This window comes from Arthrobacter sp. B055-34, assembly GCF_059090425.1.
Genome location: NZ_JBNHFQ010000003.1, coordinates 391324 through 443513, shown reverse-complemented (window position 1 = coordinate 443513; position 52190 = coordinate 391324). Strand labels below are relative to the sequence as shown.

Genomic DNA, 52190 nt, shown 5'->3' with positions numbered 1-52190 from the left:
CCACCGCGGTGGAACTGGATCCGAAACAGAAGTGGACGGGATTGGAGATCCTCCGTACTCGAAAGGGCAGCCCGCAGGACAAAATGGGCACCGTCGAATTTACCGCCCGTTTCCGGCAGGACGGCGCCGACCACGAGCACCACGAGGTCAGTACGTTTGTGCGCGACGACAACGGCAACTGGGTCTACCGCGAGGCGTTTTAGCCCTCGAGTAGCCCGCGGATGTCGTCGGCGGTGAGTTTAGAGGAGAACATGGCGTCGTCGTCCATCACGGAGGAGAAGAGCTTGGACTTGCCCTCCTTCAGCGCCATGACCTTCTCCTCGATGGTGTTCTTGGCGACCATACGGTAGACCATCACGTTCTTGGTCTGCCCGATCCGGTGCGTCCGGTCCACCGCCTGCGCCTCGCTGGCAGGGTTCCACCAGGGATCAAGCAGGAAGCAGTAGTCCGCTTCCGTCAGGTTCAGGCCGAATCCGCCGGCCTTAAGGCTGATCAGGAAGACGGGCGCGTGCCCTTCCTTAAAGCGGTTGATCACTTCGGCGCGGCGGCGGGTGGAGCCGTCCAAGTAGGTGTACTCGACGCCTTCGACATCGAGGCGTTCGGCTGCTTTCTTGAGGAAGCTGGTGAACTGGCTGAAAATCAGCGCACGGTGGCCTTCCGCCAGCACGTCCTCGAGTTGCTCGAAGAGGACATCCAGTTTGCTCGACGGTACGGCGGCGTAGTCATCATGGATCAGCGAAGCATCCAGGCTGAGCATGCGCAGCAGCGTCAGCGACTGGAAGATGGTGAACCGGTTCTTGTCCATGTTGTCCACCAGACGCATGATCTTTTGCCGCTCGCGCTGCAGGTGGGTGTCGTAAATCTTCCGGTGCTTGGCGCTGAGCTCAACCTCGAGGATCTGCTCCTGCTTCGGCGGCAGGTCCGAAGCGACCGCCTCCTTGGTACGGCGTGTCATCAGCGGCCGGATCCGTCGTCGTAATCTGGCCAGCAGTTCGGTGCTGCCGCTGCGTTCAATGGGCCGCTGGTACGTGTCCGCAAATTTCAGCGCCGAGGGGAACAACCCCGGGGCCGTAATTGCGAAGATGGACCACAGCTCCATCAGATTGTTTTCCATGGGTGTACCGGTGATGGCCAGCTTGAATGGTGTCTGCAGGTGGCGGGCGGCCTGGTGTGCCTTCGTGGTGCGGTTCTTCACGAACTGCGCCTCGTCAAGGATCAGCCCGGCCCACTTCTGCTCCTGGTAGTCCTCGGCATTCAGCCTGAAGATCGTGTAGGAAGTGATAACGACGTCGGCCTCTGCCACCGTCTCGGACAGTGGCCGGCGGGTTCGCGCCTGGGTATCGGTGATCGAGGTGACGCGCAGGCCGGGAGCGAACCGGCGGGCTTCGGTCACCCAGTTGGGCACTACGGAGGTGGGAGCGACGACGAGGAAGGGGCCGAGGTCGTCCGCTGCGGTTTCTTTGGCGTGAAGCATCAGTGCCAAAGCCTGCAGCGTCTTGCCCAGGCCCATGTCGTCGGCGAGCACTCCGCCGAGACGGTACCGCCACAGGAAGGCCAGCCAGTTGAACCCCTCGGCCTGATACGGGCGCAGCTCCGCGTGCAGTCCGGCCGGCAGGGGCGTGGGCTCCACCTGGTCAAGCTTCAGCAGACCACTGACCGACTGCTGCCAGGCCTGCGCCTGCTCCGTGTCCTCGGCGAGCTCCTCGAACTCGGCCCATAACCCGGCCTGGTAGCGGCTGATCTGCAGTTCGCCGCTGCCGCGGTCCTGCAGGGCCATGGCCTCATCCACCAGTTCGCGCAACTTGTCGAACACGGGCTGTTCCAGCGACAGGTAGGTTTTGTCCACCAGCAGGAGCTTTTTCTGCCCCTTGGACAGCGCCTTGAAGATGTCGCCAAACGGAATCTTGCGGCCTGCCACCGTGACCATGACACCCAGATCGAACCAGTCGGTCTGCTCGGTTTCCACGGTGCTGATGGTCAGTTCCGGCGTCTCGGTGAGCTCGCGGTAGTCAGGCTGCTCGCCGACGACGTCCACGCGCACGCCGTCAATCTTTTCCAGCCGGGGAATGGTCTCCTGGGTGAAATCCACTGCGGCCATGTCCTTGACCGTGGTTTCGGCCGGAATGTGCTCAACGTGCAGGATTTTGCGGACGGCAGCCTTCAACTCGGCTTCGGCTTCCGTGTCCCGGTACCCGGTTTCCTGCGCGTCTGCCTCGAGCGGCTTGCGGGCCGCCGACTCATTCCGGCCGTATTCGAAGACCCATTCCAGCTTCAGGCTGTTCGCCTTGCCGTAGGTCGCAGTGAGGACCAGCGCCGGTGGCAGGATTTCCGGCAGCTCCACGGAGGCGTCGCTGCTGGTGACGCTGATGGTGCGCTGCAGCCGGGGGTAGACCTGTTCGAGGAACTGCGGGACATCTTGCTCGGGAACGGCGACGGCGGCGGGCCGCTGCAGCAGTTGCTGCTCGCCGGCAGTCAATTGCTTTTGCGTGGGAGCAAGCGTGATTTGGCGCAGCACATTGTCGTAGCTGTAGGCTCCGTGGTTGCCGATGGCGCCGGCCATTTCCAGCGGCTGCGGCGTCCCGTCGATGTAGAGCGAGGGCTCCAGTGTCAGGCCGGCCTCGGGTGCCCGGGCGTCCAAGCGGAGCTCGGCGTGCCGGCCGATGATGACCGCGGTGTCCGCCTTGGCGCCGAGCATGGCAATACCTAAGCGCTTGGCCTCGTCAAGCAACTGCCACAGCAGCGGGCTGCTGAACTCATCCAGATACAGCCAGTCATTGTCCTCGCCGAAATGCAGCTGGCCGCTGGCGCGGTGGAGCGGCACGAACTGCGAAAACCAGCGGTGCTGCTCAGGATCAAGACTCATTCCGAAGGTCTTGAAACTGATGGAATTCCAGCGCAGATTGTTCCTGACCCAGCGGTCCTTATCATTCCGGACCACCGGGCGCACGCCCAGCTGGATCCGGTTAGTAGGCACGCGGCCGCTATGGCTCACGCCCGATCCGGGCCGCCATTGCTGGTGCGCCTGCAAGGTCTGGTCCCGCACTTCGAACTGCAGCCCCAGCGGCATCAGGCGGCTGCGCGTCTTGCGGCCGATGCTGCTGGCAGCGCGCTTCGGGGTGGACTGCGGTCCCGCTGCCAGCAACGAGTCCAGCGCCTGCTGCCACTGCGGAACCGCCGGAGAAGCCGATGCGCCGTAACCGGCAAATGGAGCGGGATCAGCGGACAGCTTGAATTCCTCGTTCGCGCGCAGATTCATCAGGTTGCCGTACAAGAGGGTGGCTGCCACGTGTTTGCAGTCGTAACCCACCGGGCAGCTGCAGGAATTATCGAGCAGGCTGTACCCGGCGTCGTGCTTCTTCTTGAGCTGGACCCGGCAGCGGTACGGCACCGCAGCGGTGCCGTTGACCCGGCTCTGCAGCACGCCGGTGTCCGGATCCCAGGTCAGGTCCTCGACGGCGTTGCCCGAGGAGTAAGCTTTGCCGCGGGCAAAGGCGGCACCGCCGACATGGCGGATGATCTCGCCGGCATCCACCTGCGGAAAAGAAAGTTGGGGCACGTCTTCCATCTTGTCACGCACCGCCGACAGGCCGTGGCCGGGTTCGCGCTGAGCTCACAGCCGCGGTGGCGGCGTACCTATTTGCTGGCGGTTGTGCTGTTGTCCGGTTCGATTTCCGTCCCCGCGGCAACCAACCGGTTCGCCGGAATCTGGGCTCGGGCGCCGAGAACGGTGATGTCGCCGTCGCCGCCGATCTTCGCATTGCGGCCGACGACGACGCCATCGTCGGCGATGACCCGGACCAGCTGGGCATCCGGGCCCACACCGACGTTGCGCAGGAGGACCGAATCCGCGACGACGGCGCCTTCTTCCACAACGGTGCCGGGGCCGATGACGCTGCGCTGCACCGTCCCGTGGACTGTAGCTCCCGCCGCGATCAGGCTGTCCTCAATCCGCGCGCCGGCGGCAATGAACGCGGGCATCAGCTGCGGGCTGGCGGTCAGGACCGGCCACGCAGGATCGTGCAGGTTGAATCCGCCGCCGTCGAGCAGCTCCATATGCGCTTCCCAGTAGCTGGGCACCGTGCCGAGATCGCGCCAGTACCCGTCCAGCCGGTGCTCCGCCACTGCTGCTTTCTCCACCAGATACGGGACGAGGCTGTCCCCGTAGTCCTGCAGCCCGGCCTCCGAGTCTGCGAGCAGATCCATGGTGTCGAGCAGGACCTGGGCGTCGTAGAGGAAGACCTCCGCGGCCACCAGCTTGCCCTGCGGTTCCTCCGGCTTGTAGTCGAATCCGGTGACCCGGCCGCCGTCGGCCTGGACCACGCCGAAGCGGGAGGCATCGCCGTCGATCTCTGTGGTGACCATGGTCATCGCGGCGTCGGCCCGAAGGTGCGTGTCGACCACGTCCCGGAAATCCAGCCGGTACAGATGGTCGGCGCTGAGGACCAGGACCAGATCCGGATCGAAATCGCGGATCAATTTGGCCTGCCGGTAGAGCGCATCCGCGTTGCCTTCGGCGAAGCCCTCGCCGTCCGCGCCCTGGTACGGCGGCAGGATCTGCAGGCCGCCGTGGGTGCGGTCCAGATCCCAGGGCCGGCCGTTGGCGATGTGGTCGTTCAGCGAATAGGGGAGGTACTGCTCCACAATCCAGACGTCCGAAATGTGGCTGTGCTTCAGGTTGGACAGCGGGATGTCGATCAGGCGGTAGTGGCTGCCGAACGGGACCGAGGGTTTGGACCGCTGGTCCGTCAGCACGCCCAGGCGGCCGCCCGCCCCGCCGGCGAGAATGATTGCCAGGATACTCGGTCGTTTCATCTTCCAAGCCTACTGACTACCGCGCTTCTCCACGCGAACGACGGCGGAGCCTTACCTTTGGCGACAAGCACTGTTAGCGTGGAAATCACCGGCCGCAGGCACTGCAACGCAACCTGGGAACGCCGCCTGAGGATGAGAAGGAGAAGGTCAATGAGCACTGACGCCAGCAATCCGCAAGAGGATCCGACGACCGAGCCGGAGGGGACTATCCCCAACACACAGGACGGTGTGGGCATGGGCGCCGGCGGAGAGGAAAGCACCTTCGAACCGGAAGAGACCCCGGAGGCCGCCCCCGAGGACACCGGGCATTCGGCCAGCGGTTCCTCCGACGACAGCGGCGCGGGCAGCAGCAGTTCTTCCGAGAGCGGTTCCGATGACCTGAATGACGGACGGCCCGCCCCGGTGGCGCACGAGGAAAGTTCGCCGGACCTTGGTGCGCCCCAGCAGGCCTCCGCCGAGGACGCATCGGCCGATCCGGAATCCGTTGAAGTCCCGGTGGCAGGCGAACCGACGGGACCGGCGGCGGAAAAGGACCGGCAGGAACCGGACGACCGCGGGCTGACCACGGACACGTCTTCCAGCGAGTAGCACGAAGCCGGTAGCCGAAGGGAACGCCGCCGGGAGCGGCAAACCAGCCGGGCAAGCAGCAGCCGTCCTTCCTGATGGGGCGCGGGAGGGGCGGCTGCTGCGTGCTTAAGTCCTTACTGCCGGAAGCGGGCCAGCGGGTTGGCCAGCGTTCCCTGCAGCTGGAGGCTGCCGGAGGGGTCAGCCAGATCCAGCATCTGCTGGTTGTTGCGCAGCTGCAGCCGGTTCAAGCAGGACAGCGTGAACTCCGGCGCGAAAAGATCGTGCCGGGCGAAGGCGTCCGCGAGTTCGGGATGCTGCTCCTGATAGTCACTCACGACGGCGGCGACGGTGTGCCAGAACTGAAGCTGGTCCAGCTCGCCGTGCTCATGCAGGATCGCGGCGAGGAAGCGGAAGAAGCAGTCGAAGACGTCGGTGAAAATGGAGAGCACTTTGTCCTGCTCCGGCACCTCGACCCGAATACGCGCGGCCGCGGCCGGCACCTGAACCGTATCGCCCAGCAGCACGATCTCTTCGCCAATGTCCTTCATGATGGCGCGCACGGGGACGCCGTCCTGCAGCACCAGGATCAGGTTTTCGCCATGGGGCATGAAGACCAGTTCGTAGCGGTAGAAGCAGTGCAGGACCGGAACCAGGTAGGCCTGCAGGTAACGGGTCAGCCATGCCGTGGGGGAGAGACCCGAGCGGTTGATCAGGGCAGCGGCCATCGGCTGGCCGTCCGCATCCACGTGCAGCAGCGACGCCATGGTGGTCAGTTGTTCTCCCGGTGCCAGCGAGGGCATCGGGCTCTCCCGCCACAGTGCCGAAAGCATCTTGCGGTGTCCGGAACCGGCGGGCGAGCCGGCCTCGAAATAGCGGTTGCGGTAGCCGATTGCAGCAGTTTCGCGCAGGATGCTGAAGCCTTGGTCCTGCAAAGTTCCGTCGGACTGGACAAGGCGGTAGACCCAGTCGTTGATTGCGGGTGTGCTCTCCATGTAGTCGGGTGAGAGCCCGCGCATGAAGCCCATGTTCAGGACCGACAGCGCCGTCTTGACGTAGCACTTGGTGCCGGTGCTCCGATTAAAGAACGTGCGGATCGACTGCTGCGCCTGGTACAGATCCTCGCCCGGCCCCAGATAGACAATGTGCTGCCGGGCGATCTCGGCGGCGAAGGTGACCGTCAGTTTGTTCTCCCATTGCCAGGGATGGACCGGCATGAGCAGGTAGCCCTCCGGCAGCAGGCCACGGGAGGTTAGCTCGGCGTCGTAGGCGGCCAGGGCCGCAGCACCGAGCTCGGCCTCCATGTGGTCCCGGTAGCCCAGTCCGTCGATCGCGTGGAACGCCGCGTGGTCCCGGTGCACGGCAATCCACACCAGGCGGACGCTGCTGCCGGTTTCGGGTGCGTACGCGAGATAGTCGTGCAGGCCGAAACCGAGCCGGCCGTTGTTCGCGACGAAACAGGGATGCCCCTCGGACATGGACCGCTCGATGGTTTGGAAGTCCGAGGCACGATCTGCCCCACCCGTGACGCCTTGGGCCAGCGCCGCGGAATCCGGGGCGCCCGGGCGGATAGCCGGATCCGCGGCAGGATCCGCGGCCGGGCCGGAATTCTTGTAGGCGTGTCCGGACAGCGTGCTGCTGATCTCCTCCAGGTAGACCGGGAGCATGGCCTCGTTGATGCCGAGGGTCCGGCGGAACTCGGTGATGAAGTCGAGGGCATCGAGGGGCCGCTCCGCGCCGTCGATCACGCGGTGGATACTGGCAGCGGGGATCAGCCAGTGGTCCAGCTCCAGCAGCTCGGCGGCGAAGAGATACTGCACCCGACCGTCGTCGGAGACCAGCCGGTAGGCGCCGCCGCCGCGGGGTTCGGGTGTGAAGATCCGCTCGTGCGAGAACTCGGCCAGGGCTTTCCGGACCAGATGGCGGTTCGCCGCAGCCCAGCGGGCGGGCGTCAGATGGAGAGGCTCACCAGCTGTGGGCCCGGGTGTCGTGACATTCCGCCAGGCACCGGGGTGAAAGGCGGCGTCGTGAGTTGGTACGTCTTGGGTTGCGACGCCTTCAGTTGGCAGGGAAGCGTGGCGGGAATCGGCTGCGGTAGTCATGATCGGACTCCTTCGATGGCTTGGCTGAATTGTTCGCGGGTGCAGAAACTGAGCAGGGCGTCCTTGTCCGGCAGGGTGAGGACGCGGTCTTGCCGGAAGCCCATGCGGGCGTTGAGGGCGAGGATCTTGGCATTGCGCACGTCCGGCTCGACCACCACGCGTTCGGTTGCGGGCCGGTCGAAGAGGAACTGCATAACGCTGCGAAAGACGGCCGCAGTGTAGCCGGTGCGCGGAACCTCCGGCGGCCCGACCAGCAGATGCATGCCGACGTCGCCCGGCAGCACATCGTAGCGGCCGGCCAGCGGTGAGTACTGCGGTTCGTAGCATTCGAGCAGGAAGGCGGGGACACCGCCGTCGCACCCTAGCCACGCCTCGTGGTGCGGGTCGGCGGCGATCTTGGAGTGTTCCCCGGCGACGTCGCTGACGGTGGCGTCCAGCATGTCCCAAAAGCGTGCGTATTCCTGCGTGACCCAGCTGTGCAGGAGGGGTGCGTGCGCGGTGGGATCAACGGGCTCAAAGGTGAAATTCACAGCGCCGCCTCGGCCGCCATCGGTGTGGCCAAAGGAGCGCTCAGCGGAGCGGCAGGCACGGAGGCATCGGCTTGCGCCGCCGCAGGCCGAACGCCGGACGCAGCTGCCGGGGGAACACCGAACTCCTGGAACGCGATGCGCCGCTCCACCGGGTAGTACTCCCAGCCGAGCATCTCGCGGATGATGCAGGAATTCCGGTACGCGGCCATGCCCAGATCCGGCGTGACGAAGCCGTGCGTATGCAGTTCGGCGTTCTGCACGAAAATCTCACCGGGCCCGACGCCGATGCCGTAGCCGCGGTCCACATCGAACCTGCCCTGGCCGTCGCGGCGGATCCGGTGGTTGATGCCGGCCAGGAAATCCGGCTCCCGGTAGGTATAGCCGGTACCAAGAACGACGGCGGCGCTTTCCACCGCGAACCTCCGCCCCTGTTCGAGGTGGTGCAGTTCCAGCGTGTGGAGTCCGGTCACCGGGTTGTACTCCGCCGCCTCCAACGAGACATTGGTCAGCAGCCGGGTGCGTACGGGACCCGTCAAGCTCTTGGTGTAGAGCAAGTCGTAGATGTCGTTGACCAGGGCGCCGTCGATGCCTTTGTACAGATTGTGCTGGTTGGCATTGAGGCCCTGCCGGGTTTCCGCCGGCAGGGCGTGGAAGTAGTCCACGTAGTCCGGCGATGTCATTTCCAGCGTCAGCTTGCTGTATTCGAGCGGGAAGAACCGGCCCGAGCGGGTGACCCAGTTCAGCTCGTAGCCACACGTATCGATGTCCTGCAGCAGGTCGTAATACAGCTCGGCGGCGCTCTGGCCGCTGCCGACAATGGTGATGCTGGCGCTGTCCTGCAGTTCGCGTTTCCGCTCCACATACTGCGAGTTGTGCAGCGTGGTTCCGCCGGCATCGAGGATGCCGCGGCAGGACTCCGGGACGAAGGGCTCCGTCCCGGTGCCCAGCACCAGCCGGCGGGCGCGGCTGACGGTTTCATCGCCGGTGCCGGTGTTTTGCGTGCGGACTTCGTAACCGCCGTCGTCATAGCCGACGTGGACCACGCGCTCGCCGAACCGGACGTTGGGCAGCTTGGCCGCCACCCATTGGCAGTACTGGTTGAATTCCGCGCGGAGCGGGTAGAAGTTTTCGCGGATGTAGAACGGGTACAGCCGTCCGGTGTCCTTCAGGTAATTCAGGAAGGAGTACGACGACGTGGGGTCGGCGAGGGTGACCAGATCGGCCAGGAAGGGCACCTGCAGATGGGCATCCTGGAGCAGCATACCGGGATGCCAGTCGAAGCCGGGGCGGGCATCCAGGAACAGGCCGTCGAGCTCGGGGATCGGTTCGGTGAGGGCGGCCAGGCCCAGGTTGAAGGGGCCGACGCCGATGGCGATGAAGTCGTGGATTTTGGTGTTCATGCCCGCTCTCCCGCCAAGTAGCCGGCACCGATGTTCCGGACCAGGGCGAGGATCTCCTGCAGGTCTTCCAGCGTGGTCTCCGCATTGAGCAGGGTGAACTTCAGGTAGTGCCGGCCATCAACCTTGGTCCCGGCGATGACTGCTTTGCCCGAAGCGAAGATGGCCTGGCGGATGTGGAGGTTGAGGGCGTCTGCCGTTTCTCCGTCGAAGCCGACGGTGCCGTTGGGGCCGTCCACGCAGTCCGGAGCCTGCGGCAGGTAGCGGAAGACCAGAGTGCTCAGCTGGGCCGGGGCGGCGAGCTCGAAGTCCGGATCATTCGCCAGCAGTTCGCCGGCCTGCCGGGCCAAGTCGATTGACTCATCCAGCAGGGCACCGATACCGTCCGGCCCCATGATCCGCAGGGTCAGCCACAGCTTAAGGGCATCGAAGCGCCGGGTGGTCTGGATGCTCTTGTCCACCTGGTTGAGGGAAACGGTGCCTGCCGTGCTCTGCGGGTTCAGATAATCCGCGTAGTAGGCCACGTGCCCCAGCATGGCGCCGTCGCGCACGAGGATGGCGCTGGAGCTGACCGGCTGGAAGAACGTCTTGTGGTAATCCACTGTGACGGAATCTGCGGCACCGATCCCGTCCAGCAAGTGCCCGTGCCGCAGCGAGGTGATGAGCCCGCCGCCATAGGCCGCATCCACGTGGAGCCACGCGCCGAACTCCTCGGCCAGCGTTGACAGGGCGGCGAGCGGATCGATGCTGCCGAAGTCGGTGGTGCCCGCCGTCGCCACGATGGCCAGCGGGAATTCGCCCCGGGCCCGGCTGGCTGCAAGAGCCTCTCGCAGGGCAGCCGGGTCCATCCGTTGGTGGGCGTCGCACGGAACCTGAATGACGCCGTCGTACCCCAGGCCCAGGAGCGAGGAGGACTTTTCGATACTGAAGTGGCTTGCCTCGGAGGCGAAAATCCGCAGCCTGTCCAGCAGGCCGGGCAGGCGTTCGGAGGCAAGGGCCGGATCCTGCCGAAGCCGGCTGACGGCATGGTTGCGGGCGATCAGCAGGGCCTGCAGGTTGGACTGCGTGCCGCCGCTGGTGAACACGCCATCCGCCGCCGGTCCCAGACACAGCCGGCCGGCGGTCCAGTCGATCAACCGGCGTTCCATCAGGGTGGCGCCGGCGCTCTGGTCCCAGGTGTCCAGCGAGGAATTCACAGCTGAGAGGACGGCCTCACCCACGAGTGCGGGGATGACCACCGGGCAGTTCAAATGGGCCGCGTACTGGCTGTCGTGGAAGTAGACGGCGTCGCGAAGGTAGAGGGTTTCGAGCTCCTCCAGCGCAGCGGCAGTGTCCGCCAACGGGGCTTCCAGGTCGACGGCCTCCACCACGGGGGCCAGCTGTGCCGGGGCGATTCCGGTGAAGGGCCGGTCGACGCGGGAGACCTTGGTGGCGACGAGATTGACCGCCTGCAGCACATCGGCCACATAGCGCGGGGAATTGCGGGCGTTGAAGAGCTGGTTGCTGGCGGCGAGAGCCAGTTCGATCCGCGAGCCGAAGTCGGCCCGCTCTTCCGTTTGGGGCAGCAAAGTCATCAGCAGACTCCCTGAAGTAGCCGGGGAAAGGAACAAAGGCAACCCTTACTTAGGCTTACCTTTGCGTCAAACTTTTGTGCCCTAATTGGTCGAGAGTGAGGAAATCTTGGGACTTAAACGTGGAATCTTCGCATTACCTCTTCCGCATGGGCCGCTCCCGGTGGAAAATTTGCGCACGCGACTTTGCCAAGCGCGGGGCGGGCCGAAATCCGCTTGCCGACAAAATGACCCCGCCCATCGCTCCGGCCGTAGTGCTGGCCACGTATTACTGACTGCCCGGTCGGAAGTTGTGAAACAATACACGGGTCCCCGTGATGGCCCGCATACCGCCAGAGCCCGGGACTAATCTCCCCAAGGATAGGAAAATGGCTGATGTCAGCTGACAGCAACACGCCAACCGGAGCGGTGAACCACGCCGACCGGATTGACGACGACGGCGGCAAGCCCGCCAAATGGAAAATTGTTGGCCCCGGACTCGTCGTTGCGGCGACCGGTGTCGGTGCCGCGGACATGGTCGCCACCCTGGTGGCAGGCTCCCAGTTCGGTTACCAACTGTTCTGGGCCGTGATCGTCGGTGTCATCCTGAAGATCGTCCTGGTTGAGGGCGCGGGCCGTTACACCCTGGCCACCGGCAAGACCATCTTCGAAGGCTGGCGCTCACTGGGCCGCTGGACCACCTGGTACTTCGGGCCCTACATCATCATTTGGGGCTTCGTCTACGGTGCCACCGCGATGTCCTCGGCCGCCCTGCCGCTGGCTGCCTTGTTCCCGGTGTTCCCGCTCTGGGTCTGGGCGATCCTGATGGGCCTGGCCGGTTTCGCGATGGTCTGGTTCGGCAAGTACGCCACCTTCGAAAAGATCACCGCTGCCCTCGTCGGCATCATGTTTGTGACCGTTGTGGGGCTGGCTGTCATCGCGGTTCCCAACATCCCCGAAATGCTCACGGGCCTGATCCCGTCGATCCCGGCCGAAGGCGGCCTGCTGTCCACCCTGGCCCTCGCCGGCGGCGTCGGCGGCACCATCACCTTGGCCGCCTACGGCTACTGGCTGCGTGAAAAGGGCTGGTACACGCCCAAGTGGATGCGCGTCATGCGGATCGACAACTCAGTTGCGTACATCATGACCGGCGTCTTCGTCCTGGCCATGCTCATTGTCGGTGCAGAGGTTGTCCGCTCCGCCGGCGTCTCCATCAGCGGCGGCGACGAAGGCCTGCTGGAACTGGCCGGCGTCCTCAATGAACGCTACGGCGACGTCGTCGGTACCGGCTTCCTGGTCGGCTTCTGGGCCGCATCGTTCTCGTCGATCATCGGCGTCTGGAATGGTGTGTCGCTGATGTTTGCCGACTTCTGGGGCCACATGCGCAAGAAGGAATCCGGCCACCCGGACACCCGCGTGGGCGGCAAGTACTTCAAGTTCTACGTGCTCTGGCTGACCTTCCCGCCGATGCTGCTGTTCATCCTGGGCAAGCCGATCGGCCTGATCCTGGCGTACGGCGTACTCGGTTCACTGTTCATGCCGTTCCTGGCTCTGACCCTGCTCGGCCTGCTCAACGGCAAGCGCGTGCCGAAGGAATGGGCCAACAAGCTGCACACCAACATTGCCCTGGGCATCTGTGCCCTGCTGTTCGGCATCCTCGGTGTCCAGCAGCTGGTCAAGGCCATCGCCCCGATCTTCGGCGGCTGACCCCGCGGGCAAAAACATACCCAGCTAAAAGACTCTGCCCTGCCGCAACCCCAATGTGCGGCAGGGCAGAGTCCTTTCAAGGGGCCGGCTGGTCGTGGGTGACGATCGAGGCGAGGAACTCATCCGCTTCGGTCAGGCCACGGGCAGCTTGCTCAAGAATGGCCCGCGCCTCGGTCTCCAGTGTGCGGCCGTGGCAAGCGGCCAGCACGCGGAGGCCTTCGATGGTGCGCGCGTTCAGGTTGGGAATGCTCAGTGTCTCCATGACGCCACCTTCCGTGTGACATCAATGCTAGACCCGGCCTTTCGCACTGTCACCGGAGCGGCTGGTGTTACCGGAGCGGATCGAAGGGCTGGATCTCATCCGGAACGTGCCCGGTGGTGATCTGCTCGGCCAGCAGTTTGCCGGTGGCCGGACCCAGGACGATGCCCCACATGCCGTGGCCGCCGGCCACGTAGACCCCGGGGGAGCGGGTGGCGCCGACCACCGGCAGCCCGTCCGGCGTGACCGGCCGTGCGCCAACCCAGATGTCCTCAAGGTTTTCCAGGTCCATGTTGGTAAACAGCGGGCGTACCGAGGCGAGGATGGCGTCGATGCGTCCGGTCTGCAGCGGCTCGTCCGGACCGCGGAACTCCATCGTGCCGGCGATGCGCAGCCGGCCCTGGTACGGCGTGCACGCCACGCGGCGGGCCGGGAAGTAGATGGGGAATTCGGCCGGGTCGTCGGTGGCCACGCTGAACGAGTACCCGCGGCCGGCCTGGATTTGCGTCTTCACTCCGAGCGGCTTGGCCAGCTTCGGCAGCCACGCCCCGGTAGCGAGCACCACGACGTCGGCGTTCACCGGTTCCTGCCCGTAGCTGTCCACAGAGATTCCCTGCGGGCCGTGGCGAAGCGAGTGCACCTCGCCGCCGGTCACAATCCTGGCGCCGCGGGCCTGCACTGCGTCGGCCAGTGCCTGCACAAACGGACCGGGTTCGATGAAGCGCTGGTCTTCCATTTCATAAACCGTGGAGACTCCGGCGGATAGCTGGGGCACCTTGACCTGCGGATTGTCCAGGCGCTTGAGCGGCACGCGCTGGCCGGCCTTCTCCACCTGCTGGATCTCGTGGATGAACGGGCCGCTTTCCTTTTCCTGCTCGAAGCCGATGACAAAGGGGCCCTTCCGCGTCCACGCGTCCACGCCGTTCGACGTCAGTTCGTCGAAGGAGTCCAGGGCCATGCGGTCGATCGGGGTCAACGCGGCCATCGCCTTGTTCCACGCCTTCGCGGTAGCGTGCAGGCCGAAGCGTGCCAGGAACGCCCAGAGCTTCGGATCCAGCCGGGCCGGGATGTGCAGCGGTGCGGTCGAATCGAGAAGCGCCTTCGGCGCATAGGACCACAAGGTCGGATCGGACAACGGCATGGCCATGCCGGGCGTCAGCCACCCGGCGTTGCCCCACGAAGCACCGGCGGCTACACCGGAGCGATCGAGGATCGTCACCTCGATCCCGCGTTCCTGCAGGTGCCAAGCCGTAGCCAGGCCAACCATTCCAGCACCGACAACGACGGCGGTGCGCGGCGACTGTGCGCGTGAGTACATTTTGCTCTCCCTCAACTATGACTCGTGCCACATGGCATTTCCTCCAGTGTGAACAATCTAAAAACAAGTCGCAATTGATTCGACGATGATTCTGCGCGAAGCTGGATTTATGCCGAGTGATTCAACAAAAGCCGGAAGTTATACCCGCCGGCCGAACAACGTTCGACACGCTGTTTTGGATGAAACGGACCGCATCATCGTGCAGCTGCTGCAGGCCGATGCACGCACTCCCAACAACGCCATTGCCGCTGCCGCCGGCATCGCACCATCCACTTGCCATGGCCGGATCCGCTCACTTCAGGAGCGCGGCATCATCCGCGGCTTCCATGCGGACGTGGACCCCGCTGCCGTGGGGCGCGGTCTGCAGGCGCTGATCTCCATCCGCCTGCAGGCGGATGCGCGGTCCAACCTGACCAGGTTCGAAAAGTACCTGGCCGGCTTGTCCGCCGTCGAGAGTATTTTCTTTGTCACCGGGGACCGGGATTTCATGATCCATGTCGCGGTGGCCGACTCCGAGGCGCTGCGGGATCTCGTGGCCAACAATCTAAGCCTCCGGCCCGAAGTGGCCGGCACCAATACCACGGTGATTTTCGAATACGTCCGTCCGCCCGGCAGTTCCCTCGCACCCTGACCAGCCTGCCGTCGGTGCCGTCTGTTCAACGTGTGACCTTGCCTGCAGGCCGTAACATCGCACTCTTGTTGACATGTCAATGAACCTGCCTCTAGGATAGTTGAAGAATCAACCAACAGACAGAAGGTAATCATGTCCTGGTTCAAGAACCTCTTCCGCTCGTCAAATGGCCGTCGCTCCGCAGAAACCCCTGTTGAGCAGGCTCCCGCCCCGGTAGCAGCCGATGTTGCCGCTCCGGCTCCCGTAGCCGAAGCCGCTCCTGCCGAGCGCGCCGCGGGACTTCCCCGGATCGCCATCCTCACTGGAAGTACCCGCCCGGGCCGGGTGAACGGCTCCGTAGCCGAGTGGGTGCTGGCCCAGACCGCCGGCCGCACCGATGCCGAATTCGAGCTCGTAGACATCGCCGATTTCAATCTGTCGCTGCTGGATGAGCCGGCCCCGGCCATGTACCAGAGCTACCAGAACGAGCACACCAAGGCCTGGTCCGCGAAGATCGCCGGGTTTGACGGTTTCATCTTCGTGGCCAACGAATACAACCACACCGTCGGGCCGGCGCTCACCAACGCCCTGTCGTTCCTGAACATGGAATTCAACAACAAGGCCGCCGGCATCGTTTCCTACGGTTCTATGGGCGGCGTCCGCTCCGCCGAGCACCTGCGCAACGTTCTCGCCGAACTGCAGATCGCCGTCGTCCGCAACCAGGTGATGTTCTCGCTCTTCACCGACTTCGAGAACTTCGCCGACTTCAAGCCGACCGAACAGAACGCCGGCACGCTTGCTCCCATGGTCGACCAACTGGTCCCGTGGGCCAAGGGCTTCACCACCATCCGCGCCGAACTGCAGGCCGTCAGCGCCTGATCAGACGGGTCCAGCAGAAACAGTTCCGCCCTGCAGCACTTGTGAAGTGCGGCAGGGCGGAGCTATTTAAAGTACGACGGCGGGACCAGACCGGGTGGACCTGTCTCGCTACCCGGACCGGCCGCGGCGCGGCAGCCAGTCCCGCACACGGGCTACAGGTGGATCTTTACATCTGCATCCGCACGCAGGTCCTTGACCAATGCCTGCGCTGCTTCGCTCTGCTTCTGGCCCTTCAGCTGCTCTTCGAGTGCCGGCTTGGCTTCCTCAAAAGGCGGAATCTCGGCGCCCTGGCCGCCCTGCTGCTTCATCTGCTCCTGCTGGGCCTTGGCCTGGTCGTAGGCCTTCTTCAGCTCTTTTTCCGTGGGCTTGGTGTCCCCGGATTCTTCGGTAACGAGCGCTTCCACTCTTACCTGCTTCTCGATTTCGGACATGACGGTTTTCTCGTCCATGCCCTGGTCCTTCATGGCAGCCAGGAACTCGTCCTTGCTCTTGAGCTGGCTCGATTTCACCAGCTCGTCCAAGGTGGCATCCACTTCTTTCTTGGGTGCCTCGAGGCCGCGGTTGTCTGCTTCCTGGGTGAGGAGGACCGAACTGATCATGCCATCGGCGGTCTGCTTTTTGAGCTGGTCCTGGTCAAGTTTTTGCCCGCCCATTTGCGACTGCATGGCCATTTGCTGGAACTGGCCTTCATAGGCGGCGACAAAGTCCTTCTTGGCGATCTTTTCGCCGTTGACCTCCGCCACCACATCGGGAACGTCCTTGGTGTCCGGCTTGGGCATTTCCTGCGCCTCCGGATTCGCGCCTTCGGAGGCCGCGCCGCTCGGAGCCGGTGCTTCCTGCTGGGTGCTCGCGCTGTTTCCGCCTTCTCCGGCGGGGGCACTGCATGCGGTAACGGCAGAAATCGAACCCGCCACGGCCAAGGCCAAAAGCCACTTCTTGCTGCTCATAAAGTCCTTTCCAATCAAGTTAACCACCGACGCTAACAGGCGCTGGCAAATCCAGCTCCCAGCCGGCGTTCAGGAATGGCCGGAAGCTCCCGGCGTGCGTGAGCCATAAAACCGCTACCGCCCGGACCCGTGAAGACTGCAGAGCGCCCGTGCCACACACCCTTATTTTTCGGCGCGGACGCTGTTAATGTGGAAGTACCGGCAGCCGTCGGTCATGGCCCGCCGGAATGGATCCAGCCGGAGCCAGAGGCGGCACCAGGAGGTAGTCATGGCATCAAAAGAAGAGATCCAGCAGGAATCGGGGGACCGGGAGCACGCTCTCGGCGTAACGGAGCCGGGCAAGACGGACAAAGACACCGACCAGCCCCTCGACGAGGATCTGCCCACCGGACATCTGGAGGCCACCCCGGAAACGGACTGAGCCGAAAAGAAGCTGCACATGAAGGTGCCCTGTACGTTTCGCGTACAGGGCACCTTCTTCCTGGAAACCCGGTCAGGTATTCATCCGTGTATCGCCACGGTGCCGGACCATATACGCAACCCCCAGTCCCGCCAGAACCACGCCGACAATGAAATGCAGCCAGTTAGTGGCCATGTTGAACGACATGAAATTAGCTGCGGACTCCAGATTGATAATCAGGCCATAAATCCACATGGCCAGATACAAGGCGCCTGCACCAAGCAGGAAGTCCTTGGCCCCGGCAGCCGTGCGGCTCATGGCCCACCCCGCAGCACCGACCACGATATAGACGATGTTCAGCAGCATGGAGATCTGGAATGCGTTGAAGAGCATGGCCTCGGAACCGGCGGCGAATGCCAGCTGGTCATAAGCCATGGTGATGCCTGGAATGAATCCCAGGACGCCGAGAACAATTAGAACAATGCCCGAGCCCATCGCAGCGTTTCGCACATTTCCACGTGAGACATGTGCATGATGCGCAGACGGTGAAGCGGTGGCCATTTCTCCTCCCAAAACTGTGAGTAACAATTTTCGCCGGGCGCATGCCCGGCTGTTGGTAGGGCGTATCTGACGGAGTACCAGCACTTAAATTCTACTGCTGCAGGGGTGCGAAGCATATGGAAAAGTTGCCGCCGGCAATAACGACGGCGGCTGCTCGGCTGCGGTTCCACCGGTCACCGGCGGCGGCCAAGCACCGTGATGACGGTGGCGGCCAAGCACCGTGATGACGGTGGCGAACCACACGGGCCATAAGTAGGCTGAGTATTACCAGTGCCGCGGCATCGGGTCCCGGCGCCTTCCGCACGAAAGGACATGCTCATGGAAACCTGCGATACCTGCGGCAATTACGACAAGACCTTCACCATTACCAAGGGCGACAAAACCGGCACGTATGACAGTTTCGAATGCGCCATCCACGCCCTGGCTCCCACCTGCGAGCACTGCGGCTGCCGCATTCTGGGCCACGGCGTCGAGGCGGACGAGCGAATGTACTGCTGTGCCCACTGTGCCAGGGAATCCGGACACCAGGAAGTGGTGGACCGCGCCTGAGGCCAACGCCGACGGCCTCAGGCGGGGCCCGACCCGCTGAGACCCGGACTGTTGGTTGAAGCCGGTCCCCTAGTTCGAGCCGGCTGAGGACACCGCGGTCATGGTGGTCACGGTGGTGGCAGCCGTGATCGCGGCGGAGATGGCGTCCTTGACCGCCTTGGACGCCCAGTCGCCGTCGGTAATTTCCTTCACCCGTTCCTTGGGGACCGGGCCCAAACGCTTCTGCAGAATCTTCGTGGCATCCGCCAGTGCGATGACACTGGCGCTGAAGCCGTCGGGCCGGAGACCGGACAGGACGTTGCCTATCCGTTCGCGCAGCTGCTGCTCCGGGACCGGATCGACTTCCGGGTATCTAACGGTGGGGAAGACCCACAGGATCCTGCCTTCTACGCGGGTCACAATTTTCCGGGCGGCGAGCAGGTCGCCGACCAGCTTCCTGGGAGAGCGGCTGGCAAACTTCGTTACCCAGTGTTCGGTCTTATATGGTCTGCGTGCATCAGTGATGAGCTGCAGGAAAGGCCGATAACCAATTGAACTGTCGACGTCATACCCGGGCGTAGGAACGACCTTCCGGTCCTGGATAGTGATGGCGCCGGTCAGGGCCAGTTCGCTGAGGATGGCTCCGCCCAGGCCATAGCTGAGCGTTGATCCGTCCAGCATCGCCTTGCCGTCTCCGTCCCGCAGGCAGAGCAGCAGGAAGGCTTCGGGAACACTCAGAGGTGAAGAAGCAACCGGTTCCTGAGCCATGAAGTCAGCTTAGCGGCTGCATGGCCGGAGCGGGAGGGAAATACGCACCAGCTGGGCTTGGAGGGGCAATCTTTCCGTGGGGCGGTACCAGCATGGCAAACTGTGGCTATGTCATCCAGCGTAGAGAACGAGGACATCCAGGAGAAGGCCGCCCATATCGGGATGCGCCTCGAGGACAAGTGGCAGAGTTGGCGTGAGCGCAGGGCTCGGGGCCGCGGCGATGATGTCGCCGTCCTGCCGTTCACCGGCTACGGGACCAATGGCTGGGTCCGTGTACTCGGACGCGTAGTGATGGCCAAGGAAGGCGCGTTCGAAAACGGGAAGGTTGCCTCGCAGATCCTGGCGGACGGCATCCGTGGCTGGCGCAACTTTATCAGTCCGCCCGTCGCCAACGCCAAGGTCGTCATCGGCATCAACGGCGAGCAGCATGAAGTCACGGCAGACCGCGGCGGCGTTGTCGATTCGCATGTGCCGGCAGACCTGCCGGAAGGTTGGACCACCGTGACGCTCAGTTGCGAGGGCTCGACACCGGTGGAGGCAGCGGTCTATATCGTGCCCTCAGGAATTAAGTTCGGCATCCTGTCCGACATTGACGATACCGTCATGGTCACCGCGCTGCCGCGGCCGTTCCTGGCAGCGTGGAACACCTTTGTCCTGGATGAGCACGCCCGCAATGCCACACCGGGTATGGCTGTCATGCTCGAACGCGTCACCCGCGAGCATCCGGGGAGTCCGGTGCTGTATCTCTCCACCGGCGCCTGGAATGTAGCCCAGACCCTCACACGCTTCCTCTCGCGGAACCTGTACCCCGACGGCGCCCTGTTGCTCACCGACTGGGGACCGACCCGCGAGCGGTGGTTCCGCAGCGGGATGGAGCACAAGACCAGCCAGCTGATGCGGCTGGCCCGCGAATTCCCCGACGTGAAGTGGCTGCTCATTGGCGACGACGGCCAGCATGACGAAGCCATCTACGCGGGCTTCGCCCAGCGCTATCCGGAGCATGTTGCGGCGATTGCCATCCGTCAGCTGTCCGTCAGCGAGGCTGTGCTGGCCGGTGGGCGTTCGCAGGCCAAGCCGGCCAATGCCACGCCGGGCATCGACTGGATCTACGCTCCGGACGGCGCCGGGATCGCCGCCCAGCTGCACGAGCTCGGGATCATCAACGGCTCCTGAGAATGCAACAGCGGAGCCGGAATCGATCCGGCTCCGCTGGCGGTACTGCCAAGTTGCGCGCTAGGCGCTGGCTGCCGCTTTGACGCGCTTCGGCGTCGTTGTTGGTGCTTCTTCCACGTCTTCCGGGCGCAGGACGTCGTCGATGATGGCACCGGCGCCGGCTTCGTCCGTGTTCTCGGACAGGGCGAGTTCGGACACCAGGATCCGGCGGGCCTGTTCCAGCTGGCGCTTCTCACCGGCAGGGGCGACGCCGGACTGCAAGCGGCGGGTCAGATCACGAACAACTTCGCTGATCTTGTAGACGTCCCCGTTGGTGATCTTTTCCTGGTTGGCCTTGAAACGGCGGGACCAGATTTCCTTCTCGGTAGAGACCGGGGTGCGCAGGATGCTGATGACCTTCTGAACGCCCTTCTTGCCGATCGGCTGGCGTGCGCCGAGGTCCTTGGCCTTGGCCGCGGGTACCTCGATCATCAGCCCGTCGTGGTGGACGCGGAACTGCACGTACTTGGTGTCGGACTCGTTAAAGGAGCGGTTGGTAACGCCTGTTACGGTCACTGCGCCGTGCGGCGGGTAGACAAGACTGTCGCCTACGTTAAGCTTCATGAGAATAATGCCCTTTCATGCCATTATGGCAGATACTGCCACATTGGCAGGGGGTGGGCAAATGTGGGATATCCTTGAAACCGGCCGGCGCCACGGGAAGTCCGGGATGGCGCCGGAAGGGACGAAAGAGGCGGATGAGGGTCAAAAGCGCAGAAACGCGGGCGACGGCGGACCATTCGGCTACCGTTTCACCTGGTTTGAGGGAGCGCCGGCGGCTGCAAACGCGGGCGGAAATCACCGATGCGACACTGCGGCTGTTCGCGGAGGGCGGAGTTGCCAGTACCACCGTGGACGATATTGCCGCCGCAGCCGGAGTCTCGGCGCGGACTTTCTTCCGCTATTTCGCCACCAAGGAAGAAGCCGCTTTGCCGGTTCACCAGGACTTCAACGAAGCCATTGCCGCGGGTCTGCCCTCGGTGGATCCGCAGGGCGATGTCCGCGACGAAGTGGACCGGCTCTACGCACTGACCGTCCTGCCCTACACAGACAATGATTCCCCTTCTGCCCAGCGGATGCTGCAGGTCAGCCAACTGATCCGCAAGGAACCGTCGCTGCGCTCGGCGCAGGTCCGGCAGACGGTGGAACGGACCGAGGACCTGCTGGCTGCCCTGAGCGCAAAGTTCGGTCCCGAGCGGGCCGACCAGATGGAACTGCGGCTGGCCATCGACATTTCCGGGGCCGTGGCCCGCGCCGCGCTGGATACCTGGGTGGGCCTGCTGGAGGCAGGGAAAGCGGCGGACCTGGCAGAGATCTACGGCCAGGCGTGCGCTTTCGCACGTTAGCGGCAGGACTGGCGGCAAAGCTGGCAGAATGACGATCATGCGAGCTGCCGAGAAAGCCCTCGACCTGCACATCACTATTGCCGGAACGGAACCTGAGATCTGGCGCGACCTGCGCGTGCCCGCCGCCATCACGCTCACCGACCTGCACAAGGTCATCCAGCGGGCGTTCGGCTGGGACACCCGGCACCTGCACATGTTCCGAAGCTCCAATGCCGCGGGCGAGGAGCGCCGGTTCGCCAGCAACGAGGAAACGATCATGGAGCTGGAAACTGAGCCGGCAGCGGCCTTCAGCCTTGAGGACGTGTTCAGCTCCAAGAGCACGGAGCTGGTTTACGAGTACGACTTCGGCGACAGCTGGCTGCACGAGATCAGCATCAACGGCCATGCCGTGGCGCCCGCGGGCCAGCTGACCTGCATCGCCGGCGACAACCGCGGCCCGGTGGAAGATTCCGGCGGAATCGATGGCTACCGGGAGCTGTGCGAGATCCTGCTGGATCCGAACCACGAACAGCATGACGACCTGGCCAAGTGGTACTCCTGGGTTACCAATAAGCCTGCCGCACAGTTCGATCCCCAGGAATTCGACCTGGAGAAATGCAACCGGAGCCTCGCCCGGTTAAGTCCCCAACTCGGGGACGCGACACCCACGCCTGAGGAAATGGCCGCCGTCGTACTTCCTGCAAAGTGGTTGCTGCGGCGCGTCGGCGAGGACGGGCTCGAGCTGACCAAGGACGGCTACCTCAAGCCCGCCGTTGTCGCCGAGGTGATGACCAGCCTCGGCTGGGAAAAGCGCTGGTACGGCAAGTTCAACCGGGAATCGCAGACGCTGCCGGTTTTGGACTTGCGTTCGGCGCTGCAGGAATGGGGCCTGCTGCGGAAATACAAGGGAAAGCTGGTGCGGACCCCTGCGGGGCGAAAAGCGTACGACGACGACGTGCGGCTCTGGAGCCACCTCGCCGACCGTTTCGCGAACCCGCGCACTCCGGCGGAGAAAATGGTACGGAGGGTCCTCGTCCTTTGGCTGCTGGAGGACCGCGTGCCGTCTTACGACATGCTTGGTGAAGCCGTGACGCAGACCTTGATGAGCGTCGGATTCCGGATGCCGGACGGGGCCGCTATCCCCGAGCATGAAGGGCGGTATCTGTACAACGAATCGCGCCTCATGCTGGGCAGCCTCGGCGTTTTCGAAGAGGAAGATTATTTGCGCAGTTCCCCGTCGCCGAGTGAGGCCGGCATCAAATTCCTGTTGGAAGTCCAGCGGCGGCAGAATGAACATCATGAAGACTGACACCGCAACGGGCGGGAAGCGGCTGAGCTGCAACGTTCCCATGCGCTGGGGGGACATGGACGCCTACGGGCACATCAACAACGTGGAGATCCTGCGCATCCTCGAGGAGGCGCGCATCCACGCTTTCGGCCCGCCGGCGGGTACCGGTGGGCCGGGGCTGGACGTGGACCTGCCGGTCTTCTCCGACCTGCCCGAGGGAGCCCAGGCGCTGGTGACCGAGCACCGGGTCAAGTATGTGCGGCCGCTGAACTACCGGAACATCCCGGCGCACGTAGAGGTCTGGGTCAGCGCGTTGAAGGCGGCCAGCCTGACCATCGCCTATGTCATCAGTGATCCGGTCACGCAAGACGAGTGCGTCCGGGCCGAGACGACGCTGGCGTTCTTCCATGAGGCGGACCAGCGGTTACTTCGTGTTACGCCGGAGCAGAAGTCCCGCCTGCAGCCGTTTGTGGGCGAGGCAAACTTCCGCTGAGCAGGGACTATGTCCGTGTCGGGCCAGTCCGTGTACACTAGGTCACAGTTGTAGTGTTGCGCATGTACTTGGAACGGCGAACCCAAAGGGCTAGCCGTTTTTTCTGTAGAAGCGGACAATGGACACCGCGACTGGGGCTTCCCGAAGGTCGGGAACAGTCTCAAACAGAAGGATGCATAAAAATGGCAACAGGTACCGTCAAGTGGTTCAACGCTGAAAAGGGCTTCGGATTCATCCAGCCTGACGACGGCAGCGCAGATGTTTTCGCGCACTTTTCTGCGATCAATTCGGGTGGCTACCGGTCCCTCGAAGAGAACCAGAAGGTTAGCTTCGAAACCGAGCAGGGCCCCAAGGGACCCCAGGCAGTAAACATCACGGTCCTCTAAATAGGGATCTGAGGCTTTCGGGCCAGGGAACAGGGCGGGATTTCCCGTCCTGTTCCTTTTTAAGCAGCAGGATCGTGGTCGCGTTGCAGCCACCCGCAGCTCTTCCGCCGTGCTGAGGAACCGGCCAGGGCGTTGGACAGACGCCTCGGTGCCGAGCAGACTGTCGGTATGGCGTCCGGTACAGCTTTGCGAATCTTCACTGTCGGCCACGGCACCAGCAGTCGGAATGAACTGGCCGCACTGCTGGGCGGAGCAGGCGTCGAAGCGCTCGTTGACGTGCGGCGCTTTCCGGGCAGCCGCAAGCATCCGGACATGGGCAAGGATGCTCTGGCCAAATGGCTTCCCGACGCCGGTATCGACTACCGCTGGGAAGAGCAGTTGGGCGGCCGGCGAAGAATTCCTGCCGGCGAGCCGGAGCCCGACAGTTGGTGGAAGGTGGCCGCTTTCCGCGCCTATGCCGCCTACACACGGACCCCTGAGTTCGACGCAGGCCTGGAGCGGTTGCTGGACTATGCGCGGTCGCAGGCGACAGCAGTCATGTGCAGCGAAACTGTCTGGTGGCGCTGCCACCGCCGGCTCATTTCCGACGTCCTGGTCCTCCGGCACGGCGTGGACGTGCTGCATGTGATGCCCGGCGGCAAGCTGACGCCGCACAAAGTGGCAGAGGGAGCACGGCTCAACGGCAATATTGTCCGATGGGACGGACCAGCAGACTAAGCGCGTTCGAACTGCACGCATGAACGAACGCAAACGCGCCCGCGGTATTGGGTTGAATGCGGCAGGTTGCGCTGCCACTCCAGCCAAAACTGCGGGCGCGCCCAAAGGTTTTGAGTCTAGGTTCTTGAGCCTAGGTACTGGTTACGCGAGGACGCTCAGCTTGGAATCCTTGCGGCCGAAGAGGGCATAATCCACCGAAACGCGTCCGGGGCCCACCAGTGCAAGAGTCAGGGCCGCGGTGCCGAGGAGGAGCACCAGTTCGTAGCCGCCGTCCATGGCGAACACACCAGCCGGGGCGTGAACGAGGAACAAGGCACCGAGCATGTTTACGAGCAGCAGGATGGCGACCGGGCGGGTCAGCAGACCCAGGATCAGGGCGATGCCACCAGCCAATTCGAGGGTGGCGACAACCGGAGCCGCGATCTCGGCGGCGGGAACGCCCATCTGGCCGAAGGAGGCCTGGGTTCCGGCGATCGTCCATTCGTTGAACTTCTGCCAGCCGTGGGCGGTGAAGAGGAAGCCGAGGACAACGCGCAGGATAGTGCGGGCGGTATTGGTCAAAGCGAATTGGTTCATGATGTTTTCACCGTTTCTTATGGTCAAAGTATCGGCCGTCGGGAACGAGCGATAAGCATCAATTGATTGACGCTTCAATAAAAGACTGACAGAAAAACACTTGAAGTGTCAAGTCAGGTGACGTTGGTCCGGGTTGCGGGGGACCAGTGTCGCCGTCGTACTCATGCTGGGCTGGCCTGGCTGTTCCCGAACACCGTCCAGCTTGCCCTGCTACAGTCCGCTTCGGATGCAGTTCGAGAACCAAGGATGAGATGATCAGCACAGAACAAGATGTTCAGGATTTCGCGGTCGAATGGTGGGGCAGGATTGCCGCGGGCTTCCGGCAAGGCCCCGCGCTGGACGCGCCGGCGATAGAGCTCTTGCTCATTCTGTTGGTGGCCTTGATGCTCTCCGTGCCGCGTGCCACGTGGCGGTACTTCGGGCTGTTCGTTACCGTGGTCCACGAGCTGGGACACGCGTTCGCCGCGCTGACCACCGGGCGGATTGTCAGGGGCATCCACCTGCGCTTCGACCATTCCGGGGCGATGATCAGCCGCGGCTCGGGGAGGGCCGCAGCGGCCTGGACGGGCTTCTGGGGCTATCCGGTTCCCGCCGTCGTCGGGGCCGCGCTGGTGTGGGCCGCTTTCAACGGCTGGTCCTCGCTGGCGCTGTCTGTGAGTGCGGTTCTGCTCCTGGTGACGCTGCTGTTCATCCGGAACGTCCAGGGGGCGGTCATCGCCGTCGGCCTGGCGATCGTATCCCAGCTGATGGTGTTTTTCGCGCCGCCCGCGTTCCTCGGGCATGCGACGTTGGCCATCGGGATTGCGCTGCTGGTCGGGGCAGTTCGGGATTGGCTGAATGTTTTGAGCGTGCACACGCGCCGACGCCAGCTCCTGGGCAACTCCGATGCCTACATTCTGTCCCGGCGCACGGGCCTTCCCTCCGGTGTTTGGCTGGCCGGATTCGCCCTGGTGATTGCCGTTTCCTGCGCCGTGGCGGCGGGGACGGCGTGGTCCGCCGTCGGGCTGCTGGCTTTCGCTATCTGATGCTTGTGGCCGGTCAGCCGCCGTCCGGCCGCGGTCGACAGCTACTTGGCCAGCCGGGAAAGCTCAGGGTCATCGGCATAGACTTCCGACGCATTTTCGCGCGTCACCGGTTCCGGCTCCAACAGGAAAGCCGGAACTATCTTGGAGCCATTGTCGTACGTTTCCGAGTCGGTTGGAGTCGGATCATCGTCCTGCGCCAGAGCTTTGACGATTGCCGTTGCTTGCCGGGCCAGTGCCTGATCATCTTCGTAAGTGGTGGAGTACTGCTGGTCGTTCATTATGGATTCGACGGCTTCCGCTTCCGAGCCGGTTCCGGTGACCACCGGGAGGTCTTTCCCTGCTTTTTCGACCGCGGCGAGGATGGCCTGGGCCTGCTCATCCGTGGCTGCCAGCACGCCGTGCAGGTCCTGTGAGGCATAGGTGTCAGCGAGCAGCGTCTCCATGCGGGAAGTAACGGCCTCAGGCGTCGCATCTTGTGCGGCCACCTGCTCGAACCCTTGCTGTGTTGAAGGAACGCTGATCGTGCCGTCATCAATCTTCGGTTGGAGGACTCCCATGGCGCCGTCGAAAAATGCCTGCGAGCCCGGCTGGTCCGCGGGGCCGGCAAACAGTTCGACATTGTAGGGGCCCTCGCCTTGATCTGCGGCCAGACCGTCCAATAGCGCCTGGGCCTGCAATTCGCCGGCCTTCGAGTGGTCGTGCGCGACGTAGTACCCGACATTCGGCGTACCCGTGATTAGTGTGTCGTAGGAGATCACGGGTAGTCCAAGTTCGCCGGCGGCTTCGAGTCCGCTGGAAAGCTGTGCCGGGTCGGCTGGGTCGATGATGAGAACTTCCGGGGGGTTCTCCATCATGGTTTTCAATTGCTGAAGCTGTTCCTCCGGGCTCGCTGCCGTCTGAATGTCAGGCTCAAAATTGGCCTCGGTGATGGCGCTATTGATCGCCTGTTCAAGAGTGCCTGAGTCATCGCCGGATAGGAGTACACCAATGGAGGAGCCCGTTTCGAATCCACCCGCGCCTGCTGCCTCGGGTCCGTCCCCCGTGGAGCCTCCGGTATCCTGCTGGCTGCAGGACGTCAGGAGCAATGCCGCCATGGCGACAGCTGCCGACCCGGCTCTTGTCAGTCTGCGCATCTCGTCCACCCTCATTACGACCAGCAAATTAATAAGACTACTTAGTTTTATTTATCACAGACGGCGGGATAGGAAAAGGCATGAGTTCGCCCAAAAAAGCGGCCGCCCTGTGGCGGCCGCCTAGTTGGTCAGCGAGGCTGTGCGGGATTGGACGGATCTCCCTGTGACGGGGGATTCACGGGCGGCCCAGACGTGGCTGGCGATACGGGTGACCCTGTCTGATGCCGGGTCACTTCCGGCAGATCCTGTGCCACGGAACCACTGGGTTCTGCGCCGTTCCGCAATGCCTCGATCCGTTGTTCGAGGACCTGGGTGACCGGCAGTCGGTTGCCGTGCTCGCGCTCGTAGGCCAGTAACGTGCTCACACCCTCCTCGTCCAGAGCCGTAATCCGTGTTGGCAACGTGCCGAGGGGGATATGGTCATAGTCGGGCAAGGGCAGTTCGTCATGCTTGGGGGAGTCGTTCATACTTCCTCCTGAGTCGTGGACACCGGAATGAATCGTTCCCCGCCGCCGCTGGTCCGTGAGGCAAGACCGTGGCGGAGGTTTCTATAACCTAACAGCGTGCCGGGCCGAAAGTAAGGGTATAAGCTACCTTGGTCCCGGCGGTTGAGGGGAGTTGCCGGAGGCCCCGAATGGCACTAAAACATGCGGGAATTATTCACGCGTTCAGTTCGTTGTGCAGGCGATGTTGAAATTTTCGCCCGAACAGCTAAAATGGGCGCTCACATATAGGTCAAAACCCCAATACCATCAGGAGCACTAAACCCGCATGGCAACCGATTACGACGCACCCCGCAACAAGGACGACGACCAGAGCAACGAGTCTCTGGAAGCGCTGCAGGCGCAGCGCTCCGGTGGTGCAAAGACCGCGCTCATTGACGTCGAGGACTCGGATACCGCTGAGGGCATTGATCTGCCCGGCGCCGATCTTTCCGGCGAAGAGCTTGTTGTCCAGGTCGTTCCGGCACGTGAAGACGAATTCACCTGCTCGTCCTGCTTCCTGGTCCGCCACCGCAGCCAGGTAGCCCGCGAAAAGAACGGCGAACTATACTGCCGCGATTGCGAAGGCTAAACAGCTTCCTGCGAATCACCCCAAACCCCGTGCTTAGAGCGCGGGGTTTGTTGGTGGAAGGACACTTTCCAGCCGTCGTCCCGCCGGACATACAGGGTGCTGACAAGAGCCGAATATTCCGGCTGGCCGTCGCGATGGGCGGTGACGCCGTAGGTTATGACGGCTGTCTCCGCGGTGGGCCACAAGACCTGGGGGACTTCGAGCCGGAAGTCCGACCAGGGCGCGCCGCTCATGGCCTCGATGGTCAGACTCCGGTCCGTCAGGCGCATCCCGCCGGGCAGCAACATCACCACCTCCGCGTCCAGTATCGCCTGATAGAACTCGGCCGCCGTCTGACCTCCGGATGACAAGGCAATCCAGCCGCGCTCTTCCAGTTCGATCAGTTCGTCGCTGGCATCCATGGCTCCCCCTAGATCCGGTAGTGCCAGCACACACCAGCGGAACCCGCTAGTCAACCACTTCGATGACCCCCATCGCGCCACGCTCCGCAGCTACAAAGGCATGGTTGACGAACGTGTACCGGCCAGCCTGACAAACAGGCAAGCAGTTAGTCGTTTGCACTCGTCAGATGGATGGCTGCTTCCGGCGTCGCCACCCTGAAACTGAAGGACTGCTCAAGATAGAGGTGGACGTTATCGGCGTCGTGATGGTCATAGCCCACGGAGAGATCCTGCCCGGACTCGAACAGAAAGTCGCCGCCGCGCAGACTCATCACCACTGCACCGCGAACCCCGGGTGCCCACACGATGGGTCCTTCAAGGATCCGGCGAAGATGCTCGGACAGCAGGTAGCCGCCGCGTTCGGCTGTCTCGACCACGGCTGTGTAGTGGCCCGGTCCGAGAGCCAGACCGAAGGGGCCACCGATGCCCGCCTTCAGCAACACCGCGACAGCCTTGGCAATGCGCTTTGGATAGTCGTTGAAATCTTCCACCCGGGGGACCGGCGGATGTGGACTGGCTTCGGTAATCCCCTCGATGCCCGCCTGCTCCCAGCCGTGGAAGACCGCAACGTTCTCCGCACTGGCTATTCGATGGGCAGCCTCGTGCAGGCTGCTCAGATCCACGTCCACTGCGCCGCGGTCATTGTCCAGCAGTTCGGAGCGGGAAACATTGAATTCCGCGCGCATTTCGACCAATGGCAGGACCCGGCGTCTGCGGGCAGCAATGCCGTGGTCATCGATACCTGGCAGGGGCTCTGTCCTGCCCACGTTGGTGGCCGAGTAGTCCCAGCCGAGCGGCCCAAAGAAATCGACAAGCTTCCTTGCACCGAGGGCAACGGTCAATCGCTGCTTGGCCTCGGTATCGAGCAGCCGCCAGCCCCCGTCTGTAATCGGGGCGTGTTCGCGCAGGAGATGGTTCATCGTCATGGTCGTGACTCCTTCAGGCTGCCGATTCCCAAGGACGGATCCGAAGCCGCCGTCGTCGGCTGCACGGCGCTGGCTCCGCTACCTTCAGAGCCGGCCTTTTCGGCGGCTTCGCCATTCGCGACAATATCCCCGTCCCGGAAGAGGATTCCGCGGGCAATCTCCCGCCACACGGGCTTGGCCCGGAAGAGATGCTCAAGCTCCATGCTGAAGTGCTTGTATTCCTCGGTAAGAGAGTTGTTCATGATGTTCCGGGCGGCGGCGTCAGGCTCCACCGAAATGCGCTGCTCGTACCAGCCGATGGCCTCGGCTTCCTCGGTGAGGTTGGCGCACATCCGGGCAAAGGTACGTGTCTCGGCAGAGAGTTCTCCTGCCGGCTCATGGTATTGGTCAAAGCCCATCAGCGATCCTTCGACGAGTGTCTGCGGAATCTTTGCTCACTTGCCAGCCTATCGGCGCGGCCCGGCCATGACTACCCCGGAATTGCCCGAATGCTAGCCTTCCCAGCCGAGGTTCCGCGCCATCCGTTGCAGCACGTCGATGGTGGCGGAATACTCCTGATCGGAAATGCCTTCGGTGACCTGTTTGCGGTTCCGGTCCACCACATCGCCCAGCAGTGCCAGGCTGTTGCGTCCCAGCTCGGTCAGCGAGTATTTGCCGTCGTCGTCGGTGATCCAATTGCTTTCCAGCAGTTCGTCCAAATGCTCGGCCGAGGACTCTTCGGCGGTCTGGCTGAAGAACGGCTTGAGCGATTCGTTCAGCTCCGCGGCCGTGGCGGGGGCCTCCGCCAGCACATTCATGATCTGCCATTGCCGGCGGGTCACGCCATGTTCCTCCACAGTCGCGTCGAACTGCTCGTTGATCAGTCCGTCAACTAGTCTGAGCCAGAATCCAATGGGTCGATTAGCAGCCATGTCCCCACCATACAAAGCCACGTCAAGACCCCAAAGGCTAACGACGGCGATGCCTCCCGCCGTCGTTAGCCTTGCTGGGGTGCGGGTCGGCTTATAGCGTGAAGGCGTACCCATCGAGGAGGACCGCATGAGCAATGAGCCGCAGGAGACGCTGGACAAGGAAAACCCGCGGGAGCCGGCCGTGGATGTGTCCACCGAGACCCAGGATTACCCGGGGTTTACCGAGGAGATGGAGCCGCGGCCCGACCACGGCGAAGACAGCTACAAGGGAAATGACCGTTTGAAGGGCAAGAAGGCGCTCATCACCGGCGGCGACTCAGGCATCGGCCGTGCGGTTGCCCTCGCGTTCGCGCGGGAGGGCGCCGACGTCGCTATTTCCTACCTCCGGGAAGAGGAGGAAGACGGCCAGAACTGTCTGGACCTGATCCTGGCCGAAGGTCGCACCGCACTGGGCGTCCCGGGCGACGTGCGCGACGAGGACTATGCGAAGTCCGCCGTATCCGAGACGATCGACGAGCTGGGCGGCCTGGACATCCTGGTCAACAACGCCGGCTATCACCTGGGCCAGCCCAACGGCATCGAGGATATTACGCCGGACCAGTTGCGCCGGACTTTTGAAACCAATGTCTACGGCACGTTCTGGATGATCCAGGCCGCGCTGCCGCATTTGAGGCCCGGCTCGGTCATCATCAACACCACCTCCATCCAGGGACACCATCCCTCCACAAGCCTGATGGATTACGCGGCCACGAAAGCAGCGCTGAACAACTTGACTTTCAGCCTGGCCGAGCTGCTGGGGGAGAAGGGGATCCGGGTCAATGCCGTTGCGCCCGGTCCTATCTGGACGCCCCTGCAGCCTGCAACTACAACGCCGAAGAAGCTGGCCTCCTTCGGCGACAGCACGCCCTTGGGTCGGGCTGGTCAGCCGGCCGAAGTGGCCGGCGCATTTGTCTTCCTCGCCTCCAACGATGCCCGCTACGTCTCCGGCGAGATCATTGGGGTGACTGGCGGCATGCATCTGGCCTAAGGGCAGAGGCACGACGTCTGTGGGCCGGGAACGCGACCAGGCCCACCTTTCTTCCGGCCGTGGGGCGGTGGTCAGCGCTGCTCCCAAACCCGTGTACAGTGAAGGAAGTTGTTGTGTTGCGCATTTTGTATTCTGAGCGGCGAACCCATCTGGGCCAGCCGCTCTTTCTGTAGAAGCGGGAAAAGAACGCCGCGACTGAAACTCCCCGACAGTCGGGATGAGTTTCAATCTCAGAAGGATGAATAAAAATGGCTACAGGTACCGTGAAATGGTTCAACGCTGAAAAGGGCTTCGGCTTCATCGAGCCCGAAGACGGCAGCGCCGACGTTTTCGCCCACTTCTCCGCTATCAACTCGGGCGGCTACCGTTCTCTCGACGAGAACCAGAAGGTCAGCTTTGAGACCGAGCAGGGCCCCAAGGGCCCCCAGGCTGTCAACATCCAGGTTGCATAATTTTTGTGATTTGAGGTCCTAGGACCGGCAAGCAGGGCGGGAAGAATTTCCCGCCCTGCTTCTTTTAACCACCGGCTGAGTCGGTTGCCGTCTTCCCGTCCCCGTGTACAAAACTGGGCAGGAGCCATAGCCTAGCTGTAAGTCTGCCCATCGCTGTCGAAGGGAATCTAGGCCATGACTTCTGTAAATACTTTCGGTGCACAAGGCACGTTGAACGCCGCCGGAACCGACTATGAAATCTTCCGGCTCAGTGCCGTGGACGGCGCCGACCGGCTGCCGTTCAGCCTCAAAGTCCTGCTGGAGAACCTGCTCCGGACCGAGGATGGCGCCAACATCACCGCGGACCATGTCCGGGCTTTGGCCCAGTGGGATCCGGAAGCGGAACCCAGCACGGAAATCCAGTTCACCCCGGCGCGTGTGATCATGCAGGATTTCACCGGCGTTCCCTGTGTGGTGGACCTGGCGACAATGCGCGAGGCGCTGGAAGTACTCGGCGGCGACCCCAAGAAAGTCAATCCGCTGGCACCGGCGGAACTGGTCATCGACCACTCGGTCCAGATCGACGTGTTCGGCAACTCCAGTGCCTTGGAGCGCAACATTGAGATTGAGTACGAGCGTAACGGCGAGCGCTACCAGTTCCTGCGCTGGGGCCAGACGGCTTTCGATGATTTCAAGGTAGTGCCGCCGGGCATGGGCATTGTCCACCAGGTCAACCTGGAGTATCTGGCCCGCACGGTAATGACGCGCGAGGTGGAGACCGGAAACGGCACTGTGTTGCGCGCCTACCCGGATACCTGTGTGGGCACGGACTCGCACACCACCATGATCAACGGGCTCGGCGTGCTCGGCTGGGGTGTCGGCGGCATCGAGGCCGAGGCTGCCATGCTGGGCCAGCCCGTGTCCATGTTGATTCCGCGGGTTGTCGGCTTCAAGCTGACCGGTGAGATTCCTGCCGGTGCCACCGCCACGGACGTTGTCCTCACCATCACCGAGATGCTCCGCGACCACGGCGTCGTCGGGAAGTTCGTGGAGTTCTACGGCGAAGGCGTTGCCGCAGTCCCGCTGGCCAACCGCGCCACCATCGGCAACATGAGTCCGGAATTCGGGTCGACGGCGGCGATGTTCCCGATCGACGACGTGACGCTGGAGTACCTGCGCCTGACCGGGCGTTCCGACGACGACGTTGCCCTGGTGGAGGCCTACACCAAGGAACAGGGGCTGTGGCACGACCCCGCCAAGGAAGTGAAGTATTCGGAGTACCTGGAACTGGACCTGTCCACCGTGGTGCCGTCCATCGCCGGCCCCAAGCGCCCGCAGGACCGGGTGTCGCTGACCAACGCCAAGGCCCAGTTCCACCGGGACCTGGAAAACTACGTCCACCAGAGTGTTGAAGCCCAGGGCGCTACTGTGGACGAGGCTGTGGAGGAATCTTTCCCGGCATCGGACCCGCCCACCTACACGGAGGCCGGCAGCAAGGTCAAGAACGCCCCGCACCTGACCGTGACCCGGACGGACCCGGATTCGGGCAGCGCGCACAATCCGGTGGAGGTATCGATGCCGGACGGCCGTCGGTTCGAACTGGACCACGGCGCCGTGAGCATCGCGTCCATCACCTCCTGCACCAACACCTCGAATCCGTCCGTCATGCTTGCCGCCGCAGTGCTGGCACGGAATGCTGTGCAGAAGGGGCTGGCCTCCAAGCCTTGGGTCAAAACTTCGGTGGCGCCGGGCTCCAAAGTGGTCACCGACTACTACGAGAAATCCGGGCTGACGCCGTACCTGGAGAAGCTGGGCTTCTATCTGGTGGGCTACGGCTGCACCACCTGCATCGGCAACTCAGGCCCGCTCGAAGAGGAGATCTCGCAGGCCATCGCCGACAATGACCTGGCCGTTTCCGCTGTCCTCTCCGGAAACCGCAACTTTGAAGGCCGGATCAACCCGGACGTAAAGATGAACTACCTGGCCTCGCCGCCGCTGGTGGTCGCCTACGCGCTGGCCGGCACCATGGACTTCGACTTCGAGGACGATCCGCTGGGCCAGGACGAGGACGGCAAGGATGTTTTCCTCAAGGACATCTGGCCCGACCCGCTGGAGGTCCAGCGCATTATCGATTCCTCGATCGACGAAGACATGTTCACGTCCAGTTACAGCACGATTTTCGACGGCGACGAGCGCTGGCGTTCGCTGCCCACGCCGGAGGGCGCGACCTTCGCCTGGGACGAGCAGTCCACCTATGTGCGCAAGCCACCGTACTTCGAGGGCATGCAGGCCGAGCCCCAGCCGGTGGAAGATGTGGCCGGGGCCCGGGTCCTGCTCAAACTCGGCGATTCGGTAACCACGGACCACATCTCTCCCGCGGGGTCCTTCAAGTCGGATACTCCGGCGGGCAAGTACCTGCTCGAGCACGGCGTGCAGCGCAAGGACTTCAACTCGTACGGCTCCCGCCGCGGCAACCACGAGGTGATGATCCGCGGTACCTTCGCCAACATCCGCATCAAGAACCAGTTGCTGGACGGCGTCGAAGGCGGGTTCACCCGGGACTTCAGCCAGGACGGCGCGCCACAGGCCTCCGTTTACGAAGCCTCGATGAACTACCAGGCTGCCGGCACGCCGCTGGTAGTCCTGGCCGGCAAGGAGTACGGGTCCGGTTCCTCACGCGACTGGGCCGCCAAGGGCACTGCGCTGCTGGGGGTGAAGGCCGTCATCGCCGAAAGCTTCGAGCGGATCCACCGTTCCAACCTGATCGGCATGGGCGTACTCCCGCTGCAGTTCCCCAAGGGGGAGACCGCGGAGTCGCTGGGCCTGACAGGCACCGAGACGTTTGCCATCGAGGGTGTCACGGAGCTCAACAACGGCTCGACGCCGAGGACCGTCCGGGTGACAGCCACGGCCGAGGACGGGACAACCAGAGAGTTCGACGCCGACCTGCGCATCGATACTCCGGGTGAGGCCGACTACTACCGGCACGGCGGCATCCTGCAGTACGTCCTGCGCCAACTGGCGGGGTAAGTCTGCCGTGGACGGAGACAACAAGGACCATGGGACTGAGGATTTCTCCGTGCATGAGTATCTTCAGGACCTCGTGCTGGACAGCGAAGATGTTGGGGAGTTCCTCAACGAATTCGCGCGTTTCGCCGCCAAGAGCTTGTCCGGATCGGAATCAGAGATCCTCTGTGGTGTGACGCTCCTGCGGCGGAAATCGGCCGCAACCGTTGCCAGCAGCAGCGAACACGCCAAGAACATGGATGAAATCCAGTACCAGTTCGGGGACGGACCCTGCCTTCGCGCCGCTAGGCTCAAGGAAACAATCTATGTAGCCGACATTGAATCGGACGACCGTTGGCATGACTATGCGGACGCAGTGCTACAGCACGGGATCCGCTCGGTGCTGGCGGTCCCGATACCCTTGGACGGGGACGCAAATGCCGGGCTCAATCTGTATTCGCACGTAGTCGATAATTTCGACGAAGAGGCGATACAGGCAGCGGAGACGTTCGCGGGACAGGCTTCCAAGGGCTTGTCCTTGTCTGTGCGCCTTACCCAGCAGGCCGAAACAGCGGCCCATCTCAAAGCGGCAATGGAGTCCCGTACGACGATAGACGTCGCCGTCGGCATCATCATGGGGCAGAACCGCTGCAGCCAGGACAGGGCCTTCGAGATCCTGCGGTCCGCCTCGAGCAGCCGGAACATCAAACTCCGCGACATAGCCGCCGGCATAGTCGCGTCAACCGGGCAAAGCGATCCCGCCACACACTTCGACCCGTAGGTTCTGGTCCGGTGAAGGACTTGGGCCTGCATCTTTCTCTGGCCTGCCCAGCGGTGCCCTGGAAATCCGTGCCCTGAATGTTATGGTCGTTTCTCCACAAAAATACTAAGTTGCCTTAGCATTAGGGGAGAGCGTAGCTCGGCGTGAATCAAACATTGCGGTCAAGCCAGACCGCAACAGGACAGATTGGAACGACGCAATGACCGCATCATCAGGCCGCGTTGAAGCCCGCGGCAACGAAAAAACCAACGTGCAGAAGGCCGCCATGGCCGTCGGAGCCGTATTCCTGTTGGTCGGCATTCTGGGGTTTATCCCCGGCATCACGACCAACTACGACCAGATGTCCTTCGCCGGCCATGAATCGGAGTCCATGCTTCTAGGCGTTTTCCAGGTCTCCATTCTCCATAACATCGTCCACCTGCTCTTCGGCATCGGCGGCATTGCCATGGCGAAGAGTATTTCGGGCGCCCGCAACTACCTGATCTGGGGCGGGGCCATATACCTGGTCCTGTGGCTGTACGGCTTGATCATCGGACACGAAACCGCCGCCAATTTCGTCCCGGTCAATACCGCGGACAACTGGCTGCACTTCGTCCTGGGGGTTGCCATGATTGCCCTCGGCGTCCTGCTCACCCGCAACCGCTCAACCGTCCGGCACACCTAGTCCCATCGAAGAACAAGCGGAGCCGCTCCGAAGTGATGGCAGTGCTGACGGTGCTGCCATCACTTCTTGCTGGCCGGCGAAAGGTGCATCATGAAGAGATCCCGGCTGGCGGTGGCCCATGGCCTGTTCAACATGGCGGCAGGTCTCTGGCCGTTGCTGCACTACCGCAGTTTCGAGACGGTGTCAGGGCCTAAAGTTGACGCCTGGCTGGTCAAATGCGTGGGCGGCCTGGCGGTCGGCGCGGGCTATGCCCAGCTGCGCGGCCGGACGTCACCGGAAGGACTGGCCGCAGCCCGGCGAATCGGGGTGGGAACGGCGGGGACTTTCGCCGCGGTCGATCTGGTCTACGGCGGCACCGGGCGGATCAGCGGTGTGTATCTGCTCGATGCGGTTGTGGAAGCAATGTGGCTGCGGGCCTGGGCGAAGGATCTGATGGTCGAACGCTACGACTGTCCCGCCAGGCCGATCGACCAACGACGGCGGATCGGCCCGGCTTCCATTCTGGATGTCCCGTCTTAGACAGGCGGCTTCAGCTAGCCAGGGAACTGCACGTAGGGCGCGTCCCCGTCGCCGTCGTTGTCGGTATCGCCGAAGGCCTTCTTTTCCAGCTCTTCCGCCTTCTCCGGATCTCCGCCGTGCGCGCGGTCCTCGTCCTGCTCAAGCCGGCGGGCTCCGCCTTCTGTGTCGTCCTGGTTGCCAATAATCCCGTCCGATGCGTTGTTGGGGGCCTCGGTATTCGGGTTTTCTTCAGACATGTTCTGCCTTCTTTCCTTCGGCTGAGTGGTCTGCGGTTGGGCCTGCACTCCCAGCCTAGGCAGGCCCAACAAGCCTGCCAAGGGCTCTTCCGGGACCGGCCGGAATGAGTTTTGTTACGCGGCTTCGACGCATGGCGATGTCCGTTGCTCCGCGGGGTGAATTTTCGTACTCTTATTCCGACCAAAAGCTTGGTCATCGGCCTCTAATGGGAGAGAAGCCAATGAAGTACCACACGCAACGATGCGTACGTCTCGACTTTGCAGAAGTCGGAGACGACCATGACGCTTTCTGACTACGAGCGTCAACAGCTGTTCCTGCTTGAGCAGCAGCTCAGGGCGGATGATCCGGCCCTGGTGCAAACCTTGTCCCTCGCTCCGGCTCCGGCCGTTCCCCACCGCACCCTTGTATCCGGCTGGCTGCTGGTGCTTTGCGGAGCGACTGCGGTGCTGTGGGGAGCTTACGCCAGCTTCGTCGGAGCGGCCGTTGTCGGCCTGCTGTTCGTCGCGGCCGGTTTGTACTGGGCAGAGAATCCCGGCAGCAGGAAACTCAGAAGAATGTAATCTCTTTCGGGTTCGCTCAGGAATCCGTCAGGCCTTTGCGGAGTCCGCGTCCGGCTCGTCCGGCCTTTGGCCTTGTTCGGTGTCAACGCCCTCGGCTGGTGCCTGCGGGTGCTGGCCGGAATCGGTGGGCCGCTGCGGGCGTTCGCCTTCGGCTGGCATCTCGCTGTGCTCGCGGGGTTCGTTGCCGGACTCGGTCTCCGTCATGGTTTCCTCCGGTTGCGGTGCCCGCGGTGCGGGGTCCGGTGGTTGGTTACTGGTCCTTCGAAAGCCGGCTGCTTGATTTCTGCAGCCGGTCGATGTGCTCCGAGGCTTCGGCCTTGGTCAGATTGGCGGGCAGTTCCTCTCCGGCCTCGCGGGCGAGCGTGTCCAGGTAGCTGCGTTGGGCGTCGGTCATCGGTTCATCGCCGGTGACCCATTCCTCCGGGTTCCTGTTGATGTCCCCGCCGGATTCCGGCGTCGGGCTGCCGAGGGTTTCTTCTGCCACGGGAGGCTCCAATCTCGCTGTTGCGCGTGCGCGAAGTATTCGTACAGCAGGACGACAATGCGCATGCCCTGGAAAGAGAAGCGCTCCCGGAGTTCAACGCTGAACAGCTTGGCCAGCATGCGCGGCTGGCCGAAGAATGTCTTGCCGCTCGGATTCCTCTGGTTCGTTTCCGTCCATGCCATACTTCCCCATGCTCCCACCGGGCGCGGAGCCTGTCACCGGGACAGCGGGAATCGGCCTACCTGTTTGGGCCCTGATCCGCTGTTAATCGTCGGCGTCGGGGCCCTCCGCGGCGTCCTGTGAATGCGGATGGGCGACGTACGGGATCTGCTCCAGCTCCCCTTCGACAGCATCTTCGCTGTGCCGGCGGTCGTTCTCCTGCGGAAATACTGGTGTTGTCATGGCTGCTGTCCTCCAGCGGGCGCGCCCGTCTCACGTGGGCGGGCTGATGCTTCCACCGTACTCCCGCGCCGGAACCAGTTCCACCCCTGCCGGTCCGCCGCGCGCCCTGCGGTACCGGACGGTCAGGAACAGCCGGTGGATTGTGATGACGGCGGCAAGCCAGGCAATGCCCAGCGTCCAGGCGACCAGGACATCAGTAAACCAATGGTGGCCCAGGAAGACCCGGCTCAGCCCCATGGCGAGGGCGAAAAGTGCGGCGCCCGCAATGGTCAACATACGGGCACGCTTTGAACTCTGCCTCAGAACCAACAGGTAGGCGACGATGCCGGCGATGACGATCGAGTTGAGCGAGTGGCCGCTGGGAAAGGACGGCGAATGCTCGAAGGGCGCCACCGCTGAGGAAAGCGGCGGCCGGATGCGCCCGATCAGCTGTTTCCCGGCAATGGTCATCAACAGGGAACCGCCGGCCGCCGCGACCATGAGAACCAGGGGCGTCCAGGATCTTCGCTGAAGCGTCAGCGCGAGAAGCGCCAGGGCTGCCAGAACCGTCATGCCGATGCCGCCGCCGAGATTCGTGAAGGCCGTCATCGCCGCGTTGGCTTCTGGCGACCGCAGGGTCACAGCCGTGTCCAATAGTGGTTGGTCCAGCACGGCGACGCCGTCGGATTCGGCCACGGCTTCATACACTTCGGCCGAAAGTGCAGTCAGCGCGGTGGCAATGATGGCACCGGCCGCATGCGTGATGATGAGCGCGGTATATGGACCGAGCAGGCGGCTGGCCCATTCCATCGCGCGGGCGAGAAACCGTCCTACCGGCGTCTTCCACCGCGTGAGATCCTTGCTGCCGACAAAACGATCCTCTGCCAGCTCCGGCGGCTTGTGCCGCTCGGGTGTCATGCTGCCGGCCCTATGCTGGAACTGCGGACGACGGCGGCAGGAACCTTGCGTGCGCCGGTGCGGTACCACTGGTGCCACAGCAGGATAATGAGCGCCAGTTCAACCGCGCCGCCGGCGTAATACATGAGTTGGCCTCCGGTTTCTGCCTGGCTGGTAGGGACTCCGGCTGGCGGCATGGCGTACAGGCTCTTGGCCAATACGTTGTGTGCAGCGATGGTCGCGACCAGCACCGCGCACCGGTAGCCATGCTTCGGACGATGCGGAGCCGGGTCCCGTCCCACCAAGGCTGCGGTAAAAAGGTAGCCGGCGGCCAGCACGTGGCCCATGACCAGCCAGTGGATGAGGATGGAGCCCTGCATGCCCTGGTAAAGGTCCGTCCGGTACATCATCCACATGCCGCCCACATTCAGCACCGCGGCAACGGATGGATCGGCCAGAACACGTGCGGGCTTGCTTTTGAGCAGCGCGGACAGCCGCCGGGCCGGAACAACCTCCAGCGTGCGCAACGCCAAGGTGATCGGCCGGGACAATACAAGGAACAACGGCGCTACCATACCGGCCAGCAGATGGGCGCCGACGTTCGCGGTGAAATCCTGATGGCTGAGCGCCGCGAAGGGGCCGACAAAGGTTGAAGCGGCGGTGACCACGCCGAGAATGAAGCAGGCCGAGCGGCGCTTCGGCCACCCTCCGGCTATCCGTGGGGAAGCGGCCGAGAAGAGATACGCGGCTACTGCGACCAGCGCCGGCAGGAAGAGCGCCGCTTCGAGCAGGAAGCCGCCGTGCTCATGCATCGTTCTCCAGACTGTCCCGGGTGGCCCGGCCGCGGAACAGCAGAACCGCGCCGGCAACCATCACCAGGACTGCGGTAATATTCCAGCCAATGTCGTAGGGCAGCAGGTCCACGTCGTAGCGGATCTGATGCAGGCCCAGCAATTTGTGCTGGACCAGGCCGTCGTACAGTTGGAATGCTCCAGCCCCGATGAGCCCTGCACCCGCCCACAGCCGGCGGCGCAGCTCGTGTCGCCGTCGTAAATCGGCGAATAGGAACAATCCGGCGATGGTGGCGAACCAGCTGAAGGCATGGAACAGGCCGTCCGAAACGAGTCCGGCCGCTGTGGTGCCGCGGTCGTAGAAATGATGCCAATGCAGGAGCTGGTGGAAAACCACCTCGTCCAGAAAGGCGATGACGCCCAACCCGAAGAGCAGCCCGGAAATGACGTTCCTCCGCCGGGCTGCAGGAGTCCGCATGCTCAGTCCTGCTGGTTCCGTTTCAGCGGATCTTGCTCCTCGGTTGATTCGGCGAGTGCGTCCTCTGGTTTGCGATCGGCTGCCGGGTCCCCACTGCCGACGTAGCCTGCGGGAACCGCACCCCCGGCCTGGGTCTGCTGCTCATCGCGGATGTTGTCGGGGCGGTCTTTATCGTTCACAACAGTTCCTCGAGGGTGAAGCCGCATTCGCAGCGGTACGTCGTCACCGGATGCGGCTCGGCCATGGCGGGGCGCACTGCGGCACCTGAAGGTTCCGCCCCGACCAGCAGAGGCTCGGTGACGGAGAGGCGATCGGCATCGACCACCTGCATTGGCCTGCGGCAGTGCACCCTGTTTCGCATCGTGTGAAGCAGCGATACGTCCGCGGGAAGGAACTGTGCGGGTGAAGGTGCGCTAAAGGTCGACGGTACTGCGTTCGGTCTGTCAATCATGCTTTCGTTCGTGCCTTCCAAATTTGGGTACAACTAAAGCCAAGCATGCTTATTATGGCGAGGGCAAGCTCAAATCGGCACCTGTGATGTTATGCCGACGCTCGACTACGCTGAAGGCTTATTTCCACCAAGTCCGGGATGGCCGTTGTTGTCCCCTCCATTGAGTCGCTTCCTGGCTTCATGGCGGGCGCGCTGGATCTTGTCAGTGTGCTTGCCCTTGGTCGCTTTGTCCGCGGCATCGGCGGCCCGCTCAACCAGTTTGGCTCCGGCCTGCTTTGTCTTGGGGTTCTGCAGCGCCTGCCTGACCTTCGGGTTGCGTGCTAGCTCTTGGGCGATCTTGCCGAACTTGCTAAATCCTGCCATGGGATATGCCTGCTTTCGTTGCCTCTTCGCCACGCACCCCTTCCATCAGGATGCGCAGTCCTCCAGCCCCACATCCTAGACAAAGAGTCTGGGGAGTTTCTGTGTAAAGCGAAATACCAGGTCGCACGATTTTGGATCCCGGCTCTGGAAAAGCACCGTCTCAGGAGTCGTCTGCTTCCGGACGCAGCTCCGACCCGGAGCCGGCTTCGGGATCATTCTCGATGTCCGTATCGGACTCTGGAGGCAATGCACCGCCCTCACCTTTCCACCTGTGCAGTTGCTTCTCCGGCACCTCGCCCGTGTCCCTTGTCCCGCGCTCGTCCGGTCCGCTATCCATCATGCTGTCCATGGCCATACCCTAGATGGTCAGCGGCCGGGATGCACGAAGCCGGATTCGTAGGCCACGATCACGGCCTGGGTCCGGTCACGCACGTTGAGCTTGGCCAAGATCGAGCTGATATGCGTCTTGACCGTCTCCACGCCCAGGTGCAGGAGGCTGGCGATCTCCTGATTGTTGTGCCCCTGGGCCAACTGCCGCAGGACCTCGGTTTCGCGGCTGCTCAGGCCGGCGTCGGCAATGAGATCCCGTCCCCGGCTGCCATGTAGGGCTACAAGCTCGCGCAGTTTCGCCGGATACATGATGGATTCCCCGCGTGCCACCGCGCGGACCGCCTGAACCAGTTCTTCCGGTTTGGCACGCTTCAGCAGGAAGCCGTCAGCCCCCGCTTTGAGCGCCTCGAAGACGTAGTCATCGCTTTCGAAGGTGGTGAGGATCAGGATCCGCGGGACGTTGTGGTCCTGCGCGCCGGCCAGCAGGGCCCTGGTTGCCTGGATCCCGTCCATCCTGGGCATTCTGACATCCATCATGACGAGGTCGGGTTCCAGCCGGTGCACTTCGGTCCAGGCCTCGGCGCCGTCGCCTGCCTCGCCGACGACGGCGAGGTCGTCCTCGAGGGACAGGATGGCTGACAGGCCGGAGCGGATCAATGGCTCGTCATCGACGAGGAGAATGCGGATCGGTGCGTTCACCTGCGCCCCCGAACCGGCTGCGCCCCATCAGGCTGCCCATTGTTCGGTTGCCCGGAGTCCAGCGGGAAGCTGGCAACCAGGGCCCAGCTGCCTTTGGTCAGCGATGTTTGCGCGCTGCCGCCGGCCAGCCGGGCGCGTTCTGCGATGCCGGCCAGGCCGCGTCCACCGCCGCGAAGCTGCGGGACGCCGGAGACGGGATTGCTCAGGTCCAGGTGCAGCATCCGCGGGTCCGCGCTGATCGTGAGGGTGCATTGCTGCGGGCTGGCATATTTGAGCACGTTGGTCAGTCCTTCCTGCAGGATTTTGAACACGGCGGTGGAGATCGCGGGAGGAAGGCTGTCCAACCGGCGGGGGTCGAAGTTCCGCTCTATCTCCAGCCCTTGCCTGGCGAGCACGTCCAAATAACCGGGCAACTCTGTCAGCGAACCGGCCCCGCCGTCCAGCGCACGGTCCCCGGCGCCCAGCGCGTGGGCGCCGGGGACCGGTTCGCGCAGGATGCCGATGACGTGGTCCAGTTCAGCCAATGCGGCCCGGCCAGTGTCCGCCACGGCCTGCATCGCCCGTACCGCGGCATCCGGATCCCGGGCCAGCAGCGATTGCGCCGCGGTGGCCTGCAGGGTGGTGACCGTCAGAGCATGGCCCACGGAATCGTGCAGTTCACGGGCCAGTTCATTCCGTCGGGCATCGGCGCGCGCACGCTGTTCTTCCAGGGCCAGCCGCTCCGCGGGAGACGGGCCCAGCATGACGCCGGCCCAATGCCGCAGTGCCATCCCCGTCAGGATGGTGAAGATCATGACCCCGGCGCCCAGCGCCAGGGACCAAAGCACCGCCGTCGTACTGTCGGCGAAGGGGGAGAGGACCGCGGCAAGCTGGTCGGCAACCCGGGTCTGGCCGGTCAGCGGCATAACGGACAGCGTCACTATGACAGGAATGGCAAACACCGCCGTGACCAAGGTGAGTCCGCCGGCCATCAAATGCACCAGGTACCAGGCTGCTCCGCGCCACCGCCGATTGTGCGCGGTGCTACCGATGGGCTCGGGCAGCTCGACGTCCAGCAATTCGCGCACCGCGGTGCGTTCCAAGGCGCGCGTGACGGACAACAGGGCAGGAACGGCGAGCAGCAGAAACAGGAGGATAAAGGCGACGACGGCGGACAACGGGCCGGCTTCGGGCGAGCCAGCCAGCTGCGTGCCCCAGATGAAGACCGCGATGTAGGGAACGGCGAGCAGGGCGCCGATCATCATGAACACCAAGTGCCTGAAGACCTGCCCTGCCCGTTTGGCCGGTGTCCGGCCGGAGTCCGCCATGGGCCCATTCTTGCCTAATATCGTTCCGTGGTCAGCTACCCAGTCCGCACCGGCGGCAGGTTCCGCGGCGTTTGAGGTAGTAGGCGAGTGCCGCCGCACCCAGCAGCGGGCCCCAGAAGATCCACAGCGCCGCCGGGCCGATGGTTCCCCAATTGGTCCAGTCGAAGGGGATGCCGCCGGTGGTGCCGCTGAATGCAAGCCGGATAAGTTCCGCCCCGGCCGGTACAACAACGACGGCGACGAACGACGCTGGAAGCACGGCCAGCAGGATCGGAACCCGGCGTCCGCCCAGCAGCGGAACCCAGCCTGGGACGACCGAACCCCAGCTCTGGATCAGGCCCAACGTCAGGAGTGCGCCGGTCAAAGCCATGGACGCCAGGCCGAGGCCGGCGTAGACCATGCCGTTTTCCTGCATCCGGCGCAGAAAGTCGGAGCTGATCCCCAGCGGAATTCCTGCCGCCCAAGCGAACCTGATGATGGCATAAACGGCCGGGATGGCTGCTGCGGCAATGGTCACGGGAATGCCCCATTTGCCTGCTGATGCAGCGGAAAGCCAGCCCTCGCCGTCGTGCTTGCGGCCGCACCTAATGCAGTCACCGGAATGTTTCCGGACGGCCGTTGCAGCGGTTAGCAGCCACAGCCCGACGCCGGCAACGGCCGCCAGTTGGTGCAGGAGAACGTGCCAGCCCTGCTCGGGCATCGCGGCCAGGACGCCGGGATCCATGACGGCGTTGATGGCCAGGTACGGCAGATAACCGAGCAGAGTGAGGATCCGGCTGTCCACAATGACCAGCAGGACCAGCGCGGTGTAGATGCAGGCAAAGGCCGTGGCTGAAATAGCCAAGATCCTGCCTGGTCTGCGCGCGGCGTGGACCGTGAATGCGACGAGACCGCCGGCAACTGCCAGAGCCGGGAGTGCGTAGTTGAGGAAGTCGCCCAGCGGCCCGTTCAACGGCGCCACGGCTGCGGGAATCCGCGGATCCTGCAGCGGCAGCCGGTCGCCGTTGAGCAACAAGAGGCCTGCGATTCCCGCGTAGAGGAAAGCCGCGGCCGCCGTCGCCAGCGGCATCCGGGTCATGAAGCCGCCGTCGGTGTCGGTTTTGAGGGGGTGTGAAGGTGCTGAATGAGCAATCATGACTTCAGTCTTCCCGCGGTGGGCCGGCGGAAGATCCCCCGGCGGAGCGGACTTGCTCCCCCAAACGGGTGAACTGCCAGGACGAAGCGCAGCGGGGACGGCCCTTGAACTAAGCCGATGCGTCCACCATGCTGGCAGTACCGACCCCGACAATATCTCCTTGCAGAACGAGGAACAGCCTTCCTCGGAAAGGTGCGCCCAATGCCCCGAGTGGCTGTACTGGCAACCGGCGGGACCATCGCGTCGAGCAAGGGTGCCGACGGCGCATCGGTAGCAAGCCGCGGTGTGCAGGACCTCGTGTCGGGAATCGGGTCCGGGGACGTGGCGGTGGAAGCGCGCGATGTGCTCCAGCTCGGGTCCTACTTGCTGGCACACCGCCATCTGCGCCTCATCGCCGAAGCCGTCGCCGAGGAGCTGGCCCGGCCCGAGGTTGACGGGGTCGTCGTCACCCACGGCACGGACACCATGGAAGAAACCGCTTACCTGCTGGACCTGGTACATGACAGTCCCAAGCCCGTGGTGTTCACCGGCGCCCAGCGTCCGGCGGACGCCGTTGATACTGACGGCCCCGCAAATCTTCGCGAAGCCATTGCCGTTGCGGCTGCTTCCCAGTCCCGAGGCCACGGCGTGCTGATTTCCTTCGCCGGACAGATTTACGCCGCACGGGGTACACGCAAGGCCCGTACCGTCGCCCCGGCTCCGTTTCAAACTGCCGACGGCGGTCCAATCGGCCGCACCGACGGGACACACGTCCGCTTCACGATGCAACCGCTCCGGCCGCCGGCGTTAGCGCTACCGACAACGGCCTTTGACGGCACACGCGTGGACGTGGTCAGCGTTTACCCCGGAGCCGACGCCACGCTGGCCGCCGCTGCAGTGGAGGCCGGTGCTGCCGCCGTCGTTATTGCGGGCACCGGGGTGGGCAATGGCAACCACGCGCTGTGTGCCTGGGCGGAAGAAGCGGTGCGCGCTAACGTCGTTGTTGGGCTTTCCACCCGTGTGGCGGAAGGGCCGGTGGTTCCCTATTACGGCAACGGCGGCGGCGCCGACCTGGTGCGGGCCGGCTCCGTTCCGCTGGGCTCGCTGCCGCTGTTCCAGGCGCGCATCCTGCTGGCGCTGCTGATCGCCGGCGGCCGTAAGCCCGACGCGCAACTGCTGGAGCCGTACCTCTGAGGAAGGAAGGACATGGCAAAGGAAATCTTCGTCGCTCTCGGCATTGATGTTGATGCGGTCGGCGGCAGGCGAAGCAGCGTTCGGAGTAGCGGGCGGAGGCGGCCGGAGGCGAACTCACACGGTTCCGCCGACCGTTGCCGGGTCAGCAGGCTGGCCGAAGGCATAGACCAGCCACGCACCGAGGTGGTCCTGCCAGACCAGAGTGACTACCGCAACCGCGTCTGCCGGACGTTCGCTGGATAGTGCGCTTGGTGTCGCCCCTGCCGGGAAGATCCCGACGTACGCCACTGCCGGATTTCCTGCAGCGGGCTCGGCCACCGGGGCAGTGTCCCAGCCCGGGACATGCTGCAGTTCCCCGGCAGCGACGCCGAAATCTCCCCAGTACTCTCGGGAGCCGGGTACCACTAGGCTTTCCAGGGTGTGCCGGAAATGGGCGAGATCCATCAGGGCCTCGCAAAACAGCCGCGCGACTTCTGCTGCGTCCTGCAGATTTCCCGAAGGTTCGGCCGGTCCGGCTCGGGCCTCCGAAGCGCGGGTGCGGTGGATCCAACGGCTCTGCGGCGGCTGCTCTTTGTTCATGGTTTCAGCCTAGGACCCGGCCCCGACCGGATAGCGTTCATTTTGCACCGCCTTGCCAACCTCGCCAAAAAGAGGCGCTGTGCGGTGGCGGGCGCGAGCAGCTACATCGCCGGCTCGCGGATGCGTCCGTTATGCAACCGGATGGCGGCGCGACTGGTTTACAACGGGATAACGGCCGTGCCGTGCCGGCGCATGGGGGCGGCGCGGCAGCAGGTGCAAGTACTCGGGATGCTCGTACATCGTCTTTTTGACCAGCGCGTCCATCGGACGCACCATCAGCTGCCGGCGGTGGACACTGTCCAGGGCGCTGATGATCAGGGCGGTGTCCAGCTGCTGGTTTCTGAAGCCCCGATCGATGGTGGTTTTGAGGAACCAGATTTCTGCGCCCTTGATGCGGTAGGTCAGGGTCCCGGCTACGGATCCGTCCGAGAAAATGATGAACTGGGAGTGCGTGGGGTCATCGCGAACGGCAGGCATCAGAGTCTCCTCTTGCTTCCGATGGTGCGCAAGGCGCGCGCCATTTACTGCATGAGACGCAAAGACCCCGTTGAAGGTTCAGTTACAGAGGAAATTATTTACGACGGCGGCTGCCTCCCTTCGGGCCCGAAGATGAACTCCTCGGCATGGGCCACGGCTTTCTTGAAGGAATCATTGCGGAGGGCCAGCTGCGCGACGTCGTCCTGGGTTTCTGTTTCGATGTACTGCGTGAAACCAGGCCGCAGGACCCAGATGCCGCCGGCGGGCGGCAGATAGAAAACGGCGAAGGACCGGTGCTTGCGGTCATCCTCCCAAATAGGGACGACGGCGACGGCGGCGCCGGTGTCCACGTTGATCCACTGGGCACGGGGACGGGGCTGGTCCTCGTCGAAAACACTGGGACTCAGGAACGGGGCTGTGCCTTCGCCCCAGCGTTCCTCAAAGCGCTCATGGAAGATGGGAAACAGGGTTGAATCGTAGCGCCGCCAGTTCGACACTTTGCAGTCCTTTCTCGTGATTATCGGGTCACGCTAGCCCAGGAACCATCGCCGGACCAGCAGATCAAACACGTCCCGCGGAGGGCGGAGCGGTGAGACCGGAGGAAACAGCCACACCGTATCTTCGGGCGATGCCGTCCAGCCCAGGACCACCGGATCTTGATCCTGCACAGTTACTGCCGCGTGGCGTCCGCGGGTGGCCGGCGGCGTGTCCGGAAGGGTGGACGCGCGGTGCCGCCCGCGGTTGTCGTAGGCAGCCCGGCGCCGGGGGTCGCCCAGCACGCCGTAGGCATCCAGGATGCGGGCCATCCTGCGGGCTGCCGCTCTGGCTGCTTCCGGATCTGCAGAGAGCTGGAGGTCGGGGTGATACCGGCGCAGCAGCAGACGATAGGCTCGGCGGATCTGTTCCTGGTCTGCGTCGCGGTCCACCTCCAGGACCGCGTAAAGATCCTGCTCTTCCATCTCGGTTCTCCTCTGCCGGACTGCCGTCCGCGGAACAAGGATGCTCGCAAGGTGATCAAGGCAGGAAGGGTTGCCCTGCAGTCAGACAGGGCAACCACAGATCCTGCTTCGGTTGTCAGCCTCCTTGCGTACCTCCGTATTCCTTGGGATTACTAGGGATTAGGCGTTGATCTGCTGCTGTGTGTCACTGCTCTGGATCTCGATCTTGCGCGGCTTGGCCTGCTCACGGATGGGGATCCGCAGAGCTAGCACACCGGCGTCGTAATTGGCTGTTACTTTGTCCGTGTCCAGGGTGTCGCCAAGGACGAGCTGCCGGCTGAAGGTGCCGACCGGGCGCTCAGCGGCCACTACCTCCTTGTCGTCATCCAGCCGGGACTTGCGCTCGGCGGCAACGGTGAGAACGTTGCGTTCGACATCCAGATCAATGGTTGCGGGATCGACGCCGGGCAGGTCGAGTTCCACGACGAACTCGTCGCCCTCGCGCCACGCGTCCATCGGCATGGCAGCGGGGCGGGTCTGCGATCCGAAGACCTGCTGGGTCAGCCGGTCGAGCTCCCGGAACGGATCAGTTCGCATCAACATGGTTGCCTCCTTCAGTTCTTCTGTCTTATCTTCGGCAGATTATCTATGTCTGCCGACACAGATATTATGACGCTGCGCTACAATATTTTGCAAGAAGTTCGGAGGAAGAAATTGGGCAAGGACGACGAGCAGCGGCTGCGGGCGGAGCAAGGCGTCTACGGCATCTCCGTCGCCGCGGACCTGGTTGGTGTGGGCCAGCAGACTCTCCGGCTCTACGAGCGCAAAGGGCTGGTGGAACCGGATCGCACCGAGGGCGGCACGCGCCGCTACAGCGAGAACGACGTGGAGCGGATGCGCCGGATCGGGGAGCTGGTGGACGACGGGCTGAACTTGGCCGGTGTCGACAAAGTCCTGCAGCTCGAGGAGATCAACGCCGCGCTGCAGCGGGAACTGGACGTGGCGAAGGAGCGGGACCGGCGCCAGAAGCGGTCCGCGAATCTGCGCTGAGCGTCTGCGGCGCCCGGCCGGCTGTCAGCGGACGCTATCGGTAGCGACGGCGGTGACCGGCTCGGGGAAATCGACGGCGACGTCCACCTCATGCCCCAGCGATTGCAGATACACCAGGTGGCTGGCGGTTTCCGCCAAGGCGAGCCGCAGCGAGAACCCGTTCAAGGATGCCCAACCGCGGGACCAGGTCAGCTCGCGCGCGACCTCCCAGACCGAGGCTGGAGCCTGCTCCTGCAGAACCAGCCGGACCTCATCCGAACGGGCCTGATTGTGGCGTGCCAGTTGGGCCACCCGGCCTGACAGACCGGTGAAGCGGTACTCGTGCGCCGGGCAGACTTCGACGTCGTCGCCCAAATCAATCGTGGCGAGCGAGTCGAAGTAATCGGCCAGGGGGTTGGACAGGCCCTCGTGTTCGAGGGAGATGTGCGGGGAAATCCGCGGCAGGACGTGGTCGCCGCTGAAGACCAGCCCGTTGTCCTCATCGACCAGGCAGAGGTGGCCCGGGGTGTGCCCCGGAGTGGAGACGGCGCGGACCTGCAGCCCGGCGACGGGAAGCATCTCGCCGGAGGCCAGCGGGAGATCAGGCGGCAGCAGCCGCGGACGGTCGGTGCGGCGGGAAAAGGTCAGCTCCTCGAGCCGGTCCTGTGGCACACCCCAGTGGCTGAGGCGGAACATGTCCGCCTCACGGACTTCGTCCGCATCGCGGGACGGATCCGGAATCCACTCGTCTCCGCCCATGGCCAGCCAGGCGCCTGAAGCGTCTTTCAACCGGGCCGTCATGCCGTGGTGGTCCGGATGATAGTGGGTGGCCACGATTCCGGTCAGGTCCCCGGGTGTTATGCCGGCCTGCTCCAGCCCAGCCGCCAGGTGCTGCCAGCCGTCGTCGCTGTCCCAACCCGGATCGATGAGCACGGATGCTCCGGTGCCGAGCAGCAGATAGCTGATCGTGTAACGCAGCGGATTGCCCGGGAACGGCACCGGAATAGACCAGACGTTGGAACGCAGCTGTTCCACCGGCGGGAATTCCTTGGCGTGCCACGCCCTGTACTGCTCGTGACCCGTGACGGTGATGACTGCTTCTTCTGGCATCCGACCAGTCTAGGTCAGCGCAGCACAATCGCCGTGGCCGTTGCCGGCGAGGCCCCCGTTTCCACGAAGCCGGAAACGTTCGCGTCCGGATGCTTGATGATGTCGGTAATGGAGCCGAGGTGCCGGGACAGGTCCACCTTGTCCTCCGGCGCGGCCAGCAGCAACTGGAAGCCGAATTCCTGCAGCGCGTTGATGCCGGCGCCGGCATACTCGGAGTTCGCCTGGATGAAGGCCTCGTCGATCATCACCGTGCCGTAGGTGCTGTAACCTTGGCTGGCAATGCCCAGCTGGTAGGCCAGGGCGGCGCCCATGATGAAGGAGGTGAAGCGCTGGCCTTCGCCGCCGGAGAGCGTGCCCGGTTCCAGCCCGGTCTCGATCTCCCCGTTGGGCCGGTGCTCGTTGCAGCTGATGGTGACATGCTGGCGCACATCCAGCACGGTGTCCCGCCAGTGCTGTTTCGCCGGATCGTTCAACGCGTCCACCAGGCGCTCCAGCGCCTTATAGCTGGCGGCCATCTGCTCCGGGGTCTGCTTGATGTAGGCGTTGCCCAGCGCGTTCTTCAGATCCGTGCGGAAGGTGCGCGCTTCCTCCGGAACGCTGGTCCGGACCTCGAGCTTGAGGTGGCTGCCGTTGTCGAAGGGGACATCGTCCAGGATCTGGTTCAGCGGCAGGATCCGCTCCTCGATGGCGCGGCGTTCCTCCTCCAGCATCTGGAGCAGATCCGAAAAGCGCTCGTAGGAGCGGTTGTTGAAGTACTCGCGGAACGCCTCTTCGCGCTGCGGCAGGCCCTCGGAAATGATGTCGTGGTAGAGCTGCTCATACTGCGCGGCGCTTTCGACGCCGGTGCCAAAGGAAGCGCTCAGATGCTCGCCCCAGTCGCGGGCAAAGAATTTGAAGGTATCCGTCAGCGCCGTCTCCGTCTTGTGGAGCTCATCGCTGAGGGTGGCCGCGGCGTCCTTAAGCTCCAGGGCAAGGCGGTGGAAGGCTGTTTCCAGTTCCTCCAGCCCCGTGGGTTCGCCCAGCGGTTCAAGGTAGCGGCCTATGGCCTCGGCTGCCCAGTCCGCCGGCGGGTTTTCTTCGGCCCGGCGGGCAGTGTTGTCCCGGGCGGTTTCGGCATTGCGGAACTGCTTGTCCAGCTCCTCGAGGTCGTGGCGGAGCACGGCGAGCCGGCCCACGCTGGCCTCCAGTTCGGACTTGGCGGCCTTGAGCTCGGCATGGATTTCCGCGAGGGTGGCGCTGCTGTCCACCGCTTCGCGCAGCCGGTCCTGCAGACCTTCCAGCACCTCGCGCTGGGCACTGCTGTCGACTTCGGACCATGCACGGGTGTCGGCGGCCACCCGATGCAGCGCGTCCAGCCGTCCGGCGAGCACATCCTTGGCCTTGCTCCGCTGGTCCGCCAGCTCGGCGGCGTCCGCATGTTCCTGCAGAATGCGCTCGGCCTGTGCTTCGAGCAGGGCGATTTTGTCTGTGTTGTTGAAGCCGAGCAGGTAGTCGCCCGGATTGACCTTCCGGGTGTCCCGTTCAAAGGTGTTCTTGTTCAGCTTGAGGGTGCCGGCGAGGCTGATCGCCTTGTCCTCGTGGTGCAGTTCGGCGTCGGAATCCACGCAGGTGAAGGCATAGTCGCTGGTGATTTTTTGCTGCAGCCAGTCGCCGGCCTCGGAGTTCTTGAACTCGAGCTTGCCGACCAGATCACGGTCTCCGGCGGTTCCGGGCCGCGGGGGAGTGGCGATGTTGATCCAGCGCAGCTTGCCGTGGCTGTCCAGCGCATCGATCGCCTTGGTCACCGTGCGGATATCCTCGCCGCGGATCAGCAGCGTGGTGGCCAGCGAGCGCAGCGCCTTTTCGGCGGCAGGCCGCCACGGCAAATGCTCCGGGGCAATGTCCACCAACTCGCCTGCGAACGGC

At 63.8% G+C, this 52190-nt stretch carries 64 protein-coding genes (2 of these 64 only partly in view); 24 read left to right on the top strand and 40 right to left on the bottom strand.

What is annotated here, in order from left to right; all coding sequences use genetic code 11:
• Positions 1-203: the 3' portion of a YchJ family protein gene (locus AC5RWO_RS08070; protein ID WP_498730774.1), read on the top strand. 178 nt of this gene lie to the left of the window's left edge; only the last 203 of its 381 coding nucleotides appear in the window; its start codon lies off the left edge, out of view; it ends in the stop codon at positions 201-203.
• Here the strand turns inward: AC5RWO_RS08070 and AC5RWO_RS08065 are convergent.
• Positions 200-3556, bottom strand: a complete 3357-nt coding sequence (locus AC5RWO_RS08065; RefSeq protein ID WP_498730772.1) for a DEAD/DEAH box helicase — start codon at positions 3554-3556, stop codon at positions 200-202. The genes AC5RWO_RS08070 and AC5RWO_RS08065 overlap by 4 nt on opposite strands.
• A gap of 77 nt (positions 3557-3633) precedes the next feature.
• Positions 3634-4812 carry a glucose-1-phosphate adenylyltransferase family protein gene (locus AC5RWO_RS08060; protein WP_498730770.1) on the bottom strand — a complete coding sequence of 393 codons (1179 nt, stop codon included), beginning with the start codon at positions 4810-4812 and terminating at the stop codon, positions 3634-3636.
• A 150-nt stretch (positions 4813-4962) separates the two neighbouring features.
• Here AC5RWO_RS08060 and AC5RWO_RS08055 point away from each other — a divergent pair, with 150 nt between their 5' ends.
• Complete coding sequence (locus AC5RWO_RS08055; RefSeq protein WP_498730768.1) at positions 4963-5400, top strand: hypothetical protein; 438 nt, start codon at positions 4963-4965, stop codon at positions 5398-5400.
• Positions 5401-5513: 113 nt separating this feature from the next.
• Here the strand turns inward: AC5RWO_RS08055 and AC5RWO_RS08050 are convergent, their stop codons facing one another.
• The 4 genes from AC5RWO_RS08050 to AC5RWO_RS08035 are packed head-to-tail and all read right to left on the bottom strand — an operon-like array spanning position 5514 to position 10979.
• Positions 5514-7478: an IucA/IucC family protein gene (locus AC5RWO_RS08050; RefSeq protein ID WP_498730766.1), complete on the bottom strand. Its 1965-nt coding sequence runs from the start codon at positions 7476-7478 to the stop codon at positions 5514-5516.
• A complete protein-coding gene (locus AC5RWO_RS08045; protein ID WP_498730765.1) occupies positions 7475-8008 on the bottom strand; it encodes a GNAT family N-acetyltransferase in 534 nt (177 codons plus the stop codon). Before AC5RWO_RS08045 ends, AC5RWO_RS08050 begins: the two co-directional genes overlap by 4 nt.
• On the bottom strand, positions 8005-9408 hold the full coding sequence (locus AC5RWO_RS08040; protein ID WP_498730763.1) for a lysine N(6)-hydroxylase/L-ornithine N(5)-oxygenase family protein: 1404 nt from the start codon (positions 9406-9408) through the stop codon (positions 8005-8007). Before AC5RWO_RS08040 ends, AC5RWO_RS08045 begins: the two co-directional genes overlap by 4 nt.
• Entirely contained in the window at positions 9405-10979 is a 1575-nt protein-coding gene (locus AC5RWO_RS08035) for a pyridoxal phosphate-dependent decarboxylase family protein (RefSeq protein WP_498730762.1), read from the bottom strand. The genes AC5RWO_RS08040 and AC5RWO_RS08035 overlap by 4 nt, the downstream gene beginning before the upstream one ends.
• Positions 10980-11351: 372 nt before the next feature.
• On the opposite strand from AC5RWO_RS08035, the gene AC5RWO_RS08030 reads away from it, so the two are divergent.
• Complete coding sequence (locus tag AC5RWO_RS08030) at positions 11352-12662, top strand: Nramp family divalent metal transporter (protein WP_498730760.1); 1311 nt, start codon at positions 11352-11354, stop codon at positions 12660-12662.
• A 76-nt stretch (positions 12663-12738) separates the two neighbouring features.
• Here the strand turns inward: AC5RWO_RS08030 and AC5RWO_RS08025 are convergent, their stop codons facing one another.
• Together AC5RWO_RS08025 and AC5RWO_RS08020 are read right to left on the bottom strand one after the other, a co-directional pair.
• The gene (locus tag AC5RWO_RS08025) at positions 12739-12924 is read right to left on the bottom strand and encodes a FitA-like ribbon-helix-helix domain-containing protein (RefSeq protein WP_139006108.1); all 186 of its coding nucleotides are present in this window, start codon (positions 12922-12924) and stop codon (positions 12739-12741) included.
• Positions 12925-12991: 67 nt separating this feature from the next.
• Entirely contained in the window at positions 12992-14239 is a 1248-nt protein-coding gene (locus tag AC5RWO_RS08020; RefSeq protein WP_498730758.1) for an NAD(P)/FAD-dependent oxidoreductase, read from the bottom strand.
• A gap of 175 nt (positions 14240-14414) precedes the next feature.
• Between AC5RWO_RS08020 and AC5RWO_RS08015 the strand changes: the two genes are divergently transcribed.
• Both AC5RWO_RS08015 and AC5RWO_RS08010 read left to right on the top strand, forming a co-directional pair.
• The gene (locus AC5RWO_RS08015) at positions 14415-14870 is read left to right on the top strand and encodes an Lrp/AsnC family transcriptional regulator (protein WP_236777275.1); all 456 of its coding nucleotides are present in this window, start codon (positions 14415-14417) and stop codon (positions 14868-14870) included.
• Between the two features lie 132 nt (positions 14871-15002).
• Positions 15003-15728, top strand: a complete 726-nt coding sequence (locus AC5RWO_RS08010) for an NADPH-dependent FMN reductase (protein ID WP_498730756.1) — start codon at positions 15003-15005, stop codon at positions 15726-15728.
• A gap of 152 nt (positions 15729-15880) precedes the next feature.
• Here AC5RWO_RS08010 and AC5RWO_RS08005 read toward each other — a convergent pair whose 3' ends face one another.
• Positions 15881-16675, bottom strand: coding sequence for a SurA N-terminal domain-containing protein (locus AC5RWO_RS08005; RefSeq protein ID WP_498730754.1), 795 nt, complete (start codon positions 16673-16675; stop codon positions 15881-15883).
• Positions 16676-16943: 268 nt separating this feature from the next.
• Here AC5RWO_RS08005 and AC5RWO_RS08000 point away from each other — a divergent pair, with 268 nt between their 5' ends.
• Positions 16944-17096 carry a hypothetical protein gene (locus AC5RWO_RS08000; RefSeq protein WP_498730752.1) on the top strand — a complete coding sequence of 51 codons (153 nt, stop codon included), beginning with the start codon at positions 16944-16946 and terminating at the stop codon, positions 17094-17096.
• 72 nt (positions 17097-17168) lie between these two features.
• Here AC5RWO_RS08000 and AC5RWO_RS07995 read toward each other — a convergent pair whose 3' ends face one another.
• A complete protein-coding gene (locus AC5RWO_RS07995) occupies positions 17169-17636 on the bottom strand; it encodes a DUF4383 domain-containing protein (RefSeq protein WP_498730750.1) in 468 nt (155 codons plus the stop codon).
• 318 nt (positions 17637-17954) lie between these two features.
• Between AC5RWO_RS07995 and AC5RWO_RS07990 the strand changes: the two genes are divergently transcribed.
• Positions 17955-18185, top strand: a complete 231-nt coding sequence (locus tag AC5RWO_RS07990) for a metallothionein (RefSeq protein WP_498730748.1) — start codon at positions 17955-17957, stop codon at positions 18183-18185.
• Between the two features lie 69 nt (positions 18186-18254).
• On the opposite strand, the gene AC5RWO_RS07985 is transcribed toward AC5RWO_RS07990, so the two are convergent.
• Positions 18255-18932 carry a GOLPH3/VPS74 family protein gene (locus AC5RWO_RS07985; protein WP_498730746.1) on the bottom strand — a complete coding sequence of 226 codons (678 nt, stop codon included), beginning with the start codon at positions 18930-18932 and terminating at the stop codon, positions 18255-18257.
• 108 nt (positions 18933-19040) lie between these two features.
• Between AC5RWO_RS07985 and AC5RWO_RS07980 the strand changes: the two genes are divergently transcribed.
• The gene (locus tag AC5RWO_RS07980; RefSeq protein ID WP_498730744.1) at positions 19041-20105 is read left to right on the top strand and encodes an App1 family protein phosphatidate phosphatase; all 1065 of its coding nucleotides are present in this window, start codon (positions 19041-19043) and stop codon (positions 20103-20105) included.
• A 60-nt stretch (positions 20106-20165) separates the two neighbouring features.
• Here AC5RWO_RS07980 and AC5RWO_RS07975 read toward each other — a convergent pair whose 3' ends face one another.
• Positions 20166-20708: a CarD family transcriptional regulator gene (locus tag AC5RWO_RS07975; RefSeq protein WP_498730742.1), complete on the bottom strand. Its 543-nt coding sequence runs from the start codon at positions 20706-20708 to the stop codon at positions 20166-20168.
• A gap of 134 nt (positions 20709-20842) precedes the next feature.
• Between AC5RWO_RS07975 and AC5RWO_RS07970 the strand changes: the two genes are divergently transcribed.
• The 5 genes from AC5RWO_RS07970 (at position 20843) to AC5RWO_RS07950 (ending at position 24353) form a co-directional block, all read left to right on the top strand.
• Positions 20843-21490, top strand: coding sequence for a TetR family transcriptional regulator (locus AC5RWO_RS07970; protein WP_498730741.1), 648 nt, complete (start codon positions 20843-20845; stop codon positions 21488-21490).
• Between the two features lie 28 nt (positions 21491-21518).
• Entirely contained in the window at positions 21519-22778 is a 1260-nt protein-coding gene (locus tag AC5RWO_RS07965; RefSeq protein ID WP_498730739.1) for a plasmid pRiA4b ORF-3 family protein, read from the top strand.
• The gene (locus AC5RWO_RS07960; RefSeq protein WP_498730738.1) at positions 22768-23250 is read left to right on the top strand and encodes an acyl-CoA thioesterase; all 483 of its coding nucleotides are present in this window, start codon (positions 22768-22770) and stop codon (positions 23248-23250) included. Before AC5RWO_RS07965 ends, AC5RWO_RS07960 begins: the two co-directional genes overlap by 11 nt.
• Before the next feature lie 182 nt (positions 23251-23432).
• Entirely contained in the window at positions 23433-23636 is a 204-nt protein-coding gene (locus AC5RWO_RS07955) for a cold-shock protein (protein ID WP_074699652.1), read from the top strand.
• Between the two features lie 132 nt (positions 23637-23768).
• Entirely contained in the window at positions 23769-24353 is a 585-nt protein-coding gene (locus AC5RWO_RS07950; RefSeq protein WP_498730737.1) for a DUF488 domain-containing protein, read from the top strand.
• Positions 24354-24494: 141 nt separating this feature from the next.
• On the opposite strand, the gene AC5RWO_RS07945 is transcribed toward AC5RWO_RS07950, so the two are convergent.
• On the bottom strand, positions 24495-24929 hold the full coding sequence (locus AC5RWO_RS07945) for a DoxX family protein (RefSeq protein ID WP_498730735.1): 435 nt from the start codon (positions 24927-24929) through the stop codon (positions 24495-24497).
• A gap of 251 nt (positions 24930-25180) precedes the next feature.
• On the opposite strand from AC5RWO_RS07945, the gene AC5RWO_RS07940 reads away from it, so the two are divergent.
• Positions 25181-25954 carry a M50 family metallopeptidase gene (locus AC5RWO_RS07940; RefSeq protein ID WP_498730733.1) on the top strand — a complete coding sequence of 258 codons (774 nt, stop codon included), beginning with the start codon at positions 25181-25183 and terminating at the stop codon, positions 25952-25954.
• A gap of 41 nt (positions 25955-25995) precedes the next feature.
• Here AC5RWO_RS07940 and AC5RWO_RS07935 read toward each other — a convergent pair whose 3' ends face one another.
• Positions 25996-27087 (bottom strand): substrate-binding domain-containing protein, encoded by a 1092-nt coding sequence (locus AC5RWO_RS07935; protein WP_498730731.1) that lies wholly within the window; start codon positions 27085-27087, stop codon positions 25996-25998.
• Between the two features lie 128 nt (positions 27088-27215).
• On the bottom strand, positions 27216-27554 hold the full coding sequence (locus AC5RWO_RS07930; RefSeq protein ID WP_498730729.1) for a DUF8129 domain-containing protein: 339 nt from the start codon (positions 27552-27554) through the stop codon (positions 27216-27218).
• 304 nt (positions 27555-27858) lie between these two features.
• Between AC5RWO_RS07930 and AC5RWO_RS07925 the strand changes: the two genes are divergently transcribed.
• Entirely contained in the window at positions 27859-28161 is a 303-nt protein-coding gene (locus AC5RWO_RS07925) for a DUF4193 domain-containing protein (protein WP_074699648.1), read from the top strand.
• Here the strand turns inward: AC5RWO_RS07925 and AC5RWO_RS07920 are convergent.
• The 4 genes from AC5RWO_RS07920 to AC5RWO_RS07905 form a co-directional block, all read right to left on the bottom strand.
• Positions 28158-28562, bottom strand: coding sequence for a DUF4440 domain-containing protein (locus AC5RWO_RS07920; RefSeq protein WP_498730727.1), 405 nt, complete (start codon positions 28560-28562; stop codon positions 28158-28160). The two genes, AC5RWO_RS07925 and AC5RWO_RS07920, sit on opposite strands and share 4 nt — an antisense overlap.
• A 146-nt stretch (positions 28563-28708) precedes the next feature.
• A complete protein-coding gene (locus AC5RWO_RS07915) occupies positions 28709-29527 on the bottom strand; it encodes a family 1 encapsulin nanocompartment shell protein (protein WP_498730726.1) in 819 nt (272 codons plus the stop codon).
• Complete coding sequence (locus AC5RWO_RS07910; protein ID WP_498730724.1) at positions 29524-29925, bottom strand: ferritin family protein; 402 nt, start codon at positions 29923-29925, stop codon at positions 29524-29526. Before AC5RWO_RS07910 ends, AC5RWO_RS07915 begins: the two co-directional genes overlap by 4 nt.
• 93 nt (positions 29926-30018) lie before the next feature.
• Positions 30019-30438 carry a MarR family winged helix-turn-helix transcriptional regulator gene (locus AC5RWO_RS07905; protein WP_498730723.1) on the bottom strand — a complete coding sequence of 140 codons (420 nt, stop codon included), beginning with the start codon at positions 30436-30438 and terminating at the stop codon, positions 30019-30021.
• A 127-nt stretch (positions 30439-30565) separates the two neighbouring features.
• Here AC5RWO_RS07905 and AC5RWO_RS07900 point away from each other — a divergent pair, with 127 nt between their 5' ends.
• From AC5RWO_RS07900 to AC5RWO_RS07875, 6 genes are all read left to right on the top strand, one after another.
• Positions 30566-31465: a glucose 1-dehydrogenase gene (locus AC5RWO_RS07900; RefSeq protein ID WP_498730722.1), complete on the top strand. Its 900-nt coding sequence runs from the start codon at positions 30566-30568 to the stop codon at positions 31463-31465.
• Positions 31466-31713: 248 nt separating this feature from the next.
• Positions 31714-31917 carry a cold-shock protein gene (locus AC5RWO_RS07895; RefSeq protein WP_169991850.1) on the top strand — a complete coding sequence of 68 codons (204 nt, stop codon included), beginning with the start codon at positions 31714-31716 and terminating at the stop codon, positions 31915-31917.
• 174 nt (positions 31918-32091) lie between these two features.
• On the top strand, positions 32092-34926 hold the full coding sequence (locus AC5RWO_RS07890) for an aconitate hydratase (RefSeq protein ID WP_498730720.1): 2835 nt from the start codon (positions 32092-32094) through the stop codon (positions 34924-34926).
• 49 nt (positions 34927-34975) lie between these two features.
• Entirely contained in the window at positions 34976-35683 is a 708-nt protein-coding gene (locus AC5RWO_RS07885; protein WP_498730719.1) for an ANTAR domain-containing protein, read from the top strand.
• Positions 35684-35882: 199 nt separating this feature from the next.
• Positions 35883-36347, top strand: a complete 465-nt coding sequence (locus AC5RWO_RS07880) for a DUF4383 domain-containing protein (protein WP_498730717.1) — start codon at positions 35883-35885, stop codon at positions 36345-36347.
• A gap of 90 nt (positions 36348-36437) precedes the next feature.
• The gene (locus AC5RWO_RS07875) at positions 36438-36866 is read left to right on the top strand and encodes a hypothetical protein (protein WP_498730716.1); all 429 of its coding nucleotides are present in this window, start codon (positions 36438-36440) and stop codon (positions 36864-36866) included.
• A gap of 14 nt (positions 36867-36880) precedes the next feature.
• On the opposite strand, the gene AC5RWO_RS07870 is transcribed toward AC5RWO_RS07875, so the two are convergent.
• The gene (locus tag AC5RWO_RS07870) at positions 36881-37102 is read right to left on the bottom strand and encodes a hypothetical protein (protein ID WP_498730715.1); all 222 of its coding nucleotides are present in this window, start codon (positions 37100-37102) and stop codon (positions 36881-36883) included.
• 279 nt (positions 37103-37381) lie between these two features.
• Here AC5RWO_RS07870 and AC5RWO_RS07865 point away from each other — a divergent pair, with 279 nt between their 5' ends.
• Positions 37382-37663, top strand: a complete 282-nt coding sequence (locus AC5RWO_RS07865) for a DUF3040 domain-containing protein (protein WP_498730713.1) — start codon at positions 37382-37384, stop codon at positions 37661-37663.
• A gap of 27 nt (positions 37664-37690) precedes the next feature.
• Here AC5RWO_RS07865 and AC5RWO_RS07860 read toward each other — a convergent pair whose 3' ends face one another.
• The 13 genes from AC5RWO_RS07860 to AC5RWO_RS07800 all read right to left on the bottom strand — a co-directional run bounded on the left by AC5RWO_RS07860 (position 37691) and on the right by AC5RWO_RS07800 (position 44979).
• Entirely contained in the window at positions 37691-37867 is a 177-nt protein-coding gene (locus AC5RWO_RS07860) for a hypothetical protein (protein ID WP_498730711.1), read from the bottom strand.
• Between the two features lie 46 nt (positions 37868-37913).
• Positions 37914-38147, bottom strand: a complete 234-nt coding sequence (locus AC5RWO_RS07855; RefSeq protein ID WP_498730710.1) for a DUF3072 domain-containing protein — start codon at positions 38145-38147, stop codon at positions 37914-37916.
• A gap of 264 nt (positions 38148-38411) precedes the next feature.
• The gene (locus AC5RWO_RS07850) at positions 38412-38549 is read right to left on the bottom strand and encodes a hypothetical protein (RefSeq protein WP_498730708.1); all 138 of its coding nucleotides are present in this window, start codon (positions 38547-38549) and stop codon (positions 38412-38414) included.
• A 30-nt stretch (positions 38550-38579) separates the two neighbouring features.
• Positions 38580-39446, bottom strand: a complete 867-nt coding sequence (locus tag AC5RWO_RS07845; RefSeq protein WP_498730707.1) for a phosphatase PAP2 family protein — start codon at positions 39444-39446, stop codon at positions 38580-38582.
• Entirely contained in the window at positions 39443-40237 is a 795-nt protein-coding gene (locus AC5RWO_RS07840; protein WP_498730705.1) for a cytochrome c oxidase assembly protein, read from the bottom strand. Before AC5RWO_RS07840 ends, AC5RWO_RS07845 begins: the two co-directional genes overlap by 4 nt.
• Positions 40230-40694, bottom strand: a complete 465-nt coding sequence (locus tag AC5RWO_RS07835) for a DUF2243 domain-containing protein (RefSeq protein ID WP_498730704.1) — start codon at positions 40692-40694, stop codon at positions 40230-40232. The genes AC5RWO_RS07840 and AC5RWO_RS07835 overlap by 8 nt, the downstream gene beginning before the upstream one ends.
• Before the next feature lie 2 nt (positions 40695-40696).
• On the bottom strand, positions 40697-40873 hold the full coding sequence (locus tag AC5RWO_RS07830) for a hypothetical protein (protein WP_498730702.1): 177 nt from the start codon (positions 40871-40873) through the stop codon (positions 40697-40699).
• The gene (locus AC5RWO_RS07825; protein ID WP_498730701.1) at positions 40870-41019 is read right to left on the bottom strand and encodes a hypothetical protein; all 150 of its coding nucleotides are present in this window, start codon (positions 41017-41019) and stop codon (positions 40870-40872) included. The genes AC5RWO_RS07830 and AC5RWO_RS07825 overlap by 4 nt, the downstream gene beginning before the upstream one ends.
• Before the next feature lie 231 nt (positions 41020-41250).
• Positions 41251-41508, bottom strand: coding sequence for an Rv0909 family putative TA system antitoxin (locus AC5RWO_RS07820; protein ID WP_498730700.1), 258 nt, complete (start codon positions 41506-41508; stop codon positions 41251-41253).
• Positions 41509-41668: 160 nt separating this feature from the next.
• Positions 41669-41857, bottom strand: coding sequence for a hypothetical protein (locus AC5RWO_RS07815; RefSeq protein ID WP_498730698.1), 189 nt, complete (start codon positions 41855-41857; stop codon positions 41669-41671).
• A 17-nt stretch (positions 41858-41874) separates the two neighbouring features.
• Positions 41875-42537 carry a response regulator gene (locus AC5RWO_RS07810; protein WP_498730697.1) on the bottom strand — a complete coding sequence of 221 codons (663 nt, stop codon included), beginning with the start codon at positions 42535-42537 and terminating at the stop codon, positions 41875-41877.
• A complete protein-coding gene (locus AC5RWO_RS07805) occupies positions 42534-43844 on the bottom strand; it encodes a sensor histidine kinase (RefSeq protein ID WP_498730696.1) in 1311 nt (436 codons plus the stop codon). Before AC5RWO_RS07805 ends, AC5RWO_RS07810 begins: the two co-directional genes overlap by 4 nt.
• Before the next feature lie 31 nt (positions 43845-43875).
• Positions 43876-44979 (bottom strand): hypothetical protein, encoded by a 1104-nt coding sequence (locus AC5RWO_RS07800; RefSeq protein ID WP_498730695.1) that lies wholly within the window; start codon positions 44977-44979, stop codon positions 43876-43878.
• A gap of 201 nt (positions 44980-45180) precedes the next feature.
• Between AC5RWO_RS07800 and AC5RWO_RS07795 the strand changes: the two genes are divergently transcribed.
• Positions 45181-46152 (top strand): asparaginase, encoded by a 972-nt coding sequence (locus AC5RWO_RS07795; RefSeq protein WP_498730693.1) that lies wholly within the window; start codon positions 45181-45183, stop codon positions 46150-46152.
• Between the two features lie 114 nt (positions 46153-46266).
• Here the strand turns inward: AC5RWO_RS07795 and AC5RWO_RS07790 are convergent, their stop codons facing one another.
• From AC5RWO_RS07790 to AC5RWO_RS07770, 5 genes are all read right to left on the bottom strand, one after another.
• Complete coding sequence (locus AC5RWO_RS07790; RefSeq protein WP_498730692.1) at positions 46267-46731, bottom strand: hypothetical protein; 465 nt, start codon at positions 46729-46731, stop codon at positions 46267-46269.
• A gap of 129 nt (positions 46732-46860) precedes the next feature.
• Positions 46861-47208 carry a GNAT family N-acetyltransferase gene (locus AC5RWO_RS07785; RefSeq protein WP_498730690.1) on the bottom strand — a complete coding sequence of 116 codons (348 nt, stop codon included), beginning with the start codon at positions 47206-47208 and terminating at the stop codon, positions 46861-46863.
• A gap of 98 nt (positions 47209-47306) precedes the next feature.
• Positions 47307-47705 carry a hypothetical protein gene (locus AC5RWO_RS07780; RefSeq protein ID WP_498730689.1) on the bottom strand — a complete coding sequence of 133 codons (399 nt, stop codon included), beginning with the start codon at positions 47703-47705 and terminating at the stop codon, positions 47307-47309.
• 33 nt (positions 47706-47738) lie between these two features.
• The gene (locus AC5RWO_RS07775) at positions 47739-48167 is read right to left on the bottom strand and encodes a DnaJ domain-containing protein (protein ID WP_498730687.1); all 429 of its coding nucleotides are present in this window, start codon (positions 48165-48167) and stop codon (positions 47739-47741) included.
• A gap of 159 nt (positions 48168-48326) precedes the next feature.
• Positions 48327-48749: an Hsp20/alpha crystallin family protein gene (locus tag AC5RWO_RS07770; protein ID WP_074699612.1), complete on the bottom strand. Its 423-nt coding sequence runs from the start codon at positions 48747-48749 to the stop codon at positions 48327-48329.
• Positions 48750-48860: 111 nt separating this feature from the next.
• Here AC5RWO_RS07770 and AC5RWO_RS07765 point away from each other — a divergent pair, with 111 nt between their 5' ends.
• Complete coding sequence (locus AC5RWO_RS07765) at positions 48861-49196, top strand: MerR family transcriptional regulator (RefSeq protein WP_498730685.1); 336 nt, start codon at positions 48861-48863, stop codon at positions 49194-49196.
• A gap of 24 nt (positions 49197-49220) precedes the next feature.
• Here the strand turns inward: AC5RWO_RS07765 and AC5RWO_RS07760 are convergent, their stop codons facing one another.
• Positions 49221-50285, bottom strand: a complete 1065-nt coding sequence (locus tag AC5RWO_RS07760; protein WP_498730684.1) for an MBL fold metallo-hydrolase — start codon at positions 50283-50285, stop codon at positions 49221-49223.
• Between the two features lie 14 nt (positions 50286-50299).
• Positions 50300-52190: the 3' portion of an ATP-binding protein gene (locus AC5RWO_RS07755; protein WP_498730682.1), read on the bottom strand. 1415 nt of this gene lie beyond the right edge of the window; 1891 of the gene's 3306 nt are visible here — the last part of the coding sequence; its start codon lies beyond the right edge, outside the window; its stop codon occupies positions 50300-50302.

Excerpts from the sequence above, each read along its gene's own strand:
- AC5RWO_RS07775 (WP_498730687.1), bottom strand. The coding sequence starts at position 48,167 with ATGGAAGAGCAGGATCTTTACGCGGTCCTGGAGGTGGACCGCGACGCA.
- AC5RWO_RS07815 (WP_498730698.1), bottom strand. The coding sequence starts at position 41,857 with ATGGACAGCATGATGGATAGCGGACCGGACGAGCGCGGGACAAGGGAC.
- AC5RWO_RS08025 (WP_139006108.1), bottom strand. The coding sequence starts at position 12,924 with ATGGAGACACTGAGCATTCCCAACCTGAACGCGCGCACCATCGAAGGC.
- AC5RWO_RS08055 (WP_498730768.1), top strand. The coding sequence starts at position 4,963 with ATGAGCACTGACGCCAGCAATCCGCAAGAGGATCCGACGACCGAGCCG.
- AC5RWO_RS08020 (WP_498730758.1), bottom strand. The coding sequence starts at position 14,239 with ATGTACTCACGCGCACAGTCGCCGCGCACCGCCGTCGTTGTCGGTGCT.
- AC5RWO_RS08010 (WP_498730756.1), top strand. The coding sequence starts at position 15,003 with ATGTCCTGGTTCAAGAACCTCTTCCGCTCGTCAAATGGCCGTCGCTCC.
- AC5RWO_RS07960 (WP_498730738.1), top strand. The coding sequence starts at position 22,768 with ATGAAGACTGACACCGCAACGGGCGGGAAGCGGCTGAGCTGCAACGTT.
- AC5RWO_RS07915 (WP_498730726.1), bottom strand. The coding sequence starts at position 29,527 with ATGACGATGAACCATCTCCTGCGCGAACACGCCCCGATTACAGACGGG.
- AC5RWO_RS07870 (WP_498730715.1), bottom strand. The coding sequence starts at position 37,102 with ATGTCTGAAGAAAACCCGAATACCGAGGCCCCCAACAACGCATCGGAC.
- AC5RWO_RS08035 (WP_498730762.1), bottom strand. The coding sequence starts at position 10,979 with ATGACTTTGCTGCCCCAAACGGAAGAGCGGGCCGACTTCGGCTCGCGG.
- AC5RWO_RS07930 (WP_498730729.1), bottom strand. The coding sequence starts at position 27,554 with ATGAACGACTCCCCCAAGCATGACGAACTGCCCTTGCCCGACTATGAC.
- AC5RWO_RS07850 (WP_498730708.1), bottom strand. The coding sequence starts at position 38,549 with ATGACAACACCAGTATTTCCGCAGGAGAACGACCGCCGGCACAGCGAA.
- AC5RWO_RS07945 (WP_498730735.1), bottom strand. The coding sequence starts at position 24,929 with ATGAACCAATTCGCTTTGACCAATACCGCCCGCACTATCCTGCGCGTT.
- AC5RWO_RS07940 (WP_498730733.1), top strand. The coding sequence starts at position 25,181 with ATGATCAGCACAGAACAAGATGTTCAGGATTTCGCGGTCGAATGGTGG.
- AC5RWO_RS07795 (WP_498730693.1), top strand. The coding sequence starts at position 45,181 with ATGCCCCGAGTGGCTGTACTGGCAACCGGCGGGACCATCGCGTCGAGC.
- AC5RWO_RS07890 (WP_498730720.1), top strand. The coding sequence starts at position 32,092 with ATGACTTCTGTAAATACTTTCGGTGCACAAGGCACGTTGAACGCCGCC.
- AC5RWO_RS07970 (WP_498730741.1), top strand. The coding sequence starts at position 20,843 with ATGAGGGTCAAAAGCGCAGAAACGCGGGCGACGGCGGACCATTCGGCT.
- AC5RWO_RS07925 (WP_074699648.1), top strand. The coding sequence starts at position 27,859 with ATGGCAACCGATTACGACGCACCCCGCAACAAGGACGACGACCAGAGC.
- AC5RWO_RS07800 (WP_498730695.1), bottom strand. The coding sequence starts at position 44,979 with ATGATTGCTCATTCAGCACCTTCACACCCCCTCAAAACCGACACCGAC.
- AC5RWO_RS08060 (WP_498730770.1), bottom strand. The coding sequence starts at position 4,812 with ATGAAACGACCGAGTATCCTGGCAATCATTCTCGCCGGCGGGGCGGGC.
- AC5RWO_RS07955 (WP_074699652.1), top strand. The coding sequence starts at position 23,433 with ATGGCAACAGGTACCGTCAAGTGGTTCAACGCTGAAAAGGGCTTCGGA.
- AC5RWO_RS07920 (WP_498730727.1), bottom strand. The coding sequence starts at position 28,562 with ATGGATGCCAGCGACGAACTGATCGAACTGGAAGAGCGCGGCTGGATT.
- AC5RWO_RS07985 (WP_498730746.1), bottom strand. The coding sequence starts at position 18,932 with ATGGCTCAGGAACCGGTTGCTTCTTCACCTCTGAGTGTTCCCGAAGCC.
- AC5RWO_RS07840 (WP_498730705.1), bottom strand. The coding sequence starts at position 40,237 with ATGCATGAGCACGGCGGCTTCCTGCTCGAAGCGGCGCTCTTCCTGCCG.
- AC5RWO_RS07845 (WP_498730707.1), bottom strand. The coding sequence starts at position 39,446 with ATGACACCCGAGCGGCACAAGCCGCCGGAGCTGGCAGAGGATCGTTTT.
- AC5RWO_RS07880 (WP_498730717.1), top strand. The coding sequence starts at position 35,883 with ATGACCGCATCATCAGGCCGCGTTGAAGCCCGCGGCAACGAAAAAACC.
- AC5RWO_RS07895 (WP_169991850.1), top strand. The coding sequence starts at position 31,714 with ATGGCTACAGGTACCGTGAAATGGTTCAACGCTGAAAAGGGCTTCGGC.
- AC5RWO_RS07935 (WP_498730731.1), bottom strand. The coding sequence starts at position 27,087 with ATGCGCAGACTGACAAGAGCCGGGTCGGCAGCTGTCGCCATGGCGGCA.
- AC5RWO_RS07980 (WP_498730744.1), top strand. The coding sequence starts at position 19,041 with ATGTCATCCAGCGTAGAGAACGAGGACATCCAGGAGAAGGCCGCCCAT.
- AC5RWO_RS08050 (WP_498730766.1), bottom strand. The coding sequence starts at position 7,478 with ATGACTACCGCAGCCGATTCCCGCCACGCTTCCCTGCCAACTGAAGGC.
- AC5RWO_RS07995 (WP_498730750.1), bottom strand. The coding sequence starts at position 17,636 with ATGGCCACCGCTTCACCGTCTGCGCATCATGCACATGTCTCACGTGGA.
- AC5RWO_RS07875 (WP_498730716.1), top strand. The coding sequence starts at position 36,438 with ATGAAGAGATCCCGGCTGGCGGTGGCCCATGGCCTGTTCAACATGGCG.
- AC5RWO_RS07865 (WP_498730713.1), top strand. The coding sequence starts at position 37,382 with ATGACGCTTTCTGACTACGAGCGTCAACAGCTGTTCCTGCTTGAGCAG.
- AC5RWO_RS07965 (WP_498730739.1), top strand. The coding sequence starts at position 21,519 with ATGACGATCATGCGAGCTGCCGAGAAAGCCCTCGACCTGCACATCACT.
- AC5RWO_RS08030 (WP_498730760.1), top strand. The coding sequence starts at position 11,352 with ATGTCAGCTGACAGCAACACGCCAACCGGAGCGGTGAACCACGCCGAC.
- AC5RWO_RS07990 (WP_498730748.1), top strand. The coding sequence starts at position 17,955 with ATGGAAACCTGCGATACCTGCGGCAATTACGACAAGACCTTCACCATT.
- AC5RWO_RS07860 (WP_498730711.1), bottom strand. The coding sequence starts at position 37,867 with ATGACGGAGACCGAGTCCGGCAACGAACCCCGCGAGCACAGCGAGATG.
- AC5RWO_RS08000 (WP_498730752.1), top strand. The coding sequence starts at position 16,944 with ATGGCATCAAAAGAAGAGATCCAGCAGGAATCGGGGGACCGGGAGCAC.
- AC5RWO_RS07760 (WP_498730684.1), bottom strand. The coding sequence starts at position 50,285 with ATGCCAGAAGAAGCAGTCATCACCGTCACGGGTCACGAGCAGTACAGG.
- AC5RWO_RS08040 (WP_498730763.1), bottom strand. The coding sequence starts at position 9,408 with ATGAACACCAAAATCCACGACTTCATCGCCATCGGCGTCGGCCCCTTC.
- AC5RWO_RS07900 (WP_498730722.1), top strand. The coding sequence starts at position 30,566 with ATGAGCAATGAGCCGCAGGAGACGCTGGACAAGGAAAACCCGCGGGAG.
- AC5RWO_RS08005 (WP_498730754.1), bottom strand. The coding sequence starts at position 16,675 with ATGAGCAGCAAGAAGTGGCTTTTGGCCTTGGCCGTGGCGGGTTCGATT.
- AC5RWO_RS07820 (WP_498730700.1), bottom strand. The coding sequence starts at position 41,508 with ATGGCAGGATTTAGCAAGTTCGGCAAGATCGCCCAAGAGCTAGCACGC.
- AC5RWO_RS07805 (WP_498730696.1), bottom strand. The coding sequence starts at position 43,844 with ATGGCGGACTCCGGCCGGACACCGGCCAAACGGGCAGGGCAGGTCTTC.
- AC5RWO_RS07975 (WP_498730742.1), bottom strand. The coding sequence starts at position 20,708 with ATGAAGCTTAACGTAGGCGACAGTCTTGTCTACCCGCCGCACGGCGCA.
- AC5RWO_RS07770 (WP_074699612.1), bottom strand. The coding sequence starts at position 48,749 with ATGTTGATGCGAACTGATCCGTTCCGGGAGCTCGACCGGCTGACCCAG.
- AC5RWO_RS07905 (WP_498730723.1), bottom strand. The coding sequence starts at position 30,438 with ATGGCTGCTAATCGACCCATTGGATTCTGGCTCAGACTAGTTGACGGA.
- AC5RWO_RS07835 (WP_498730704.1), bottom strand. The coding sequence starts at position 40,694 with ATGCGGACTCCTGCAGCCCGGCGGAGGAACGTCATTTCCGGGCTGCTC.
- AC5RWO_RS07910 (WP_498730724.1), bottom strand. The coding sequence starts at position 29,925 with ATGGGCTTTGACCAATACCATGAGCCGGCAGGAGAACTCTCTGCCGAG.
- AC5RWO_RS07785 (WP_498730690.1), bottom strand. The coding sequence starts at position 47,208 with ATGCCTGCCGTTCGCGATGACCCCACGCACTCCCAGTTCATCATTTTC.
- AC5RWO_RS07790 (WP_498730692.1), bottom strand. The coding sequence starts at position 46,731 with ATGAACAAAGAGCAGCCGCCGCAGAGCCGTTGGATCCACCGCACCCGC.